The organism is Pseudoxanthomonas beigongshangi (genome assembly GCF_016820515.1).
GTDB classification, from domain to species: Bacteria; Pseudomonadota; Gammaproteobacteria; order Xanthomonadales; family Xanthomonadaceae; genus Pseudoxanthomonas_A; species Pseudoxanthomonas_A beigongshangi.
This window is the reverse complement of the sequence record NZ_JADHDV010000008.1, coordinates 1-56138: the sequence shown is the minus strand read 5'-3', so window position 1 is coordinate 56138 and position 56138 is coordinate 1. Positions and strand designations below refer to the sequence as shown.

54 protein-coding genes (1 of these 54 running past the window's edge) are annotated in these 56138 nt (G+C 66.7%); 33 read left to right on the top strand and 21 right to left on the bottom strand.

Annotated elements, in window-relative coordinates; all coding sequences use genetic code 11:
- Together IQ458_RS07840 and IQ458_RS07835 are read left to right on the top strand one after the other, a co-directional pair.
- On the top strand, nt 1-775 hold the end of the coding sequence (locus tag IQ458_RS07840) for a 3-hydroxyacyl-CoA dehydrogenase/enoyl-CoA hydratase family protein (RefSeq protein WP_203322442.1). Its footprint begins 1598 nt before the window's first position; the window shows 775 of its 2373 coding nt (coding positions 1599-2373); its start codon lies beyond the left edge, outside the window; its stop codon occupies nt 773-775.
- Nucleotides 776-913: 138 nt separating this feature from the next.
- Nucleotides 914-2116 (top strand): acetyl-CoA C-acyltransferase, encoded by a 1203-nt coding sequence (locus IQ458_RS07835; RefSeq protein ID WP_183636741.1) that lies wholly within the window; start codon nt 914-916, stop codon nt 2114-2116.
- Nucleotides 2117-2201: 85 nt separating this feature from the next.
- Here IQ458_RS07835 and galU read toward each other — a convergent pair whose 3' ends face one another.
- The 8 genes from galU to cmk form a co-directional block, all read right to left on the bottom strand.
- Nucleotides 2202-3101 carry a UTP--glucose-1-phosphate uridylyltransferase GalU gene (gene galU, locus IQ458_RS07830; RefSeq protein ID WP_183636744.1) on the bottom strand — a complete coding sequence of 300 codons (900 nt, stop codon included), beginning with the start codon at nt 3099-3101 and terminating at the stop codon, nt 2202-2204.
- A complete protein-coding gene (locus IQ458_RS07825) occupies nt 3098-5014 on the bottom strand; it encodes a nucleoside-diphosphate sugar epimerase/dehydratase (protein WP_203322441.1) in 1917 nt (638 codons plus the stop codon). The genes galU and IQ458_RS07825 overlap by 4 nt, the downstream gene beginning before the upstream one ends.
- A 17-nt stretch (nt 5015-5031) precedes the next feature.
- The gene (locus IQ458_RS07820) at nt 5032-6003 is read right to left on the bottom strand and encodes an MraY family glycosyltransferase (protein ID WP_203322504.1); all 972 of its coding nucleotides are present in this window, start codon (nt 6001-6003) and stop codon (nt 5032-5034) included.
- Complete coding sequence (gene lapB, locus IQ458_RS07815; protein ID WP_183636750.1) at nt 6003-7181, bottom strand: lipopolysaccharide assembly protein LapB; 1179 nt, start codon at nt 7179-7181, stop codon at nt 6003-6005. Before lapB ends, IQ458_RS07820 begins: the two co-directional genes overlap by 1 nt.
- Before the next feature lie 3 nt (nt 7182-7184).
- Nucleotides 7185-7469: a LapA family protein gene (locus IQ458_RS07810; protein ID WP_183636753.1), complete on the bottom strand. Its 285-nt coding sequence runs from the start codon at nt 7467-7469 to the stop codon at nt 7185-7187.
- 121 nt (nt 7470-7590) lie between these two features.
- The gene (locus tag IQ458_RS07805) at nt 7591-7896 is read right to left on the bottom strand and encodes an integration host factor subunit beta (protein ID WP_141452670.1); all 306 of its coding nucleotides are present in this window, start codon (nt 7894-7896) and stop codon (nt 7591-7593) included.
- 95 nt (nt 7897-7991) lie between these two features.
- The gene (gene rpsA / locus IQ458_RS07800) at nt 7992-9671 is read right to left on the bottom strand and encodes a 30S ribosomal protein S1 (RefSeq protein ID WP_183636756.1); all 1680 of its coding nucleotides are present in this window, start codon (nt 9669-9671) and stop codon (nt 7992-7994) included.
- 202 nt (nt 9672-9873) lie between these two features.
- Nucleotides 9874-10542, bottom strand: a complete 669-nt coding sequence (gene cmk, locus IQ458_RS07795; RefSeq protein ID WP_192198725.1) for a (d)CMP kinase — start codon at nt 10540-10542, stop codon at nt 9874-9876.
- 159 nt (nt 10543-10701) lie between these two features.
- On the opposite strand from cmk, the gene ykgO reads away from it, so the two are divergent.
- From ykgO to IQ458_RS07715, 16 genes are all read left to right on the top strand, one after another.
- Entirely contained in the window at nt 10702-10827 is a 126-nt protein-coding gene (ykgO, locus tag IQ458_RS07790; protein WP_010342887.1) for a type B 50S ribosomal protein L36, read from the top strand.
- A gap of 123 nt (nt 10828-10950) precedes the next feature.
- A complete protein-coding gene (locus IQ458_RS07785) occupies nt 10951-11283 on the top strand; it encodes a hypothetical protein (RefSeq protein ID WP_203322440.1) in 333 nt (110 codons plus the stop codon).
- 22 nt (nt 11284-11305) lie between these two features.
- Nucleotides 11306-12343 (top strand): agmatine deiminase family protein, encoded by a 1038-nt coding sequence (locus IQ458_RS07780; RefSeq protein ID WP_203322439.1) that lies wholly within the window; start codon nt 11306-11308, stop codon nt 12341-12343.
- Between the two features lie 180 nt (nt 12344-12523).
- Nucleotides 12524-13495 (top strand): aldo/keto reductase, encoded by a 972-nt coding sequence (locus tag IQ458_RS07775; RefSeq protein ID WP_203322438.1) that lies wholly within the window; start codon nt 12524-12526, stop codon nt 13493-13495.
- A 7-nt stretch (nt 13496-13502) separates the two neighbouring features.
- The gene (locus IQ458_RS07770) at nt 13503-14792 is read left to right on the top strand and encodes an NTP/NDP exchange transporter (protein ID WP_203322437.1); all 1290 of its coding nucleotides are present in this window, start codon (nt 13503-13505) and stop codon (nt 14790-14792) included.
- Nucleotides 14793-14879: 87 nt separating this feature from the next.
- Nucleotides 14880-15767 carry a carbon-nitrogen hydrolase gene (locus IQ458_RS07765; RefSeq protein ID WP_192198728.1) on the top strand — a complete coding sequence of 296 codons (888 nt, stop codon included), beginning with the start codon at nt 14880-14882 and terminating at the stop codon, nt 15765-15767.
- Between the two features lie 12 nt (nt 15768-15779).
- A complete protein-coding gene (locus IQ458_RS07760) occupies nt 15780-16310 on the top strand; it encodes a GNAT family N-acetyltransferase (RefSeq protein ID WP_183636774.1) in 531 nt (176 codons plus the stop codon).
- A 4-nt stretch (nt 16311-16314) separates the two neighbouring features.
- On the top strand, nt 16315-17559 hold the full coding sequence (locus tag IQ458_RS07755; protein ID WP_425504656.1) for a TraB/GumN family protein: 1245 nt from the start codon (nt 16315-16317) through the stop codon (nt 17557-17559).
- A gap of 51 nt (nt 17560-17610) precedes the next feature.
- Nucleotides 17611-18417: a class I SAM-dependent methyltransferase gene (locus IQ458_RS19860; protein WP_203322436.1), complete on the top strand. Its 807-nt coding sequence runs from the start codon at nt 17611-17613 to the stop codon at nt 18415-18417.
- A 72-nt stretch (nt 18418-18489) separates the two neighbouring features.
- A complete protein-coding gene (locus IQ458_RS07745; RefSeq protein WP_203322435.1) occupies nt 18490-19035 on the top strand; it encodes an RNA polymerase sigma factor in 546 nt (181 codons plus the stop codon).
- Nucleotides 19036-19066: 31 nt separating this feature from the next.
- Complete coding sequence (locus IQ458_RS07740; protein ID WP_203322434.1) at nt 19067-19384, top strand: FecR/PupR family sigma factor regulator; 318 nt, start codon at nt 19067-19069, stop codon at nt 19382-19384.
- 96 nt (nt 19385-19480) lie between these two features.
- Entirely contained in the window at nt 19481-21730 is a 2250-nt protein-coding gene (locus IQ458_RS07735) for a TonB-dependent siderophore receptor (RefSeq protein ID WP_203322433.1), read from the top strand.
- A gap of 169 nt (nt 21731-21899) precedes the next feature.
- On the top strand, nt 21900-22220 hold the full coding sequence (locus IQ458_RS19550) for a DUF3649 domain-containing protein (protein ID WP_425504655.1): 321 nt from the start codon (nt 21900-21902) through the stop codon (nt 22218-22220).
- Nucleotides 22217-23845, top strand: coding sequence for a PepSY-associated TM helix domain-containing protein (locus IQ458_RS07725; RefSeq protein WP_203322431.1), 1629 nt, complete (start codon nt 22217-22219; stop codon nt 23843-23845). Before IQ458_RS19550 ends, IQ458_RS07725 begins: the two co-directional genes overlap by 4 nt.
- On the top strand, nt 23842-24195 hold the full coding sequence (locus IQ458_RS07720; protein WP_203322430.1) for a DUF3325 domain-containing protein: 354 nt from the start codon (nt 23842-23844) through the stop codon (nt 24193-24195). The genes IQ458_RS07725 and IQ458_RS07720 overlap by 4 nt, the downstream gene beginning before the upstream one ends.
- A gap of 39 nt (nt 24196-24234) precedes the next feature.
- Nucleotides 24235-25011 carry a ferredoxin--NADP reductase gene (locus tag IQ458_RS07715; protein ID WP_203322429.1) on the top strand — a complete coding sequence of 259 codons (777 nt, stop codon included), beginning with the start codon at nt 24235-24237 and terminating at the stop codon, nt 25009-25011.
- 99 nt (nt 25012-25110) lie between these two features.
- On the opposite strand, the gene IQ458_RS07710 is transcribed toward IQ458_RS07715, so the two are convergent.
- The 3 genes from IQ458_RS07710 to IQ458_RS07700 are packed head-to-tail and all read right to left on the bottom strand — an operon-like array spanning nt 25111 to nt 32872.
- Complete coding sequence (locus IQ458_RS07710) at nt 25111-28218, bottom strand: efflux RND transporter permease subunit (protein ID WP_183636794.1); 3108 nt, start codon at nt 28216-28218, stop codon at nt 25111-25113.
- Nucleotides 28215-31736: an efflux RND transporter permease subunit gene (locus IQ458_RS07705; RefSeq protein WP_203322428.1), complete on the bottom strand. Its 3522-nt coding sequence runs from the start codon at nt 31734-31736 to the stop codon at nt 28215-28217. The genes IQ458_RS07710 and IQ458_RS07705 overlap by 4 nt, the downstream gene beginning before the upstream one ends.
- Entirely contained in the window at nt 31733-32872 is a 1140-nt protein-coding gene (locus IQ458_RS07700) for an efflux RND transporter periplasmic adaptor subunit (RefSeq protein WP_425504654.1), read from the bottom strand. Before IQ458_RS07700 ends, IQ458_RS07705 begins: the two co-directional genes overlap by 4 nt.
- A 292-nt stretch (nt 32873-33164) precedes the next feature.
- On the opposite strand from IQ458_RS07700, the gene IQ458_RS07695 reads away from it, so the two are divergent.
- Together IQ458_RS07695 and IQ458_RS07690 are read left to right on the top strand one after the other, a co-directional pair.
- Nucleotides 33165-33575, top strand: a complete 411-nt coding sequence (locus tag IQ458_RS07695) for a c-type cytochrome (RefSeq protein ID WP_183641062.1) — start codon at nt 33165-33167, stop codon at nt 33573-33575.
- 6 nt (nt 33576-33581) lie between these two features.
- Nucleotides 33582-34037 (top strand): c-type cytochrome, encoded by a 456-nt coding sequence (locus IQ458_RS07690; protein WP_183636798.1) that lies wholly within the window; start codon nt 33582-33584, stop codon nt 34035-34037.
- A 244-nt stretch (nt 34038-34281) separates the two neighbouring features.
- Here the strand turns inward: IQ458_RS07690 and IQ458_RS07685 are convergent, their stop codons facing one another.
- The gene (locus tag IQ458_RS07685) at nt 34282-35934 is read right to left on the bottom strand and encodes a hypothetical protein (RefSeq protein WP_203322427.1); all 1653 of its coding nucleotides are present in this window, start codon (nt 35932-35934) and stop codon (nt 34282-34284) included.
- 15 nt (nt 35935-35949) lie between these two features.
- Nucleotides 35950-36546: an NfuA family Fe-S biogenesis protein gene (locus IQ458_RS07680; RefSeq protein ID WP_183636803.1), complete on the bottom strand. Its 597-nt coding sequence runs from the start codon at nt 36544-36546 to the stop codon at nt 35950-35952.
- Between the two features lie 92 nt (nt 36547-36638).
- On the opposite strand from IQ458_RS07680, the gene IQ458_RS07675 reads away from it, so the two are divergent.
- The 3 genes from IQ458_RS07675 to IQ458_RS07665 are packed head-to-tail and all read left to right on the top strand — an operon-like array spanning nt 36639 to nt 37868.
- Nucleotides 36639-36989 (top strand): 4a-hydroxytetrahydrobiopterin dehydratase, encoded by a 351-nt coding sequence (locus IQ458_RS07675; RefSeq protein WP_183636806.1) that lies wholly within the window; start codon nt 36639-36641, stop codon nt 36987-36989.
- Nucleotides 36989-37402 carry an energy transducer TonB gene (locus IQ458_RS07670; protein ID WP_203322426.1) on the top strand — a complete coding sequence of 138 codons (414 nt, stop codon included), beginning with the start codon at nt 36989-36991 and terminating at the stop codon, nt 37400-37402. The genes IQ458_RS07675 and IQ458_RS07670 overlap by 1 nt, the downstream gene beginning before the upstream one ends.
- Nucleotides 37403-37409: 7 nt before the next feature.
- Nucleotides 37410-37868, top strand: coding sequence for a hypothetical protein (locus IQ458_RS07665; RefSeq protein ID WP_203322425.1), 459 nt, complete (start codon nt 37410-37412; stop codon nt 37866-37868).
- A 17-nt stretch (nt 37869-37885) separates the two neighbouring features.
- On the opposite strand, the gene IQ458_RS07660 is transcribed toward IQ458_RS07665, so the two are convergent.
- Nucleotides 37886-38875: an RluA family pseudouridine synthase gene (locus tag IQ458_RS07660; protein ID WP_203322424.1), complete on the bottom strand. Its 990-nt coding sequence runs from the start codon at nt 38873-38875 to the stop codon at nt 37886-37888.
- Nucleotides 38876-39285: 410 nt separating this feature from the next.
- Between IQ458_RS07660 and IQ458_RS07655 the strand changes: the two genes are divergently transcribed.
- Nucleotides 39286-42450, top strand: coding sequence for an Rne/Rng family ribonuclease (locus tag IQ458_RS07655; RefSeq protein WP_203322423.1), 3165 nt, complete (start codon nt 39286-39288; stop codon nt 42448-42450).
- A 121-nt stretch (nt 42451-42571) separates the two neighbouring features.
- On the opposite strand, the gene IQ458_RS07650 is transcribed toward IQ458_RS07655, so the two are convergent.
- Nucleotides 42572-43219 (bottom strand): response regulator, encoded by a 648-nt coding sequence (locus IQ458_RS07650; RefSeq protein ID WP_183636819.1) that lies wholly within the window; start codon nt 43217-43219, stop codon nt 42572-42574.
- Between the two features lie 173 nt (nt 43220-43392).
- On the opposite strand from IQ458_RS07650, the gene IQ458_RS07645 reads away from it, so the two are divergent.
- The 3 genes from IQ458_RS07645 to IQ458_RS07635 all read left to right on the top strand — a co-directional run bounded on the left by IQ458_RS07645 (nt 43393) and on the right by IQ458_RS07635 (nt 45960).
- On the top strand, nt 43393-44265 hold the full coding sequence (locus IQ458_RS07645; protein WP_203322422.1) for a M28 family metallopeptidase: 873 nt from the start codon (nt 43393-43395) through the stop codon (nt 44263-44265).
- 347 nt (nt 44266-44612) lie between these two features.
- Nucleotides 44613-44834, top strand: coding sequence for a hypothetical protein (locus tag IQ458_RS07640; protein WP_141452642.1), 222 nt, complete (start codon nt 44613-44615; stop codon nt 44832-44834).
- A 310-nt stretch (nt 44835-45144) separates the two neighbouring features.
- Nucleotides 45145-45960 (top strand): isocitrate lyase/PEP mutase family protein, encoded by an 816-nt coding sequence (locus IQ458_RS07635; protein ID WP_203322421.1) that lies wholly within the window; start codon nt 45145-45147, stop codon nt 45958-45960.
- A gap of 47 nt (nt 45961-46007) precedes the next feature.
- Here the strand turns inward: IQ458_RS07635 and IQ458_RS07630 are convergent, their stop codons facing one another.
- Entirely contained in the window at nt 46008-46904 is an 897-nt protein-coding gene (locus IQ458_RS07630) for a LysR substrate-binding domain-containing protein (protein WP_203322420.1), read from the bottom strand.
- Between the two features lie 115 nt (nt 46905-47019).
- Here IQ458_RS07630 and IQ458_RS07625 point away from each other — a divergent pair, with 115 nt between their 5' ends.
- The 3 genes from IQ458_RS07625 (at nt 47020) to IQ458_RS07615 (ending at nt 49252) form a co-directional block, all read left to right on the top strand.
- Nucleotides 47020-47730, top strand: a complete 711-nt coding sequence (locus tag IQ458_RS07625) for a glutathione S-transferase family protein (RefSeq protein ID WP_203322419.1) — start codon at nt 47020-47022, stop codon at nt 47728-47730.
- A gap of 116 nt (nt 47731-47846) precedes the next feature.
- Nucleotides 47847-48611 carry an SDR family oxidoreductase gene (locus IQ458_RS07620; protein WP_203322418.1) on the top strand — a complete coding sequence of 255 codons (765 nt, stop codon included), beginning with the start codon at nt 47847-47849 and terminating at the stop codon, nt 48609-48611.
- Nucleotides 48612-48730: 119 nt separating this feature from the next.
- Nucleotides 48731-49252, top strand: a complete 522-nt coding sequence (locus IQ458_RS07615) for a hypothetical protein (RefSeq protein WP_203322417.1) — start codon at nt 48731-48733, stop codon at nt 49250-49252.
- On the opposite strand, the gene IQ458_RS07610 is transcribed toward IQ458_RS07615, so the two are convergent.
- Genes IQ458_RS07610 through IQ458_RS07600 form a run of 3 tightly spaced genes read right to left on the bottom strand, consistent with a single transcriptional unit; the run spans nt 49249 to nt 50806 of the window.
- Nucleotides 49249-49737, bottom strand: a complete 489-nt coding sequence (locus IQ458_RS07610; RefSeq protein WP_203322416.1) for an SRPBCC family protein — start codon at nt 49735-49737, stop codon at nt 49249-49251. The genes IQ458_RS07615 and IQ458_RS07610 overlap by 4 nt on opposite strands.
- A gap of 20 nt (nt 49738-49757) precedes the next feature.
- Complete coding sequence (locus IQ458_RS07605; RefSeq protein WP_141452635.1) at nt 49758-50111, bottom strand: ArsR/SmtB family transcription factor; 354 nt, start codon at nt 50109-50111, stop codon at nt 49758-49760.
- 2 nt (nt 50112-50113) lie between these two features.
- Nucleotides 50114-50806, bottom strand: coding sequence for a glutathione S-transferase family protein (locus IQ458_RS07600; protein WP_203322415.1), 693 nt, complete (start codon nt 50804-50806; stop codon nt 50114-50116).
- 212 nt (nt 50807-51018) lie between these two features.
- Here IQ458_RS07600 and IQ458_RS07595 point away from each other — a divergent pair, with 212 nt between their 5' ends.
- Nucleotides 51019-51504: a DoxX family protein gene (locus IQ458_RS07595; RefSeq protein ID WP_203322414.1), complete on the top strand. Its 486-nt coding sequence runs from the start codon at nt 51019-51021 to the stop codon at nt 51502-51504.
- Between the two features lie 17 nt (nt 51505-51521).
- Here the strand turns inward: IQ458_RS07595 and IQ458_RS07590 are convergent, their stop codons facing one another.
- Both IQ458_RS07590 and IQ458_RS07585 read right to left on the bottom strand, forming a co-directional pair.
- A complete protein-coding gene (locus tag IQ458_RS07590) occupies nt 51522-52274 on the bottom strand; it encodes a LytR/AlgR family response regulator transcription factor (RefSeq protein WP_141452632.1) in 753 nt (250 codons plus the stop codon).
- Entirely contained in the window at nt 52271-53380 is a 1110-nt protein-coding gene (locus IQ458_RS07585) for a histidine kinase (RefSeq protein ID WP_203322413.1), read from the bottom strand. Before IQ458_RS07585 ends, IQ458_RS07590 begins: the two co-directional genes overlap by 4 nt.
- A 227-nt stretch (nt 53381-53607) precedes the next feature.
- Between IQ458_RS07585 and IQ458_RS07580 the strand changes: the two genes are divergently transcribed.
- Together IQ458_RS07580 and IQ458_RS07575 are read left to right on the top strand one after the other, a co-directional pair.
- On the top strand, nt 53608-54453 hold the full coding sequence (locus IQ458_RS07580) for a hypothetical protein (protein ID WP_203322412.1): 846 nt from the start codon (nt 53608-53610) through the stop codon (nt 54451-54453).
- 260 nt (nt 54454-54713) lie between these two features.
- Entirely contained in the window at nt 54714-55922 is a 1209-nt protein-coding gene (locus tag IQ458_RS07575) for a tyrosine-type recombinase/integrase (RefSeq protein ID WP_203322411.1), read from the top strand.
- Nucleotides 55923-56138 lie beyond the last annotated feature (216 nt).

Here is a 56138-nt window from a genome sequence, read left to right as displayed (position 1 = left end):
TGCCGATCTGGCCGGAGCGCTCGGCGCCCTGCAGGCCGGGAAGATTGCCGAGTTCGAGGCCATGGTCGCCAACTTCCAGGCCACCAGCCAGCGCATCAAGTACTCGCTGGTGCCGGTCGTGGCCGCGGTGCGCGGCCTGGCGCTGGGCGGTGGCTGCGAGTTCCAGATGCACAGCGCCCGCACCGTGGCTACACTGGAAAGCTACATCGGCCTGGTCGAAGCGGGCGTGGGCCTGCTGCCTGCCGGCGGCGGCCTGAAGGAAATCGCGGTACGCGCCTCGCAGGCGGCCGGACCGGGCGGAGACGTGTTCGCCGAACTCAAGCGCACGTTCGAGACGGTGGCCATGGCCAAGGTCTCGGCTTCAGCCGTCGAAGCCAAGGAACTGGGCCTCATGCGGGCGAACGACCTTGTCGTGTTCAACGCCTACGAGCAGTTGCATATCGCCAAGCAGCAGGTGCTGGCACTGGCCGAGAGCGGCTATCGTCCGCCGCTGCCGGCACGCCGCATCCAGGTCGCCGGCGACGTCGGCATCGCCACGTTCAAGATGCTGCTGGTCAACATGCTGGAAGGCCGTTTCATCAGCGAATACGACTATGAAATCGCCACCCGCATCGCCACCGTGCTGTGCGGCGGCGAAGTGGATCGCGGCGCGCTGGTCGACGAGGAATGGCTGCTGGCGCTTGAGCGCAAGCATTTCGTCGAACTGGCCCAGCAGGAAAAGACCCAAGCCCGCATCGCGCACATGCTGAAGACCGGCAAGCCGCTTAGGAACTGAGATTCGTGATTCGGGATTGGGGATTCGTGCAAAGCGGATTCCCTTCCCTTCGAAATTCCATCATCGCCGGGAAGGCCGGGCACGGGGCGTTACGAATCCCCAATCCCGAATCCCCAATCCCGGCTCTCGGAGAAAGCCATGAAGCAAATCCAGGACGCCTACATCGTCGCCGCCACCCGCACCCCGGTCGGCAAGGCACCCAAGGGCGTGTTCCGCAATACCCGTCCCGACGACATGCTCGCGCATGTGCTGAAGTCGGTCATCGCGCAGGCGCCGGGCATCGACGTCAACCGCATTGATGACGCCATCATCGGCTGCGCGATGCCGGAAGGCGAGCAAGGCATGAACGTGGCCCGCATCGGCGTGCTGCTGGCCGGCCTCCCCAACACCATCGCCGCGCAGACCATCAACCGTTTCTGCTCGTCCGGCCTGCAGGCAGTGGCGATGGCCGCCGACCAGATCCGGCTGGGCAACGCCGACCTGATGCTGGCAGGCGGCACCGAGTCGATGTCGATGGTGCCGATGATGGGCAACAAGGTCGCGCTGTCGCCGTCGGTGTTCAAGGACGACCACGTCGCCATCGCCTATGGCATGGGCATCACCGCGGAGAAGGTCGCGGAGGAATGGAAGGTCTCGCGCGAAGAACAGGATGCCTTCGCCCTCGCCTCCCACCAGAAAGCGCTGGCGGCCATCGCCGCGGGCGAATTCAAGAGCGAGATCTCGCCCTATGAGGTCCTTTCGCACCTGCCGGATCTGGCGGGCAACACCATTCGGCTGAAGAAGCTGCTGGTCGAGAACGACGAGGGCCCGCGCGCGGACACCTCGCTGGAAGGCCTGGCCAAGCTGCGCCCGGTGTTCCGCAACGGCCAGTTCGGCGGCAGCGTGACCGCCGGCAACTCCTCGCAGATGAGCGATGGCGCCGGCGCGGTGCTGCTCGCTTCCGAACAGGCGATCAAGGACTACGGGCTGACGCCGCTGGCGCGCTTCGTCAGCTTCTCGGTTGCCGGCGTGCGTCCGGAAGTGATGGGTATCGGCCCGATCGCCGCGATTCCGAAGGCGCTGAAGCAGGCCGGCCTGAGCAAGGATCAACTGGACTGGATCGAGCTCAATGAAGCCTTCGCCGCGCAGGCGCTTGCGGTCATCCGCGACAGTGAACTCGACCCGGCCAAGATCAACCCGCTGGGCGGCGCCATCGCGCTGGGTCATCCGCTGGGCGCGACCGGTGCCGTCCGCACGGCCACCATCGTCCATGGCCTGCGCCGTCGCCAGCAGAAGTACGGCATGGTAACGATGTGCATCGGCACCGGCATGGGCGCCGCCGGCATCTTCGAGTCGCTCTGACGCCCCGGCTCCGCTACTGCCGAAAAGAGGAATGGCGCCATCAGGCGCCATTCTTTTGTCCGTGTTTCAGGCGTCCACCCGCGCCCTACTCCAGATCGGTCACGCCCAGTTCGCTCAGCGCATCCTGCATCATGCTGCGCGCCGCATCGCTCAGCTTTTCATGATCCAGCGCATAGCGGATGGTGGCCTCGATGAGGCCGATGTGGGTACCGCAGTCGAAGCGCGTGCCCTGGAAACGGTAGGCATGGACCGGCTTCTGCGCGAGCAGGGTCGCGATGGCGTCGGTCAGCTGGATTTCCCCGCCGGCTCCCGGCGTGGTGTTCTCCAGCAGGTCGAAAATCCCGCCATCAAGAACGTAGCGCCCCACCACCGCCAGCGTGCTCGGTGCGACCTCGGGCTTGGGCTTTTCGACGATGGCGTTGATCCGGCCGGATCGGCCCGAGAACGCATCCGTGGCGACGATGCCATAGCTGCCGGTCTGTTCGCGGGCCACGTCCTGCACCGCAATCATGCTGGCGCCGGTCGCCTCGGCGGCATCGGCCATCTGTTTCAGCGCGCCCGCGCCCCGGTTCCAGATGAGGTCGTCGGGCAGCAGGACCGCGAATGGTTCGTTGCCCACGATGGGCTTGGCGCACAGCACCGCGTGGCCAAGTCCCAATGCTTCGGCCTGGGTGACGAATACGGCGCGCACGCCCTCGGGCAGCACATTCCGGACCAGTTCGAGCTGCTCGTGCTTGCCGGCACGCTCCAGCTTCTGCTCCAGTTCGTAAGCCTTGTCGAAGTAGTCGGCCACCGCGTGCTTGTAGCGGTTGGTGACGAAGATCAGGGTGTCGCAGCCCGCTTCGATAGCTTCATCGACGGCGTACTGGATCAGCGGCCGATCAATGATCGGCAGCATTTCCTTGGGAACGGTCTTGGTGGCGGGAAGAAAACGGGTTCCCAGGCCTGCAACGGGAAATACGGCCTTGCGGATGCGTCCGGTCATCGGGTCCTGCGGGCTTCTCGAGCGGGGAAGGTCACGATGGTAGCCGAAGCGGGTTCAAGAGATTGTTCAAGCGGCGAGAACTCGGGTACCGCGATGCGCAGGATCTCCTGCATCTCGTCGACATCGTAGCGGCCATAGGCGGCCCGCAGGCGCTGCAACGCCAGTTCGATGAAATCGGCCGACACGGTGCGCGCCTCGGCCTGCATGATCTTGGAATGGGAGGTCGGCCGGTAGGCCTCGTCCGCGTGGAAGAGGTTCTCGTGCAGCTTCTCGCCCGGACGCAGGCCGGTATAGACGATGGCGATGTCGCGGCCCGGCTGCTTGCCCGCCAACCGGATCATCTGCTCGGCCAGCAGCCGGATGGGCACGGCCTCGCCCATGTCCAGCGTATAGATGGCGGCATGCGCCGCGCCGGCGGCCGCCTGCAGGATCAACTGGCTGGCCTCCGGAATCGTCATGAAGTAACGGGTCACTTCCGGGTCGGTCACCGTCACCGGCCCACCCTTGCGGATCTGCTCGCGGAACAGGGGAACCACGCTGCCGGCGGAATCCAGCACGTTGCCGAAGCGGACGGTGACGAACCGGGTCCCGCTGGCATGGCCATCGTCCGTGGCCTGGCAAACCATCTCGGCGAGCCGCTTGGTCGCCCCCAGCACGTTGACCGGATCCACCGCCTTGTCGGTGGAGATCAGGACGAACGTCCCTACCCCGCTGCGACGGCAGGCCTTGGCCACCATATCGGTGGCCAGCACGTTGTTGCCTACCGCTTCGCGCAGATGCTGTTCCAGCAGCGGCACCTGCTTGTAGGCCGCGGCGTGGAAGACCGCATCCGGCTCGGCCAGCGCCAGCGCGTGTTCGACAACCGCGGGATCTCCGCAGTTGCCCAGCACGGGAAGGACCTCCAGATCCGGAAACGCCCGTCGCAGATCGGCCTGGATGGTGATCAGGGCCAGTTCGTCGATTTCGAGCAGGGCGATGCGCTGGGCACCATGGCGCGCGCATTGCCGGCACAGTTCGGAGCCGATCGAACCGCCGGCGCCCGTCACCAGGACGGTCCGACCCCCCAGCCAGCCACGGATCAGCTTCCAGTCCGGAGTCACCGATTTCCGGCCCAGCAGGTCCTCGATGGCCACCTCCTTGAGGTCGCCCGGCATGGCATGTCCCTCGAGGACATTGATCAGCCTCGGCACCATGCGGAACGGCAGGCCGGTACTTTCACAAATGGCGACAACCCGCTGCATGCTCGGCGCATCCAGCGACGGCATCGCGATGACCAGCATCCGCGCCGCGCTCTCGCGGGCGACGCTGGCGGCCTGGTCCAGGCTGCCCAGCACGGGCACCCCCAACAGCTTGGAGCCGTGCAGCTTGACCGCGTCGTCCAGGAAGCCGATCGGCTGGTAGACGCCGGTCCTGCGCAGTTCCCGGACCAGCGCCTCGCCCGCCCGGCCTGCGCCAAGGACGAGCACGCGCGATGCATTCTCATGCAGCCGGCTGGTCTGCAGGTCCTTCCAGGCCCGATACAGCAGGCGCGGCAAGCCCAGGAAAGCCACCAGCGCGAACGGATAGAACGCCAGCACCGCCCGTGGCAGGGAGCCGAAGCGGTTGTAGAAGAACAGTCCGACGACGATGGCCAGGAAGCCCAGGCCGCTCGCCTTCACGATGTTCCAGAGATCCGGCAGGCTGGCGAAGCGCCACAGCCCCCGATAGAGACCCATCCACCAGAACACCAGCCCCTGGCCAGCGACCACGATGGCGATTTCGTTCGACCAGAGGGGATAACCCGGCGACTGGGGCAGCATGGCGTAGCGCACGAAGTGCAGCAGTTGCCAGCACAGCCACACCATGAACAAATCATGGGTCGCCACCAGCAGGCGCGGTAGGAATGCCGTCGTCCGGTCCCGCCAAGATTGCATGCAACTCCTCCCTGACCCTATGCCAATCCCTTGCGCGACCATCCCCAGAGCGCAAGCGCGAATGCGTACCAAGCAACCAAGGCAATGAGCCCGGACCCGGCCCCGGCCCCGGCATTAGACAGCATCCACATTAACAAGAGCGTAACACCACTGAACAGGCCATAGAGCGCGGTTACGGCCACATGACCGTAACGTCGGGCGGCGCGCTGGTAGACATGCGTGACATGAGGCGTCCACCAGCGCTCGCCGTTAAGGATGCGCGTAGCGAGCGTGAAGCCGGCGTCGACAAGGAACGCGGCCAGCGGCAGCAACAAGAGCATTGGCGGCGTTGCCGCATTCTTTGAGGCGACGCTCAAGAGCGCCGCCAGTGCGAATCCCAGTGCTCCGCTGCCGACATCTCCCAGGAAAATCCGGGCGCGGGGGAAGTTGAACGGCAGAAAACCGCAACATGCCGCGAACAGGGCCGCCGCCAGCCAGGACCAGGGGCCCGGCAGGAAGAACGCGCCCGCCAGGCCGGCGATCAACGCCTGGCTGGCGGCCAGGCCGTCTATCCCGTCCATGAAATTCCAGACGTTGACCAGGCTGACAATGGCGATGATGGCCAACAGTACCTGCCATGCCGGCGCCCCCTGGCGATGCAGGGCGGTGGCGAACACGAGGGCAGCGATCAGATGGGCCAGCAACCGCCAGGACGCCGGCAGCGGACGGTGGTCGTCCCACCAGCCCACGCCGGCAACCAGCGCCAGTCCGATTCCGAACGCGGCGAACAGTTCGCGCTCCCCCGGCGTCCGCCAGCCGAGCACGGCCGCGGCCAGCAGCAGCGCCACGACAATGGCGATCCCGCCCCCTCGCGGCGTGGCAATCGAATGGCTCCGGCGCTCGCCGGGCTGATCGACCAGGCGGCGATGGAGCGCGTAGCGGCGCGCCAGCCAGGTACCTGCCGCCGCCACCACGAAGTGCAGCATCAGCCAGGGGATGAATCCGGGCATCAGACGACGGCGTAGTTCAGCAAAGGCTTGATGCTGCCCCATTCCTTGCAGCTGGGACATTGCCAGTGATGCGTGCGTGCGCCGAATCCGCAGCGGGTGCAGCGGTAGCTGGGATTGCGGACCAGCAACTGGTCGGTGATGTGCTTGAGATCGTGCAGGGTCGCGGACGGGTCGGCGCCTTCGGCCAGGGTCAGGTCGATGAGGGCCGCCTCACCCCGCACCGAGGGTCGATCCTTGAGCTGCCTCGCCAGGTAGGCGCGCGCGGCGGCGACGCCATCCTGTCCTTCCACCAGCTTGGTGAGGGCCAGCACCGGCGCGATGCCGCGGTAGTGCTCGCTCATTTCCGACAGGAACGTCCGCGCACCGGAGAGATCGCCCACCTTCTCATAGTTGGCAAGCAACCCGGGCAGCACCTCGGGCAGATAGTCGGGATCGTGGCGCGCGGCACGCTCGTAGGCGCGGATGGCGGCCTCGTGATTGCCGGCATCCGATTCCAGCCGCCCCTCCAGGATGCCCGCGCGCACGCAGCCGGCGTCGGCCTGGTAGGCACGGGCAATCGCCGCGCGCGCCGCGGTGACATCGTTGGCGGTGCGGTGACGCTCGGCCAGTTCGCACTCGAACTGCGCGACCAGCTTGCCCATCGCCTCGCCGGTCACTTCCTCGTAGCGCATCGCGTTGTCGATGGCCTTTTCCCAATCGCGCTCGGCCTGGTAGATGCCGATCAAATGCTTGAGGGCCTGCGGCGCGCGCTGGTCGATGCGGGCCAGGTCGGTGAACACGGTCTCGGCCCGGTCCAGCAGCCCCGAGCGCATGTAGTCCTCGCCCAGCGCGAGCAATGCCTGGACCTTCTGCTGGTCGCTCAGGTCCGGACGCTGCACGAGTCCCTGGTGAAGGCGGATCGCCCGGTCCACTTCGCCGCGGCGGCGGAACAGGTGCCCCAGCGCGACCTGGGTTTCAAAGGTTTCCTTGTCCAGCTCGGCGATGTGCAGGAACAGCTCGATAGCCTTGTCGGGCTGTTCGTTGAGCAGGTAGTTCAGGCCCCGGAAATAGGTGCTGGACAGGCGGCTGACCTGGGTGTCGCCATGGCGCTGGCCGCCGCGCCGGCCGATGATCCAGCCGCTCAGCGCGGCCAGCGGCAGGAACAGGAAGAACCAGAACCACTCGTTGAGGAATTCCATCGATCAGGGACCCATGCCAGGAGTTGGCGGGATGGAGGAGGAAGCGGCGGAGGCCTGGACCTTGTTCGCCTTGCGCAGGCGCGCATAGAGCGGCAGCACCATGGTGGCCATGACGATCAGGCCGCCGATGAGCACGCCGAACAGCAGCGAGAGGATGATCGCGACACCGGACGAGGTCGGAATTTCGGTGAACAGCAGTTTCAGCACGATTGGCTGGGTGTTGAGCACACCGATCACCAGACCGGCGGCGAGAAAAACCAGTGCGACAACCAGGCGGATGGTACTCATCGGGCGACTCCCTGCGCTTGCCAGTCGGGGCTAGCTTAGCCGAGCGCCGGCTCCGTGCGCAGCCGGGCGTGAGGCCGGCGTCCCGCGCCGGTCCTGCCAGACGCCGTCGAAAACCTGAAAATCAGTCCGCGCTTTCTTCCACCGGGGTGACGTCGCTGACGCGTTCGCGCAGCTCCTTGCCCGGCTTGAAGTGGGGAACATGCTTGGCCGGAAGGGCGACCGAATCACCGGTCTTGGGGTTGCGGCCCATGCGCGGCGGGCGGTAGTGCAGCGAGAAGCTGCCGAACCCGCGGATTTCGATGCGATCGCCCTGCGCCAGCGCCCCGGCCATCATTTCCAGCAACGCCTTCACGGCCAGGTCGACGTCTTCGGCCTTGAGGTGCGGCTGGCGGCGGGTCAGGATTTCGATGAGTTCGGATTTGGTCATCGCGCAGGCTTTCGGGCGGGTACGTTCCGCACCGGCCCGGGTCATTGACCCGGGCCGGCCGGAAGCTCGTGTTGCTTACAACGGACTTGCTTGGCTTACTCGGACTTGTTGCCGTCCAGCTGTGCACGCAGCAGCGCGCCCAGCGTGGTGGTGCCGCCCGACGCGGACTGGTATTCCTCCAGCACTTCGCGCATTTCGGCTTCGTCCTTCGCCTTGATCGACAGCTGCAGGGTGCGGCCCTTGCGATCCATGCCGATGAACTTGGCTTCGATCTTGTCGCCGACCTTCAGGTGCTGGCTGGCGTCGTCGATGCGCTCGTTGGCGATGTCGCGAGCCGACACGTAGCCTTCGATGCCGTCGGCCAGTTCGATCACGGCGCCCTTGGCGTCGACTTCCTTCACCACACCCTCGACCTTCGAGCCCTTCGGATGCGCCGCCATGTACTGGCCGAACGGATCCTGCTCCAGCTGCTTGACGCCCAGGCTGATGCGCTCGCGCTCCGGGTCAACGGCCAGCACCACGGCTTCCAGCGTGTCGCCCTTCTTGAAGTTGCGCACGATGTCTTCGCCGGTGGTGTTCCAGCTGATGTCGGACAGGTGGACCAGGCCGTCGATGCCGCCGTCCAGGCCGATGAAGATGCCGAAGTCGGTGATCGACTTGATCTGGCCGGACACCTTGTCGTTCTTCTTGTGGGTAGCCGCGAAGGTTTCCCACGGATTGGCGGCGACCTGCTTCATGCCCAGCGAGATGCGGCGACGCTCTTCGTCCACGTCCAGCACCATCACTTCGACTTCGTCGCCGACCTGCACGACCTTGGACGGGTTGACGTTCTTGTTGGTCCAGTCCATCTCGGACACGTGCACCAGGCCTTCCACGCCCGGCTCGATCTCGACGAACGCGCCGTAATCGGTGACGTTGGAGACCTTGCCGAACACCCGGCTGTTGGCCGGATAACGGCGGGCGATGTTGTCCCACGGATCCTCGCCCAGCTGCTTCAGGCCCAGCGAGACGCGGTTGCGCTCACGGTCGTACTTGAGCACGCGGACGTCCAGTTCCTGGCCGACTTCGACCACTTCGGACGGATGACGCACGCGCTTCCACGCCATGTCGGTGATGTGCAGCAGGCCGTCGATGCCACCCAGGTCGACGAACGCGCCGTAGTCGGTGAGGTTCTTGACCACACCCTTCAGCACCACGCCTTCCTGCAGCTTGTCCATCAGCTGCTCGCGCTCTTCCGAATGCTCGCTCTCGACCACCGCGCGGCGGGAGACGACCACATTGTTGCGCTTGCGGTCCAGCTTGATGAGCTTGAACTCCAGCTCCTTGCCTTCCAGGTAGCCCGGGTCGCGGACCGGACGGACGTCGACCAGCGAGCCCGGCAGGAACGCGCGGACGTCCTTGATGTCGACGGTGAAACCACCCTTGACCTTGCCGCTGATGCGGCCGGTGATGGTTTCGTTCTTCTCCAGCGCCTGCTCCAGCTCGTCCCACACCATGGCGCGCTTGGCCTTCTCGCGCGACAGGACGGTTTCGCCGAAGCCGTTCTCGATCGAGTCGAGGGCCACTTTCACTTCGTCGCCCACGCCCACGTCGATTTCGCCGGCGTCGTTCCGGAACTGTTCGATCGGCACGATGCCTTCGGACTTCAGGCCGGCGTTGATCACCACCACGTCGTTGCGGACTTCCACGACGACGCCGGTGACGATGGCGCCCGGCTTCAGCTTGGCCAGTTGGGTCTGGCTCTGTTCAAACAGTTCGGCAAATGATTCGGTCATTGTTGATTACTCGGTTGGACACACGGACGGGTGCGCGCCTCGCGGCGTTCCCCCGTCCACCCTTTCGGCACGTAGGAAAGTGCCGTGTGTAGTTGAAGTGGAAAAACCGTCGCCCCGGTGCAAGGCACCGGAGAACGGGCTCGTTTCTGCCAGTGGATTCCGCGGCGTGCCTTGAACCGGAAGTCGCCGCGATGAATTGCGATCAACGACTCACGATGGCCAGCACGCGCGCCACGACTTCGTCGATGCCCAGGCCGGTGGTGTCGATGTGGACGGCGTCGTCGGCCGGCCGCAGGGGCGCCACCGTGCGCTGTGCGTCACGGGCGTCGCGGGCGAGAATCTCGCGTAGCAGACCGTCTAAGGTAACCGAAACCCCTTTGTCTTTCAACTGCTTATAGCGCCTTTCCGCCCTTTCCTCGGCGCTGGCGGTCAGGAACACCTTGTAGGGGGCGTCCGGGAAGATGACGGTACCCATGTCACGACCGTCGGCCACCAGGCCCGGAAGCTGCCGGAAAGCCCGCTGGCGCTCCTTCAGGGCCGAGCGGACCTCGGGGATCGCGGCGATGGCCGAGGCCAGCGCCCCGGTGGTTTCCAGCCGCAGTTCCTCGGTGGCGTCCACGTCGTCGACGATGACCCGCAGGCCCTGCGGGCCATCCTGGAAGCGGACCCGGGTATCGAAGGTGCAGCGGACCAGCGCCGCGGGGTCGGAAATGTCCAGGTCCGCCCAGCTCGCCGCCACCCCGACCGCCCGGTACAACGCGCCGGAATCCAGGTAATGCCAGCCCAGGCGGTCGGCGACGATGCGGCTGACCGTGCCCTTGCCGGCCCCGGACGGGCCATCGATGGTGAGGACGGGAATGCTCTCGGACATGGGGAATCCTGTGGTTTTCACACTATTATGCCGCGCCGCCCGCGGGCCGCGCCGGCCGTTTTCCCGTCTCGTCCGGCAACCACTTGATGTTGCTGGGGAAATGCATTTAGAATAGCGGGCTTCGTTTCGCCCCATATTCTTTTACGCCGAGGTTTCATCATGAAGGTCCTGTCCTCCCTGAAGTCGGCGAAGGCCCGTCACCGCGACTGCAAGGTGGTCCGCCGCCGCGGTAAGGTCTTCGTGATCTGCAAGTCCAATCCGCGTTTCAAGGCGCGCCAGCGCTGAGTTTCCGGCCGCGGGCGACCTTCCGGTCGAGCCTGCGCGGAACTCCCGGAAAACCGCCTTCGGGCGGTTTTTTGTTGCGCCGCTTTTGCTATAAAGGCCGCCTCTTTCCGGGGGAAATCCGCCATGAACCATCGCGTCCTCGTCATCCCGATGTACGTGCTGCTGGGCCTGGCCACCAACGCCTTCGCCGCCGACACCCTGCTGGTTGACCGCGTGCAGGAAACCGCCGCCCAGGCGGCGCCGGTGCGCGGCTGGACCAGCACCCAGGTGCAGGCGCGCTTCGGCGAACCGCAGCAGAAGCTGGAACCGCGCGGCGGCCAGAAGCGGCAATGGCCCACGATCCATCGCTGGGTCTACCCCGCCTTCACCGTGTATTTCGAACGCGACCGCGTGATCGACGTGGTCGCCAACCAGGCCGGCCCGGAAGAAATCGGGCCCAAGCCCCCCATCCGCTGACCCGCACTGACCGATTGGTACGATGACCGACGCTTTCCGTTTTCCCGCCGAGTGGGAACCCCAGTCCGCGATCCTGATTGCCTGGCCGCATGCCGACACCGACTGGGCCGAACGCCTGGGCGAGGTCGAGGAAACCTACGTGGCGCTGGTGGCGGCCATCACCCGCTTCCAGGACGTGGTGATCTGCGTCGCCGACGATGATCTGCAGATCTATGCGGAAGCCCGGCTGCGCTCGGCGCGGGTGGACATGGACCGGGTTCGCTTCGTGCCGGCGGAGTACGACGACACCTGGCTGCGCGACTCCGGCCCGATCAGCCTGCACGACGGTGGCCGCTTCAAGCTGCTCGACTTCCGCTTCACCGGCTGGGGCGGCAAGTTCGAGGCCAGCCGCGACGACCGCCTGGTCGGCGAGCTGTCCGGCATGAACCTGTTTCACAACTATTTCGTCCAAAGCATTGATTTTGCATTGGAAGGTGGCGCCATCGAAACCGATGGCGAGGGCACGTTGCTGACCACGTGGCAATGCCTGCACGAGCGTCATCCGCAGGCCAGCCGCGAGGAGCTGACCGCGCGGCTGGGCGGTTGGCTGAAACAGGATCGGGTGCTGTGGCTGGACCATGGCTACCTGGAAGGCGACGACACCGACGCCCACGTCGATACCCTCGCCCGCTTCGCGCCTGGCGACGCCATCGTGTTCCAGGCCTGCGACGATCCGGCCGACTCGCACTTCGCCGAACTCCAGGCGATGGCGGCCGACATCGCCGCCCTGAGCACCCGCACCGGCGAACCCTACCGCCCGTTCCCGCTGCCCTGGGCGCAACCGGTCCTGGACAACGGTCGCCGCCTGGCCGCCTCGTACGCGAACTACCTGATTCTCAATGGCGCGGTGCTGATGCCGGCCTATGGCGACCCGGCCGACGCCAAGGCGGCGGAAGTTCTGGCGGCGGCCTATCCCGGTCGCGAAATCGTGCAGGTGCCATGCCGGGCGCTGATCTGGCAGAACGGCAGTCTCCACTGCATCACCATGCAGTTGCCACAGGGCCTGCTCTCCGCGGTCTGAGTGGCGGACTCGGCAGTTCGAAACGAACGGGGCGGATTCGCAGGAATCCGCCCCGTTTCACATTTCAGGTCGAAACATCGCGACTAGGTCTTTGGTTGGGGCGGCATTGAACGCTTCGTTTACACATGCGTGACACCAATCACTGATAACGCTCTCTTGCCCAGCGCGGAGGAGTCCACGGTGTACACACGACGCCAGTTCCTTGCTTCCACCGCCGCGGCCGCCGCGGGTCTTGGCCTCGCGGCCTGCCGTGACACCGCCGAGGCCGGGATGGCCCAGAGCGCGCCGGGCAAGACGCCGTCGGCAGCCAGCACCGCGCTGCCCGGACCGATCAATACCCGGCTGATTCCACACACGCAGGAGCGCATTCCCGTCATCGGCATGGGCACCTCCGGCAGTTTCGAAGTCGGCGCCAGCGCCGCGGAACAGGATCCGCTGCGCGAGGTGCTGAAACGCTTCTTCGCCGCCGGCGCCAGCGTCATCGACACCGCGCCGACCTACGGTACCGCCGAGGATGTGCTCGGTCCCCTGCTGGCCGAACAGGGCCTGCGACCGAAGGCCTGGCTGGCGACCAAACTCTCCGGCGTCACCGGACGCGAGGAAGGCCTCGCTCAGTTCAACGACAGCCTGCGCCGCCTGCGGACCGACAAGGTCGAGCTGCTGCAGGTCCACAACCTCGGGGATCTGAAGGCGCAACTGGCGCTCGCGCGCGAACTCAAGCAGCAGGGCAAGGTGCGCTACGTCGGCGTCACCCACTACGTCGAGCGCGCGCAGGACGAACTGGCCGACATCGTCCAGGCGGAGAAACCCGACTTCCTGCAGATCAACTATTCGGTCGTTTCGCGCGGTGCGGAGAAACGGGTGCTGCCGCTGGCGCAGGACCTTGGTGTGGGCGTGATGATCAACCGCGCGTTCGAGGATGGCCGCTTGTTCGCGCAGGTGAAGGACAAGCCGCTCCCCGGCTGGGCGGCCGAGGCCGGCATCACCAGTTGGGCGCAGGCGTTCCTGAAATTCGCGCTGAGCCATCCTGCGGTGACGGTGGTGATTCCCGCCACCGGCAAGCCCGATCGGCAGAGTGACAACCTGCGCGCCGGCGTCGGCGCGGATCTCGATGCCACCCAGCGCCAGTCGCTGATCGCCCAATTCGCCTGAGTACCCGATGAGCGACGCCTCGCCGCGCCCCAACCTGATCGCCCGCCTGTTCAACGTCGAACCCCGCGAGACCGCCGCGGTCGTCGCGGGACTGGCGCTGTTCTTCCTGCTGTTCACCGGCTACTTCATGCTGCGTCCCGTGCGCGAGACGATGGGCGTGGCCGGCGGCGTGGACAACCTGCAATGGCTGTTCACCGGCACCTTCGTGGCGACCCTGGCGGCGATGCCGCTGTTCGGCTGGGTGGCGGCGCGGGTACGGCGGCGGCATATCCTGCCATGGACCTTCGGCTTCTTCGTGCTGAACCTGCTGGTTTTCGCCGCGCTGTTCGCCTGGCAGCCGGAGAACGTCTGGATCGCGCGCACGTTCTACATCTGGCTGTCGGTGTTCAACCTGCTGACCATTTCGCTGGCCTGGAGCGTGCTGGCGGACCTGTTCGTGGTGGCGCAGGCCAAGCGGCTGTTCGCGTTGATGGCGGGCGGCGCCAGTCTCGGCGGCCTGTTCGGCCCCATCCTCGGCACCCTGCTGGTCGCGCCGCTGGGGCATGCCGGGCTGGTGCTGCTGTCCGCGCTGTTCCTGGCCGGCAGCATCGCCGCCGCCAACTGGCTGCAGCGCTGGCGCGACGCGCATCCGCTTCCGATCCAGGATGGCGCCACCCGCAGCCACCCGCTGGGCGGAAATCCGTTCGCGGGCGCGACGGCGGTGTTCCGCTCGCCTTACCTGCTGGGCATCGCCCTGTTCGTGCTGCTGCTGGCCAGCGTCAGCACCTTCCTGTACTTCGAACAGGCGCGGCTGGTCGCTGAGGTATTCCCCGACCGCACCCGCCAGACCCAGGTGTTCGGCTTGATCGACACCATCGTGCAGAGCTTGGCGATCCTGACCCAGATCTTCATCACCGGGCAGATCGCGCGCCGGCTCGGCGTGGGCATCCTGCTGGTACTGGTACCGCTGATCACCGCCGCCGGTTTCCTGTGGCTGGCGCTGGCGCCCACCTTCGCGGTGTTCGCGGTGGTGATGGTGGTGCGCCGCGCGGGCGAATACGCGCTGGTGCGGCCGGGCCGCGAGATGCTGTACACCGTGGTCGGCGCCGAGGACAAGTACAAGGCCAAGAACTTCATCGACACCGTGGTCTATCGCGGTGCCGACGCGCTCAGCGGCTGGGTGAAGCGGATGCTGGATCTGGTCGCGGAGCACCCCGCGCTGGCGATGTTCATCGGCGCCGGCATCGCCCTGGTCTGGGCCGGCAACGGCGCCTGGCTGGGGCGCGCCCAGCGCCGTCGCGAGCAGGCCGGCGCCTGACGGCGCCGCGCCCGCCGTTCACCCGCGGTCGGCCCGGGGCCGGGCCATCCGCGTTACCATGCGCGTCCGCTCAACACCGCCCCCGCCATGACCCGCAAGACCTCCCTGCCCGTCGCCCTGATCCAGGAAAAGAACCACGGCGATGCCGACGCCAACCTGTCGGTGATCGAGGAACGCGTGGCCGAGGCCGCCCGCCGCGGCGCGCGCCTGGTGCTGCTGCAGGAACTGCACAACGGCCCATACTTCTGCCAGCACGAGTCGGTCGGCGAGTTCGACCTGGCCGAACCGATTCCCGGCCCCAGCACCGAACGCCTGAGCCGCCTGGCGAAGCAACACAACGTGGTGCTGGTGAGTTCGCTGTTCGAGCGCCGCGCCACCGGCCTGTACCACAACACTGCGGTGGTGTTCGAGAAGGACGGCAGCATCGCGGGCAAGTACCGCAAGATGCACATCCCGGATGATCCGGGCTTCTACGAGAAGTTCTATTTCACTCCCGGCGACATCGGCTTCAAGCCGATCGACACTTCGGTCGGTCGCTTGGGCGTGCTGGTGTGCTGGGACCAGTGGTACCCGGAAGCCGCGCGCCTGATGGCGCTGGCCGGCGCCGAGCTGTTGCTGTACCCGACCGCGATTGGCTGGGATCCTGACGACACGCAGGAAGAAAAGAATCGCCAGCGCGATGCGTGGGTACTGAGCCATCGCGGCCATGCGGTCGCCAACGGCCTGCCGGTGCTCAGTTGCAACCGCGTCGGCCACGAACCCTCGCCGCTGGGCACGTCCGGCATCCAGTTCTGGGGCAACAGCCATGTGCTGGGTCCGCAGGGCGAGTTCCTCGCCGAGGCCGGCACCGACGCCACCCTCCTGAGTGTGGAAGTGGACATGGAACGCAGCGAGCACGTGCGCCGGATCTGGCCGTTCCTGCGTGACCGCCGCATCGACGCCTACGGCGATCTGCTCAAGCGCTACATCGACTGAGGCATCACCCGCTTGCCCCTGCACATCCGCGACGCCACCGAGGCCGACATCCCGGCCATCGCCGCCCTGTACGCCGAGGAAGTGCGCGAGCGCGTGGCGACCTACGAATACGACGTACCCGACGAGGCCGAAATGGCGCAACGCATGCGCGCCGTGCAGGCGGCGGGCTATCCCTACTTCGTCGCCGAACGCGATGGCCGCTTCGCCGGCTACGCCTACGCCAGCAGCTATCGCAGCCGCATCGGCTACCGCTGGACCGTGGAGGACACGGTCTACATCGTTCCCGAGCACCAGGGCCAGGGCGTCGGCAAGGCGCTGCTGCAACGCCTGATCGACGCCTGCGAAGCCAGCGGCTTCCGGCAGATGATCGCGGTGATCGGCGAACCCGCCAACGGCGCCTCGGTCGCCCTGCATGAAAAGCTGGGCTTCCGCACCGTTGGCGTCTTCCAGGGCCTGGGCCGCAAGCACGGCCGCTGGCTCGATACCGTGCAGATGCAACGCGCGCTCGGCGCGGGTGACGGCGCGGCCCCTTCCGATGAATGACACCATGAACGACCCTACGCCGTCCCCTCTTCCCGCCGCGCACGACCCGCTGGCCGGTCAGCCGCACCAGATCGTCGAACGCGACGGCATCCGCTACACCCTGCTCGGCACCGCGCACGTCTCGCGCAGCAGCGTGGACGCCGTGCGCGCGGCGGTCGCCAGTGGCGCCTACGACAGCGTGGCGGTCGAACTCGACGCCGGCCGTCTGCAATCGCTCACGGATCCCGACGCGCTGGCAAAGCTGGATCTCATCAAGGTGCTGCGCGAAGGCAAGACCCACCTGTTTGCCGCCAACCTGGCCCTGGCCGCGTACCAGCGCCGGCTGGCGGAACAACTGGACGTGGAACCCGGTGCCGAACTCAAGGCCGGCGCGCTAGACGCGCGCGAACGCGGGCTGCCGGTGCACCTGATCGATCGCGAGGTCGGCCTGACCTTCAAGCGCGCCCTGCATCGCCTGAGCTGGTGGGGCCGCGCCAAGATCAGCGCCGGCATCCTGGCCGGCATGTTCGCCGACGAGGAAGTCGGCGATGCCGAAATCGAGAAGCTGAAACAGGGTGACATGCTCGAATCGAGCTTCGGCGAATTCGCCCAGGACAATCCGGCGCTGTACGAAACCGTCATCGCCGAGCGGGATCGCTACATGGCCACGCGCCTGCGCCAGGCCGGCGGCCAACAGACCAAGGGCGACAAGCCGCACGAAATGCTGGCGGTGGTCGGCGCGGGCCATCTGCACGGACTGGCCCGGCACCTGCGCGAGGACAACGATGAACCGGCCGCCACGCTCGCCGAGCTGGAGCACATTCCCGAAAAGAGCAGCATTCCCTGGTTCACCATTCTGCTGACCACGTTCGTGCTGGGTGGCTTCGCCTGGGGTTTCTATCGGGGCGGCGTGGACGTCGGTTCGGATCTCATCGTGCAATGGGTGCTCGCGACCGGTGCCCTCGGCGCATTGGGCTGCGCCATCGCCGGGGGGCATCCCCTGAGCATCGCCGCCGCGTTCGTCGCCTCCCCGCTCACCCCGCTGCATCCGGCGCTGGCGTCCGGCACCGTGAGCGCCCTGGTCGAGGCGAGCCTGCGCAAACCGACCTATGCGGATTTCATGGCGCTGCGCGACGATGTGCAGACCCTGCGCGGCTGGTGGCGCAACCGGGTGGCGCGGGTGCTGCTCAACTTCTTCCTGACCAGCCTGGGAACGGCCATCGGCGTGTGGACCGGCGGGCTGCGCATGCTGGGCAAGCTGTTCGGCTGATCCGGCTGCCGATTGTCCGCTCCGGATCCGCTCGATCGATTACGGCAACAGGTGCGGCACTGGACGGCCGACGCCGCCCTGCGCGCGCCGGATCAATGGCGTCGGCGTGGTGATGTGCTGGATCGCCTGGAAGCCTCCGGTTTCCAGGCAGAGGCCGGGCTGTCCCGACAGACAGGCGCGCTGCGCGAAGAACTGGAAGCAATCCATCACGATTTCTGCGCGATGCTGCGTGGCGCCATCCGCCAGGGCCGGGGCGCGGAAGCGCTCACCGCGCTGACGGCAGGCGAAGGCGACGCACCCGATGGCGATGGCTATGACGCATTGGACGCGCTGTTGGCCGAGGTGCTCGCGCCGGATGCGCCCTCGACGGACATCGGCGGGCTGCTTCCGGACATGGTGTTCTACCAGCCCACGCCGGCGCGCCACTTGCTGGCGCTGCTGCGCCGGCTGGATTTGCGCGAATCCGATGTCCTGATCGATCTCGGTTCGGGCCTGGGCCATCTCCCGCTGCTGACCGCCATCCTCACGCCCGCGCAGGCCGTCGGCATCGAAATCGAGCCCGCCTACGTCGCCAGCGCGCGGCGCAGTGCCGACGCGCTGGCGCTTCAGCACGTCCGCTTCGTCGCCGGCGACGCCCGCACCGCCGATCTATCCGCCGCGAGCGTGTATTACCTCTATTCGCCGTTCTCCGGCGCGATGCTGGCCGGGATGCTGGCGATCCTGGAACGCCAGGCACGCACGCGGCCACTGCGCATCGCCACGCTCGGTCCCTGCACCATCGAAACCGCGACAGCGGCGTGGCTGCGCACCGGCGATGCCATAAGACCGGACGCTCCCGTACTGTTCCACAGTCGTTGACCGCGGTTTCTGGGGCGTCTATGTGGTCCACGTTGCCCGTTCAAATGGTAATGACTATCATTTGCGATTATCGTGAGAACTGCCGACGACATGGATGGCTTCACCCGCGTTTTCGTCCGCGAGCGCCAGCGCATCGTTCATCTGGTGCGCCGCATCGTCGGCTGCGACAGCACGGCCGAGGACATCGTGCAGGACACCTACCTGCGGCTGACGGATCGCCATCTGGGTGAAGCGGATCTCAGCCTGGTGTTCCGCACCGCGCAGAACCTGGCGCTGGATCATCTGCGATCCCGGCGCGTGCGCCACGAGCACGCACGCCAGGCCAGCCACGATACCGACGTTTCCTCCGCATCCCCGGAACAGATGGCGGACAGCCGCGCGCGTCTGGAAGGACTGCTGCAAACCCTGCGCGGACTGCCGCCGCGCACGCGCCGGGTGTTCCTCATGCAACGCATCGATGGCTGGACCTACCCGCAAATCGGCCAGGCGCTCGGCGTATCGACCAGCACGGTCGAAAAGGAGATGATGCTGGCCATGCATCGCTGCCGCGATTTCCTGCGCCGGCAGGCACAGGCCGAGTCAACCGCGGTCGCCGGTGAACGTTACACGTTGACCTGATCCACATACTGGCCACCGCTCCCAGGCACCCATGTCGGCACCCCACGAGAGCCCAACTCCTTCCCCCTCCGACCAGGCCATTGCCTGGCACGTGCGCCTGCATTCGGGTGTGCCGATGGAGGAGGCCGAGCAGGAACGATTCCTGGCATGGCTGGGTGAACCCGCACACCAGACCGCGTGGGAAGAGACGCTGCAGTTGTCCGAGCAACTGGAACAGTCCGCGCACATACTCGCGAGCGAGTTTAGTCATATTACTTCCACGCCCCCGTCCCGCGCCGGGCAACCCACGTGGATGGCGGTCGCGGCGTTGTTGCTGTGTTGCGTGGTGATCTACTGCCTGTTGCGTTGAGACGGCGTTCTGCCCGTTGAGTGATTCCCATTGCTGGCGCGTTGTACGTGCACACCCCACCCGGGGCGAACACCACGCCATTTCAGGAATCACATCATGTCCCCCACCCCCGTTCCCACGCTTCCTTTCCGCCATCCCCTGGCACAGACCATCGCCCTGGCGTGCGCGCTGCTGCCTGGACTCGCCCGCGCGCAGGCCGCCTCGGACGGACCGACGACGCTGGATGCAATCGAAGTCCACGGTGAAAAGGAAAACAAGAACTCCTATACGGTCCGCGAAACCGGCAGCGCGACCAAGTTGAATCTGTCCCTGCGCGAAACCCCGCAGTCGGTCACCGTCATCACCCGCCAGCGCCTGGACGACATGGGACTGTTCAGCCTGTCCGGCGTGATGCAGCAGGTCACCGGCGTGTTCGTCCAGTACACCGACAGCGAGCGCGTCAGCTACAACGCGCGCGGCTACGCCATCAACAACATCCAGGTCGACGGCATGCTCAATACCGGCGGCTACGTCAAGGCCGACGGTGATTCGGCCGTGTACGAACGCATCGAAGTGGTTCGTGGCGCCACCGGCCTGACCACGGGCGCGGGAGATCCGTCCGGCACCATCAACCTGATCCGCAAGCGGCCGACCTCCGAATTCGCGATGACCACGGGGCTGACGATCGGGCGCTGGAGCAACCACCGCTTCGAGACCGACATCAGTGGCCCGCTGGGCTGGGATGGTCGGCTGCGTGGCCGCCTGGTCGCCGCCAAGCAGCAGAGCGACTCCTGGCGCGACTTCTACCGGCTCGACAAGAACGTGCTGTACGGCGTGATCGAAGCCGATCTGACGCCGCGCACGCTGCTGACCGCGGGCTACGACTACCAGTCGCCGAAAACCCAGGGCGCCACCTGGGGCACGCTGCCCTACTGGATGGCCGACGGCAGTCTGGCGCGATTGCCGCGCAACACCAATCTGTCGGCCAAATGGAGTTCGTGGCCACGCGAGGATCGCCAGGCTTTCGCCCGCCTGGAACAGTCCTTCGCCAATGGCTGGCTGGCCAGACTGGCCTATACCCGTGCCGACAGCGACACCGACGGCTACATGTTCTACGGCGGCGAAGGCTTTCCGCGCGCCGACGGCAGCGGGATCCAGGTGTGGACTTCGCGCTTCCTGGGAAGCACCCGCAGCGATGCCTGGGAGTTCAACGCCGGCGGTCCGTTCCGCCTGTTCGGCCGCGAGCACACCCTGCTGGCTGGCTACAGCACCCTGAGCCAGCGCTCTTACGAACCCTATACGCAAACCCTGCCGCCGGCCGGCTATGCCAGCTGGGCCGACTACAGTCGGATTCCGGACTGGCGCAACTGGGACGGCAACGTGCCCCGGTTCGGCAGTATCCGCCATGGCCACAACGCCTACAGCTCCCGAACCCGGCAGAGCGCCGGTTTCATCGCCGCGCACCTGAATTTCACCGACGCTCTCAAGGCGGTGGTTGGTGCGCGCTACAGCACCTGGGAAACCGCCAATGAGGAACGCTACAACACGGCCGGCACGCTCGAGGCCCGGGGTGGCTACAAAGTCGAAGATGTGTTCACTCCCTACGCCGGCGTGCTCTTCGATCTCAATGACAAGCTGACCGCCTATGCCAGCTACACGAGCATCTTCAAGCCGCAGGAATATCGCGATCGCAACGACCGCTATCTGGATCCGATCGAGGGCAACAGCTACGAGCTGGGCCTGAAGGGCGAGTTCTTCGATGGCGGCCTCAACGCGAGCGCGGCGGTGTTCCGCAGCGAACAGGACAACCTGGCGGAAATCGATGATTCGGTGCCGCCGCGGATCATCAACGGCTCGCCGACCTACGCCTACAAGTCCACCGGCAAGGGCAACAAGGTGCAGGGCTGGGAACTGGAAGTGCAAGGCCAGGTCACCGAGAACTGGAACATCGCCGGCGGCTTCACCCACGCCAAGGCCGAGAACGCGGCCGGCGTTCGCATCAACACCATGCAGCCGGTGGATCTGTTCCGCCTCAATACCTACTACCGCCTGCCTGGCCGCTGGAACCGTCTGAGCATCGGTGGCGGCGTCACCTGGCAAGGCAAGCTCACAGCTACCGGCAACCGGCCGACGGGCGCGTACGACCCGGGCACCGGCGCCCCGCTCACCCGGCGCGCGCCGATGGAACAGGATGCCGTCCATCTGCTCAATCTGGCGGCCAGCTATCGCTTCAGCGACAACATCACTGCCAGTCTCAACATCAACAACCTGCTGGACAAGGACTATTACAGCCGGATGGGGTTCTACAACGGCGTGCATTGGGGAGAACCACGCAACGTCACCCTGAACCTGCGCATCCGTCTCTGAACCCGGCATCGGCCACCCGCGCCCGGCAATCCTTGAGGGATGCGGTGGCCTGGCACGTTGTAGCGGGATGGACACCGCGCCCGATGGCGTCGGCCGCCGCCAGGGAAGGCGGCTCCCGGTCGGGTGGCGAAACCGCCTGCCCTTTCCTGTCGCAAGCCCGGATGCGTTCGTGAAAGTTCTTTTCTCCCCCCGTCCCCAACGCCTTGCCGGTGTGCTCCGGCATCCGCGCGCCGGCATCGCCTCGCGCAGCCTCGCGGCCATCCTCGGCGGCTATGCGCTGGCCGCCACTACCTCGTCCTTCCTCGCCCTGGCGCTGCCGATGGATCGCGCCCAGGCCGTGCTGACCGGCATGCTGGTCGCGATCGTCGTCTGCGCCTGCGCCGCGCTGTGGGCGTTCGCGGTACGCACCGCCCTGCGCGCCTGGATCGGCATCGCCCTGCCTGCGCTGCTGATGGGCGTGGGCACGGCCTGGCTGGGACCTGCGGCATGAAGCAGGGTTTCCGCCAGTCGATGGCCTGGCTGCACACCTGGACAGGCTTGCTGGTCGGCTGGCTGCTGCTGCTGATTTTCATGGCCGGTACCGCCAGCTATTACCGCGAGGAAATCAGCCGCTGGATGCGTCCGGAGGTACCCAGCACCCTCGCGCGGGGGCCGGAAGCCGCCGAGCGTGCGCTTCAATACCTTCAACGGTACGCGGCGCGGGCCGAAAGCTGGACCGTTACCCTGCCCGACGACCGTAACGGCACCCTGCGGATGTTCTGGCGCAATCCCGAATCCGCCACTTCGCCGGACGAGGGCAAGCGCCGTGGCCGGCGGGGCGGACGCTTCGGCGACGCCACCGTCAACCCCGATACCGGCGAGGCGATTGCCGCCCGCGAAACCCGCGGCGGCGATTTCTTCTACCGCCTGCATTTCGACCTGCACTACATCCCGGTGGTGTGGGCGCGCTACCTGGTCGGCTTCTGCGCGATGTTCATGCTGGTGGCGATCATCACCGGCGTGATCACCCACAAGAAGATCCTCAAGGACTTCTTCACGTTCCGCCCCGGCAAGGGCCAGCGCTCGTGGCTGGATTTCCACAACGTCAGCGCGGTGATGGCGCTGCCATACCACGCGATGATCACCTATACCGGCATCGTCACCCTGATGTTCATGTACCTGCCCTGGGGCGTGAAGGCGGCCTATCCGGCCGACGAGGATGCCTTCTTCAGCGCCGCGTTCGCGCGGTTCGGCGAACCGCGCGACGCCGCGGGGACATCCGCGCCAGGCACACCGGACATCCTGCGTGTGCTCGATGCCTCGCACCGGTATTGGCAGGGCGGCGAGCCCGGCGGCTTCACCGTTCACCATCCCGGTGATGCGAATGCCGTGGTCGACGTGTTCCAGCGCACCGGCAAGCGCCTGTCGATCGACACGCCCTCGTTGCGTTTCGACGGCGCCACCGGCGCCCTGCTCGATGCCAGCCCCGGTCCGGGTGGTGCCACCCGCACCCGCGGCGTGATGTATGGCCTGCATCTGGCACGCTTCGCCGATCCCCTGCTGCGCCTGCTGTTCTTCCTGTCCGGCCTCGCCGGTTGCCTGATGGTCGCCAGCGGCGTGATCCTGTGGGCCATCAAGGAACGCCCCAAACACCTGAAGACAGGGCGCATCGGTTTCGGCCTGCGGCTGGTGGATGCGCTCAACATCGGCGCGGTCGCCGGCCTGCCGATCGCGTTCGCGGCCTATTTCTGGGGCAACCGGTTGCTGCCGTTGGCGATCGCCGAGCGCGCGTCCGCGGAGGCGAACGTGTTTTTCGCGGCATGGGCGGTGGCGCTGCTGGCCGCTTTCGCCTGGCCCAGGCGCGCCATGTGGGTCTGGCAGCTCTACGTCGCCGCACTGCTGTTCCTGCTGCTGCCGCTGGTCAACGCATTGACCACTTCGACGCACCTCGGTGTCTCGCTCATGCGGCATGACTGGGTGATGGCCGGTTTTGATCTCGCCATGCTTGCGCTGGGTGCTGGCCTGGCCTGTGCCGGCCGCCGCATGCAGCGCTGGCAACCGCCGGCAAGCGCGGCGGCGCGGCGACGGCAGGCCACCAATGTCGCCGATACGGGGCCGGCGGCAGCGAACGCATGAGCGTGCTCGTGTTCCTGCTGCTGACGGCTCTGGCCTATGCGGGTTTCGCGGCGCTGTGCCTGTCGATGGAAAAACACCAGATGGATCTGCACGGCGCCGCACGGGCCGGTACCGGCCGGATGCGCCAGTGGCGCTGGCTCGGCGGGAGCCTGCTCGCGCTGGCCCTGCTGGTGGCCGGCCAGGCCGAGGACTGGGCGCGCGGTCCAGTGATCTGGTTGGGCGCCATGACCGCAGCCGGCCTCTCGCTTGCGCTGGGCGTCCTGCCTTACCGGCCGCGCTGGCTGGTGGGTCTTGCGTGGATGCTGGCCGGTCTGGTGGCGCTGGCCGCCCTGCACAGGTGGCTGGCGTGAGCGCGGCCGCTTCGTTTCTTCCCCCGCCGGAGTCGTTTGATGAGCCTGCATGCGATTGAGCGCGTCACCCATGTCCACCACTGGAACGACAGCCTGTTCTCGTTCCGCACCACCCGCGATCCGGGCCTGCGCTTCGAGAGCGGTCATTTCGTGATGATCGGGCTCGAGGTCGACGGCCGTCCGCTGATGCGGGCCTACAGCATCGCCAGCCCGCACTGGGAAGAACATCTCGAGTTCTTCAGCATCAAGGTCCAGGACGGGCAGCTAACGTCCCGGCTCCAGCATCTTCAGGTCGGCGATCCGGTGCTGGTCAGCCGCAAGCCCACCGGCACGCTGGTCCTGCACGACCTGCATCCCGGACGGCATCTGTATTTGCTCGGCACCGGCACCGGCCTGGCCCCGTTCATGAGCATCATCCAGGATCCGGAAACCTACGAGCGCTACGAGAAGGTCATCGTCGCGCATGGCGTGCGGCACATCAGTGATCTGGCCTACTCGGCCTTCATCGAGCGGGATCTGCCGGCGCACCCGTTCCTCGGCGCGCAGATCCGGCAGAAGCTGCTCTACCACCCGACCGTGACCCGCGACGGCTTTCGCAACACCGGCCGGCTCACCGCGCAGATCGCCGATGGCCGCCTGGCGGATGCCAGCGGATTACCGCCGCTGCATCCGGCCCGCGATCGCTTCATGATCTGCGGCAGCCCGTCAATGCTCGCCGAGATCCGCGCCCTGCTGGACCAGCGGGGCTTCCAGGTTTCGCCCCGGACCGGCCATCCCGGGGACTACGTGTTCGAACGCGCCTTCGTGGAGAAGTAACACCCGTCGTTGCATGTCCTCCTGACGGAAGGAGGATGAGGAAGGAAAAAAGAAGGCCGGCTTTGGGCCGGCCTTCCTGGTCAGGCACGCCTGTCCGCGTTACTCCGTATGCAATGCGGTGAGGCTGGCCGCCGCCGGCGCATCGCCCTTGCCACGCGCACGCCGGAGGGCCCGGACCGTACCGCTGCGCAGATCGTCGAGGATCGCGTAGATGGTCGGCAGGAACAGCAAGCTGACCACGGTGGAGAACGCCAGTCCGCCGGCGATGGCGCGCGCCATCGGGAAGTACGGCGGGCCATCACCCGCCAACTGGGTATTGCTGATCGCAATCGGCACCATTGCCAGGATCGCCGTGCCCATCGTCATCATGATCGGGCGCAGGCGTTCGCGGCTGCCTTCCACCAGCGCCTCGGTGCGGGACATGCCGCGCCGTCGCAGGTTGTTGATGTGCTCGATCATCACGATGCCGTTGTTCACCACCACGCCCATCAGCACCAGGATGCCGATGAAGGCCATGATGTTGAATTCGGTGCCGGTCAGCCAGAACAGCCAGAACACGCCCAGCACCGAGAACAGCACGCCACTCATGATCGCCGACGGGAACAGCAGCGACTCGAACACCGCCGCCATCACCACGTAGATCATGATCAGGGCAATCAGCAGGTTGAACATCATCTGCTGCATGGCTTCCTGATCCTCCTGGAAACCACCGCCATCGAAGCTGTAGCTGTAACCCGCCGGATACGCCAGCGGCTTGAGGGTATCCTCCATCGCCTTGCGTGCTTCCGGCATCGACACCTTGTCGGCCAGGTTGGCCTGGATGGTCAGCGTGGTCTGGCGATTGGAACGCTGGACCTCGTTGGCCGACGGCTTGATGGCCACGTCGACCATCGCCAGCAGCGGCACGGTGCGGCCATCCGGTGCGCGCACGGTGAACGATTCCAGATCCTCGGAACCATAATGTTCGGCGCCGGAGAAGCGAACCCACACCGGCACCTCGTTCTCGCCACGGCGGAATTCGCGCAGCGGCGCGCCGCGCAGGGCCAGTTCGACGAAGCGCCCCACTTCCTGGGCGCTGAAGCCGAACGCCAGCGCACGCTCGCGATCCACGCGCACCGCCAGTTCGCTGTTGCGGTCGCCGCTGTTCACGCGCACGTCGGTCAATTCCTTGCGCTTGGCCAGGATCGGCACGACTTCGTTGGCCAGCTCGGTCAGGGTCTGGGTGGAATCACCCACCAGTTGCACCGACACGCTCTGCGCCTGCTGGCCGCCACCGCCACCCGGTCCGCCCTGGTCGCCGATGCCGACGTTGGCACGCGCCGACTTCGGCAGGTCCTTGCGGATGGCATCGACCAGTTGCTTGCTCTCGGTGATGTCCTTGGTGTCCAGCTTGATGTTGGTGCCGCCCCAGCCCTGCTCGCTGAAGAACGAGTAGATCTGGGTGATCTTGAAGCGCTTGCGGTTGGCTTCCAGGTAGGCCTCGATCTTGCCGACTTCCTGCGACATCTGCTCCTTGGTGTAGGCGCCCTTCCACTGGTAGAAGATTCGCGTCTCGCCGGCATCCTCGCCGCCGAACATGTTGGTCTTCATCTGGGTCATCGGCAGCACGCTGGCCGCGATGATCAGCAGGATGCCCAGCACGCTCCAGCCGCGATGGGCCAGTGTCCAGCGCAGCAGGCCGGCGTAGCGGCGCTGCATGCGCGGAATCAGCCCGTCGGGCTTGCTCACCGCCGGCGGCGTCTTCAGTCGCGCGGAGATCATCGGGATCAGGCTCACCGCGACCAGCCAGGACGCGAGCAGCGACACCGAGATGGTGATGGCGATCTGGGACAGGAAGATGCTCAGCATGTTGCGTTCGCCGAACATCGTCGGCACGAACACGATGCAGTGGCACAACGTACCCGCCGACAGCGCGATGGCGACGTGGCGGGTGCCGACGATCGAGGCCAGCACCGGCTGGCCCGGCATCCGCTCGCGTTCCTGGTAGATGCTCTCCACCACCACCACCGCGTTGTCCACCAGCATGCCCACGGCCAGCAGCAGCCCCATCATGCTGAGGATGTTGAGGGTGACGCCGGCGAAGTACATGAAGCCCAGGGTCATCACGAAGCAGATCGGAATCGCCAGGGTCACCATCAGCGTCGACGGCCAATGGCGCAGGAAGAAGAACAGCACCGCGATAGACAGCACCAGGCCGATGCCGCCGGCTTCGGCCAGGCTCAGCAGCGAGGAGGTGACGTTGTCGCCCTGGTTGTCCATCACCAGGACCTGCACGTCATTCAGTGCCGGGCTTTCGCGAATCGCCTCCACTTCCTTCAGCGCCGCGCTGGAGACTTCCACCAGGTTGGCGTTGCGCTCCTTGAAGATGTCCAAGCCCACCGCCGCGCGCCCGTCCAGGCGGCGCCCGTAGTCCATCCGCGCCGGCTTCAGCCGCACCTCGGCGATGTCGCCCAGGCGCAGGCCGCTGTTGTTCAGCACCAGCGAGCGCAGTTGTTCGAGATCGGCCAGTTCGCCCACCGGCTGCACGCGCAGGCGGCGGCCTCCGTCGGTGATCTGCCCGGCCGAGACCGAGAAATTGACGGCTTGGAGGCGGGTGGTCAGCTCGTTGAGGCTCAGGTTGTGCGCGGTCAGGCGATCCGGCTCGATCGCGATTTCCACCTCGTTGGCCGGCGCGCCGGACACCTCGACCCGCGCCACGCCGGGAATCCGTTCCAGCCGGCGCTTGAATTCGCGGTCGATCATGTCGTACGCGCCGGTCAGGTCGGTGGCACTGGCCAGGCGCACTCGCAGGACCGGTTCGTCGGTGGTCGAGAACTTGAAAACGAAGTAGCGCTGCAGGTCGTCCGGCAAGTCGTCACGGATGGCGTCGATGCGCTCGCGCGCCTCCGAGGCGGCGATGGCCACGTCGCGGTTCCAGTCCGAGAACTGGATGAAGATATTGGCCCCATCCGAGCGCGCGGAGCTGTCCATCCGCTTGATGCCGGTCATGGTCGAGAGCGTTTCCTCGACCGGCCGCAGCACGGTGCGCTCGACCTCTTCCGGGGTCGAGCCGGTGTACGGCAGCTGCACCATGATGAACGGCGGCGACACGTCCGGGAACGCTTCCAGCGGCAGCCGGATCGCCGCGATCATGCCAATCACGAACAACGACACGAAGAACATGATCGTCGTGACCGGCCGCTTGATGCTGAACTCGGCGACGCTCATGCGTGCTCCGCCGCGGCCGTGCCGCCCTCGCCCGCACCATCAATGCCTTCGGCCGAGGCGCGATTGCGGCGCCCGCGCTCCAGGTAGTAGTCATCGGCGCGGCGGTCCAGCAGGTTGTAGACCACCGGGATGACCAGCAGGGTCAGCAGGGTCGACACCAGCAGGCCGCCGATCACGGTGATCGCCATCGGCGAACGCACTTCCGCGCCCGGACTGCCGAACAGCGGCGCGACGGCCAGGGGCAGGAAGCCGAACAGCGTGCACAGCGTGGTCATCACGATCGGGCGCAGGCGCGAGCGCGCACCCTCGATCAGGGCCTCGCGCTTGGCCACGCCGGCCTCGCGCAACTGATTCACCTTGTCGATCAGGATGATCGCGTTCTTCACCACCAGGCCGACCAGCAGGATCAAACCGATGAACACCACCACCGACACCGGCGAGCGCGTCATCAGCAGCGCCAGCACCGCGCCGACCAGGGCCAGCGGGATGGTGAACAGGATGACGAACGGATGCAGCAGCGACTCGAACTGCGAGGCCATCACCAGGTAGACCAGGAACACCGCCAGGGCGAACGCGAACAGCAGCGAGCGCACCGACTCGGCGAGTTCCTCGCCCTGTCCGCCGATGTGCATGCCGATGGCCGCGCCCAGCGGTTCCTTGGCGACCATGTCGCGCACCTCGGCGACGGCGCCGCCCAGGTCGATGTCGCGCAGGTTGGCCGAGACGATCGCCACCCGGATCTGGTCGGTGCGATGAATCTCGCTGGGACCGGTGGTGGACACCACGTCGGCGACCGCGTCCAGGGTCACCGGCCGGCTGCTGCCGGGATTGACGATCAGACGGCGGATGCTCTCCACGCTGGCGCGGTCGGTTTCCTGCGCGCGCACCAGCACGTCGATCTTGCGATCGCGGAAGCTGTAGCGCGTGGCCACTTCACCGCGGACCTTCTTCACCACCACGTCGGCAATCTGGCGGGTAGTCAGGCCCAGCGCACCGGCGCGCTCCTGATCGAAGCGGATCTGGATCTCCGGGAAGCCCTCCTCCACCGTCGACTTGACGTCGGCGTAGTGCGGATTGTTGCGCAGCATCGCCGCCAGCTTGCGGCCGGCCTGCTCGATCGAGGCCAGATCCTGTCCGCGCAGCTCAACTTCCAGGGGGGTGGAGAAACTGAACAGTTCGGGACGGGCGAAGTCCACCTGCACGCCGGCGTGCGACTGCATGGTCGCGCGCAGGCGCTCGGTCTCGGCGGCCTCGATCTTCTCGCTGCCGCCACCAGTCATCACCACCGTCAGCTTGCCGATGTTCTCGCCGCTCTCGGTCGGGCTGGCATCCAGCCGGGTGCCGCTGCCGCTGACGCCATACAGCGATTGCACGCCGTCATCCTTGGAGTGCTTCTGCTGCAACTCGCGGACCAGCGCATCGGTGTCCTTCAACGGCGTGCCCGGCGGCAGCTTGACCGTCATTTCGAAGCGATCCTGGGCCAGCTGCGGAATCAGGTCCGCGCCCAGCATCGGCACCGTCAGCAGGGTCAGGCCGAATGCCGCGCCGGCGAAGCCCAGCACCAGCCAGGGTCGCGCCAGCGAAGCCGGCAGCAGGCGCAGATAGGCACGCTCGGCGCCGTTGTACGGCATCATCACCAGGTCGCTGAGCTTGCGCATGATCGGACCGACCACCGCGGCCACGCCACGCCACGCCTTGACCACGAACCAGGCAATGCCGAAGAACACGGAGCGGAACACCAGCCCGATCAGATGGCCGACGAAGGCGAAAGGACGCTGCCAGGCCGAGGTCGGCTGCCAGCGCGGATGCGGTGCTTCCTCCGGGAACGCCAACGGCGGGCGGCCCTTGAGCGAGCTCAGCATCGGAATCAGGGTCATCGCCACCACCAGCGAAATCGCGATGGCAATCGCCACGGTCAGTGCCTGATCGCGGAACAACTGGCCGGCGATGCCTTCCACGAACACCAACGGCAGGAACACCGCCACCGTGGTCAGGGTCGACGCCACCACCGCCATGCTCACTTCGCGGGTGCCGGCGATCGCCGCCTGCAATATGCCCAGTCCGCGCTCGCGCGCCTTGGCGATGCTCTCCAGCACGACGATGGAATCGTCCACCACCAGGCCGGTCGCCAGCGCCAAACCGCCCAGCGACATCACATTCAGGCTCAAGCCTAGCTGGCCCATGAAGAAGAACGTGGTGATGATCGACACCGGCAGCGACAGGCTGATGACGAACGTGCTCCAGCCATCGCGCAGGAACATGAAGATGATCAGGATCGCCAGGATGCCGCCGATGACCGCGTCCTTCTTGACGTCGGCAATCGCTTGCTCGATGAACAGCGACTGGTCCTCGATGGTGGTCAGCTCGACGTCCGGTGGAATCTGGCTCTTGAGCTCTTCCAGCTTCTTCTTGACCGCGTCGGCGGTGGACACGGTGTTGGCGTCGCCTTCCTTGTAGATGGCCAGCTCCACCGCTTCCTTGCCGGCCAGGCGAATGATCGCCTCGCGCTCCTTGTAGCCCTGGCGGACATCCGCGACGTCCTTCAGCCGCACCGCCATACCGCCGGCGATGGCGCTTGTATCGCTCGAAGACGCGCTCTGCACCGAAGCCGCCGCGGCCATCGCCGCCGCCGAACCGGTGGACGCGGCGATCGCCGCCATCTGCGCGGCCGCCGATTGCGCGGCGCTGCTGCCGCCGTTGGTCTGCGCGGTGATCAGCATCTCGCGGATTTCGTTGACCGTGGCGAACTGGTTGACCGTGCGCACCAGGTAACGCTGCGACCCCTCTTCCAGGCGACCGCCGGAGATATTGATGTTCTCCTGTTGCAGGCGCTGGATGACGTTGTCGATGGGCAGGTTCAACTGGGCCAGCTTCTGCTGGTCGATGTCGACCTGGATTTCGTCTTCCAGGCCGCCGCCGACCTTGACCGCGGCCACGCCTTCGACCGGCTCCAGCTTCTTCTTCAGATCGTCGTCGGCGTAGCGGCGCAGCTCGATGAGCAGGCGCACCGCGTCGGCATCATTGGCCGGCGCGTTCTTGTTGGACAGCGCCAGGCGGACGATCGGCTCGGTGGAGGGATTGAAGCGCAGCAGCACCGGGGCCTTGGCCTCCAGCGGCAGTTGCAGTACTTCCATCTTGTCGCGGACTTCCAGGCTGGCCTGGTCCATGTCCGTGCCCCAGGCGAATTCCAGCACCACATCGCTCTGACCGGTACGCGAGACCGACTTGAGCTTGCGCAGGTTCTTGACCACGCCCAGCGCTTCCTCGACCGGCTCGGAAATCAGGGTCTCGATTTCCGACGGCGCCGCACCGGTGTATTCGGTGCGCACGGTCAGGGTCGGATAGCTTAGATCCGGCAGCAGGTTGACCTTCAGGCTGCCGAGGGCGATGACGCCGAACAGCAGCATGGTGACCGTGATCATCGCGATGGTCACCCGGCGGCGGGTGGAGAACTCCACCAGGCCGCCACCCAGCCGCCCTTGCGGCTGGGAATCGTGGGGATCCGGATGGCCGCTCATTGCTTGCTACCAGCCTCGACGGCCTGATCCTTCGCCGCTACCGCCTTCGGAACTGGATCACCGATCACCTGCACGGCGCTGCCATCGCGCAGGGCCACCTTGCCTGCGGTGACCACGCGATCGCCCGGCTTCAGGCCTTCGCGCACTTCCAGCCATTCGCCATCGGCGTAGCCCAGCTTCACCGGCACCCGCGCGGCCTTGCCGTCACGGACCACGAACACCGCCGGGTCGCCATCGTCCAGCAGCGCGATGCGTGGCACCACCAGTGCGTCGGCGCGTTGGTCGTAATCGATGCGGATGCGGCTGAACATGCCCGGCTGCAGGGTCGCGTCGGCGAACGCGCAGACCACCCGGAAGGTGCCGCTGCCGGCATCCACCACATTGGCCACGCGATCGACCACGCCCTGGAAGGTCTTGCCCGGCAGCGCGTCGGCCTGCAGCAGGACCGGCAGGCCGGCCTTGAGCGTCGCCAGTTCGCGCTCGGGCACGTTGAGCGTGGCTTCCAGCTTCGAGTTGTCGACGATGCGGAAGATCGGCGTGTTGATCTGGACGAAGTTGCCGGTCTTGATCGAGCGCGAGGCGATCACGCCGGAAATCGGCGCCACCACCGTCGTATAGGACAGTTCCAGCTTGGCCAGGTTGTACTGCGCGCGCGCGTTCTCCAGATCGAACTTGATCTGGTCCACGTCGTTGGCGCTGATCATCTGCTGATCCACCAACTGGCGGGCGCGGTGGTAGTTGTTCTCCAGCTTGCGCATCTGCGCCTCGGCCTGGGCCACGGCCAGGCGCGCGCGATCCGGATCCAGCCGCACCAGCGCCTGCCCGGCCTTGATCTGCTGGCCTTCCTCGACCATCACCGCCAGCGCCACGCCGGAGGTCTTGGCGACCACCTGCGACTCGGCGCGCGGTTCCAGGGTGGTGGTACCGGTGTAGCTGGCGGCCACGGCGCGGCGGCTGGCCGTCACCGCTTCCACCGGCACCGCGTCGGCGGCCTTGGCCTCGGCCCCGTTCTTGGCCTGGGCTTCGGGCGCGGGGCCGCCGCCCTTGCAGGCGGACAGGACCAGCATGCCGCACAGGACGGGCAGCAGGGCCAGGCGCAGGTGGGAGCGGCCGGATTGGGGGTGGGCTCGGGACATGGGGTGGACCGTGGTGGTGTTGTTTAGGTGTTGTATGAAGGTATATCACCCATTCAACCGGAATCATGCGCCGAAGGTCATGGTGACCAGCATCCGTAATGGCCGCTTTTGCGGCGGCGATGCGTGCGGAGCGACCTGGATCCGGTTGTCGCCAAGGGTGCATCGACCATGCGGCACCGGCGTGACCGTCCGGCGGATGGCGGCATTCGTGACGTTAACGTTATACTTCGCGAAGCCAAGCGCTGCGGTTGGACGCGGCGCGCGCAAATGAGAGTCCCGGATTAACGACATGATGCGACCGCTTCCGCTCGCCGCTTGCCTTGCCTTGGCCGCCGCCCTGCCGATGGCCGCCCTGACCGCCCAGACCCCCACCAGCGAAGCCGCGCCCGCGCCGGCCCCCGCTGCTGCGGCTCCGGCGGCTGCTCCCGCCGCCCCCGCCGCCGCGCCGATCACCGGCAACGCCGACAAGGGCCGCACCCTGACGTACACCTGCCAGGGCTGCCACGGCATCACCGGCTACAAGAATGCCTACCCGAACTACCACGTGCCGCGCATCGGCGGCCAGTCGGCGGAATATCTGGTCAATGCGCTGACCGAATACAAGAAGGGGGCCCGCAAGCACCCGACCATGCAGGCGCAGTCCGAAAGCTTCTCGGATCAGGACATCGCCGACATCGCCGCCTTCCTTTCCACCGTCAAGTAATCCGCCATGCCCAACGCCAAGCACGCCCAGCGTCTAGCCATCGCCCTGCTCGCCGCCCTCGCCCTGGCGGCATGCTCCAAGGTGGAAACCAACGAGACCGCCGCCGCCGATCCCGGCCACGCCAGTGGCGAGCACGGTTCCAGTTCCTCCGCCGGCCTGCCGGACGGCCGCATCGCCGCAGGCGAGCAATTGGCCAACGCCAAGGGCAAGGCCACCGGCCAGAGCTGCATCGACTGTCACGGCGCCGACGGCAATGCCCCGATCGACGGCACCTACCCGAAGCTGGGTGGCCAGTACGCCGACTACATCGCGCATGCGCTCCAGGCCTACCGCGCCGGCGATCGCCAGCACGCGCTGATGTCGCCGCAGGCCGCCGGCCTGAGCGACCAGGACATCTCGGATCTGGCCGCCTACTTCGGCTCGCGCGAGTCCAAGCTGCGCGACCTGCACGGCGTGCACTGAAACCGCGACAGGCAGACATCCTCGTCGGAGACGGAGCCGCAAGGCTCCGTTTCTTTTTGTGCCGATGACATCCGCAATGGCCGGGGCCACCCTCATCGGCCCTGGATTCGAGCCGTATGCCGCATGCCATGCGGGCCTTGCATCATCGTGATGCCATTGCTGGACGGTTTGCCGGAAAACGCCAGCTGTTTTCCCCCAAGTCTTGTATCGCGCCACCGAACGGCCACACCCGTGGCGTCCGGCGTCAGGAATCGGTGGGAATGGGCGTGCGCTTGGTCGGGATTTCCGGCGGCGGACGCGCCGAAGCCGGTTGTTCGTTGAGATTGGGGTCGAACAGGCCGCAGCCGCCGCCCAGTTGCAGCACGGACACCACGCAGCGGATTTTCTTGCGGGTTCCGGGAATCGGGATCACCGCTTCGCGGATGTTGCGCCGGACCCATTCGGCCAACAGCGACTCGTTCGGCACCCAGTACTTGTCGAAGCTGGTCGGTTCGTAGTCGTAGGGCGGACGTTGGAGCCAGGTGCCGGAACTGTCGATCTTCTCGCGCGTCCACTGGTCATTGCCGCCGCCGGGCGCGCCGCGTTCGCTGGCGGTCGCCGGACCCTCGCCGGCACCGGCGCCGGTCGGCACCCGCACGCTGCCATCGGCGTTGAACAGGCCCGGCTTCTGCCCGGCATTGGCGCCGCTGTCGCCAGCGACGTTGCGCCGCGAAGCTCCCCAGTCGTCGCCGCGCTGCGGTGTGGCCCAGCCGCCGCTGCGATCGGCCTGCGCCGGTCCCGATCGCGTCGCCCCGGGCTGCAGGCCTTTCGACGCCGAAGGCGTGGCCGCCTGCGGACCTGTGCCGGTATCGCGGGCGGTGGCCGGGGCCGGCGTGCTCGCGGCACTGGCATTGCCCTGCGTCGTGGCCGGGCGCGGCGCCGGAATCTCGCGTTCGCGCACGCCCGGGGCCGGCTGTTGCAGATCGCGTACCGGCGCCACCCGCGTGGGTACCTGCGCCGTGCGCACCTGTGGCAACGGCGCGGCGATCTCGCGCTCCTGCACCTGCGGCACCGGTCGGTTGATTTGCGGTGCGGCGATGCCGCGCTGCGTGTCCACGCGCGGTACCGCCGGGGTTTCCAGCACGGTGACCTCGCGCTGCGGCACGCTCAGTTCGCGCGGGGTGATCGTGGGTGCGGTCACCGCATCGCGACGCAGATTGGGCGGCGGCAATACGTATTCGGTGGTCGGCGCCGGCACTTCGGTGACCTGCACCGGCTGCGGTGCCTGCGGTGCCGGCTCGGCGATTTCGCGTTCGCGCACCTGCGGTGTTTCGGTGGCCAGCGTCGGCGACGGCGGCACGAATTCGGGCATCCGCCGGGGCGTGGCCACGGTGCTGGCATCCTGGCTCGCGGCCTCGCCACCGGAAGCGGCCGGCGCCGGCGAAGAGGTCGCCTGCGGCGCGCCGCCACCGGTTTCCTCGGGCGTGCCGCGGCCGACGAATTCGACCTGCACGCGGCTGCTGTCGCCGGCTTCCGCCGGCGATGGTGGCAGGCGGACCACCGCGACCCAGACCAGCAGCAGCACGAACAACAGGTGCATCAGCAGGCTGGTGAAACCAGCCAGCCAGCGGATGCCACGTTCCTCGCGCGGCGGCGGATCCCAGTCCTGGTAGAACAGCGAACGCAGACCGCCCCAGAAACCCAGCGCAGGCGCGATCGGACCCGGCGGTGGCGGCGGGCGCATCATCAGGTCCGTGACGATGGCTTCGGACCTTTCGCGGGTGATGATGCCGAGGCGTTCCGGCAGCGCGCGCAGCCAGAGTCCCCAGCCATACGGCAGGCCGGTGTGACGCTCCAGTATGGGAGCCGCCTTGCGCGGCAACAGCGCCTGGATGATGAGTTCGGCGGCTCGCGTCACCGGCGCGGGGCTATGTCAGGCCGCGTTGCCGCGGGGAATGTAGGGAGCCGCGCCGGTATCGTGATCGGTGGCATCGCGCACCGCCGTCACGCCGGGAACGCGCGCGACCAGGGTCTTCTCGATACCCTGTTTCAGGGTCACGTCGGCCATGCCGCAACCGTGGCAACCGCCGCCGAAGCGCAGGTACACGACACCGTCGCCGGTCACCTGCTCCACCGCCACCTTGCCTTTGTGCTGGGCCAGTTGCGGATTGATCTCGTTTTCCACCACCCAGCGCACGCGCTCGACCAGGGATGCGGACTCGGCGGGTACCTCGCCCTTGATCTTGGGCGCCTTGATGGTCAGCTGGGTGCTGGCGCCCTGGTAGACGTAGTCGATCTCGGCACCATCCAGCCAGGCCACGCTGTCGGCCTGCACGTACAAGGTGAACCCGTCGCAGTCCACCGCCCATTCGTCGCCGGCCAGATCGCGCGGTTCGGCGAACTCCAGGCGCGCATCGGCGCGCGGGGTACCTGCATGCACCGCGCTGAGCCGCACGCCGAGACCGGGCAGCGACTCGCGCTCGATCAGTTTGCGGAAATGGGCCTGTGCGCTGTCGGAAATCTGGATCATGCGGGGTATTCTAGCGTTCCGGCCGGGGCTTGCCCGTCCGGACCATCGTAACGTGTGCCGGCGTTCAGCGGACCGGCTTTCCCGGAGGACTCATGACCGACCTGATCCCCCTCGCCCAGGCCCATTGCGTGCCCCTGCGTGGCGGCGAGCACAAGCTGGGCCAGGCCCGCATCGCCGAACTGATGCCGGAACTGCCCGGCTGGGAACTGGCCGAGGACGGCCATGCGCTGTGCAAGACCTTCACGTTCGCCAACTACCACGAGACCATGGCGTTCGTGAATGCGCTGGCCTACATCGCCCACCGCGAGGACCATCACCCGGATTTGGGCGTACATTACAACCGCGCCGTGGTCCGCTATTCGACCCACGATGTCGGCGGACTCAGCGAAAACGACTTCATCTGCGCGGCCAAGGCCGAGGCGTTGGTCACCGGAGCTCCCTGATGAGAATTCTTCCCCTGTGGGCGACTTCCACCGTGCTGGCGGCAACGCTGTCCGCCTGCGGCGGTTCTGGCACCCCGGCCGCGCCGGTGGCGGCGCCGACCGAACTGGCGGCGGTCGACACGCCCCCGCCCGAGTATCCGATTGAACTGGCCTGCGCCGGCATCGGCGGCGTGTCCACGCTGAAGGTCGTCGTCGGCATCGAAGGCGTTCCGACCGAAGTCGGCGTGTTCAAGAGCAGCGGCCAACCGGCGCTGGACGAAGCGGCGCAGAAGGCCGTGCACGGATGGCAGTTCAAGGCCGCCACCCGCAACGGCCAGGCGATCAGCCAGACCATCCAGGTGCCGGTGACCTTCACCCCGCCCGCCGAACGGCCGAACCAGTGCTTCGCGCTGGATTCGCAACGCCAGGGATGAACCTGCGTTGCTGAACCTGTTGCTGGCGTGGTCCTTGGCGCAAGTCCAGCCCGCCAATCTGCCACCGCCTCCGCCGCAGCCCGCCGAGTTGCGCTACCTGCCCGTCCGCGTCGATGCGCATATCGCCGAGGCGGAATCGATTCCGGGTGACGGCCGTGCCGCCGACATGCTGGTGTCCGTCGTCGACGAACGAACCCTGCGAGTAAGCTTGACCGTTCGCCATGACGAACAGGAAAGCGTCAATGCGGCGGGTATCCGCGCCTGGCGCGCCGATGAAGATCTGCAGATCATGATTCCGCTGGTTTCCAATGCGGCGACGCCATTCGAGCCACGCTGCTGTCTCGCCTATTCGCAGGCGGATCTGGTGCTGAGTTTCCCGGATGGATTACCCGGACATGTCACCGTGCGAACCGAGCAGCCGCAACTGCGCGTCATTGCGGAACAGCGCCTGGCGCCGCAGCTCTGAAAGCGGTTTTTGCCGGCTCAACCCAGCCGGTTCAGCACTTCCGCCAATTCCGGCGCCAGCGGCGCATTGAGCAGGTAGGGCGTCTTGCCGCCGTCAAGCGCGAATTCCAGCGAGGCGGCATGCAGGAACAGCCGCTTCAGGCCGGCCTGGTCGCGCAGGCGTTTGTTGACCGCCGGATCCCCGTACTTGTCATCCCCGGCCACCGGATGCCCGAGGTGCTGCGCATGCACGCGGATCTGGTGCGTGCGGCCGGTCTCGATGACGACTTCGCAATACGAATGACCAGCGCGCCGCTCCAGTACCCGGAAATGGCTCAGTGACGCCTTGCCGGCGGGATTGACCTGCACATGCCGCTCTCCGCCCTGGCGCAGGCCGACATGCAATGGCGCATCCACGCTCATCACCCCGTCCGGCATCCGCCCCACCAGCAGGGTCAGGTAGCGCTTCTCGATGCCGCGCCCCTCGTCGCTGTCGTTCTCGCGCATCAGCGCCTGCAGTTCGGACAGCGCGGAACGCTTCTTGGCCATGATCAGCAGGCCGGACGTGTCGCGATCCAGGCGGTGCACCAGTTCCAGCGTCTGTCCCGGGCGCAGCGCGCGCATGGTCTCGATGGCGCCGTGGCTGATGCCGCTGCCACCGTGACTGGCCACCCCGGAGGGCTTGTTGATGACCAGCAGGCGGGCGTCCTCGAACACGATTGCCGCCTCCATCCGTTGCAGGAAGCCGGTCGGAGGCGGCGCCTTGTCTCCAGCTTCAGTGAGATTGACGGGGGGAATCCGGACCTCGTCGCCCGCCTCCAGCTTGCGCTCGGCCTTGGCGCGACCACCGTTGACCCGGACCTGGCCGCTCCGGACCAGCTTGTAGACCAGGCTGCGTGGCGCGCCCTTCAGCTGGCCCAGCAGGAAGTTGTCCAGTCGCTGTCCGCCCCGGTCTTCCGGGACCCTGACCAGGCGGACGGTGGCTTTGGTCCCGGCCTGCGGCCGTGAAGCGGGGGGCGAAGCGGTCATGGTCACTATTATTCTGCTACACTCGGCGGGCGAGATAAGGGTTTGATTTCGCAGGGAGTTGCCGGCTTGGAAGCAAGCCGTGGGCCAGAAGCCCGGCTCCCCGCGATTCCGGCAGGCACGCGGCCACCGCCCCAGGGGCGGCCATGTTAGCGGCTTGCCGGCGAACCCGGATACCGCCGGACGCGTGACGGCGCCCGTAGCTGAACATGTCCCGCGCGGCGCCACCACTGGTTGGGAAGCTGCCGCCGGCCCGTAACACACATTAAAAAAGCGCTCCCGCGGCCTGCCGTGGTGTCGTAGCGCTGGAAACCCAACCCGCCCCGCTGCGCCTGCGCAAGGGGCGGAGCACCGTTCCAGAGGCGAAACGCCATGGCGTTCCGCGCGGTAGTAGCGCGCGAGGAACGCAAACAATGAAACGCATGTTGATCAATGCGACGCAGGCTGAAGAACTGCGCGTCGCGATCGTGGATGGCCAGACGCTGTACGACATCGATATCGAGCAACCGTCGAAAGAACAGAAGAAGTCCAACATCTACAAGGGCCGCATCACCCGGCTCGAACCTTCCCTCGAAGCCGCCTTCGTCGACTACGGTGCAGACCGGCATGGCTTCCTGCCGCTGAAGGAAATCTCCCGCGACTATTTCCAGGCCGGGGTCGACCACAACAAGGCCGGCCTGCGCGAACTGCTGCGCGAGGGCCAGGAAGTCGTCGTCCAGGTGGACAAGGATGAGCGCGGCAACAAGGGCGCCGCCCTGACCACGTTCATCTCCCTGGCCGGCCGCTACATGGTGCTGATGCCCAACTCGCCCACCGCCGGCGGCGTGTCGCGCCGCATCGAGGGCGATGACCGTGCCGAGCTGAAGCGGGCCATGGACTCGCTGGCCATCCCCGACGACATGGGCGTCATCATCCGCACCGCCGGCGTCGGCCGCGACGCCGAAGAGCTGCAGTGGGACCTGGATTACCTGCTGCAGGTCTGGAAGGCGATTGCCGAGGCCGCGCTGACCAAGCCGGCACCGTTCCTGATCTACCAGGAGTCGCGCCTGATCGTGCGCGCCCTGCGCGACTACCTGCGCGCTGACATCGGCGAAATCCTGGTCGACACCGAGGAACTGCACGAGACCGCGCGCGAGTTCATGCAGCAGGTCATGCCGCAGAGCCTGCGCAAGCTCAAGCACTACAAGGACGACATCCCGCTGTTCAACCGCTTCCAGATCGAATCCCAGATCGAAGGCGCGTATGAACGCAATGTCCGCCTGCCCTCCGGCGGCTCCATCGTGGTCGACCAGACCGAGGCGCTGACGGCCATCGACGTCAACTCGGCGCGCGCCACCAAGGGCGGCGACATCGAGGAGACCGCGTTCCACACCAACCTGGAGGCGGCCGAGGAAGTGGCCCGCCAGCTGCGCCTGCGCGATCTGGGCGGCCTGGTGGTGATCGACTTCATCGACATGTCGAGCAACAAGCACCAGCGCGAGGTCGAGAACCGCCTGCAGAACGCACTGAAGTACGACCGCGCCCGCGTGCAGCTGGGCCGCATCTCGCGCTTCGGCCTGATGGAAATGAGCCGCCAGCGCCTGCGTCCGTCGCTGGGCGAATCCAGCCAGATCGTCTGCCCCCGCTGCGACGGCCACGGCCGCATGCGCAGCGTGGAGTCGCTGTCGCTGTCCATCATCCGCGTGGCCGAAGAGCACGCGATGAAGGAGAACACCGGACAGGTCCTGGTCCAGGCGCCGGTGGAAATCGCCAACTTCCTGCTCAACGAGAAGCGCGGCGCGCTGCGCGAGATCGAGACCCGCCACGACGCGCCGATCATCATCGTCGCCGACGAGGCGCTGCACACCCCGCACTACGAGGTCACCCGCATCCGCGAGAACGAGCTGGGCGAGGAAAGCACCAAGCCCAGCTACCAGCGCGGCACCCCGCGCAAGCTGCCCGTGCATGCGCTGACCAAGGCGCAGCTGAACATCCCGGCCGCCCCGGCGGTGACCCACGTGAAGCATTCGCAGCCCGCCCCGGTGCGCGAAGAACGCGAGGTCCCTGCGCCCGCGCCGGTCGCCCCCGCGCCTGCCCCGGCACCGGTCGCCGCGCCGGCTTCCGGTGGCCTGTTCGGCTGGCTCAAGCGCCTGGTCGGCGCCGAAAGCGCGCCGGCGCCCGCGCCGCAGCCGCGTCAGCAGGACAACCGCCTGCCGCGCAACGAACGCAATGATCGCGGCCAGCGCCGTGACAACCGCCAGCAGCAGAGCCAGGGACGCGGAGGCAACGGCCAGCAGCGCCGCGAGGAAGGCCGCGGCAAGGGCCAGCAGAACGCGCAGCAGAAGCCGCGCGGCGAGCAGCAGCCCAAGCAGCCGGGGCAGCAGCAACAGCCCAAGCAGAAGCAGCAACAGCAGCCGCAGGCTCCCCGTCAGCAGGGACAGCAAGGCCAAGGCCAGCAGCAGGCACCGAAGCCGCGTGGCGAACAGGCCCAGCCGGCGCAGAAGCCGCAGGCCGCCCCGGCTTCGAAGCCGGAAACCGCTTCGCCGGTCGCCGTCGCGCCCGCCGAGACCGAAGTGGGCAAGATCGCTACCGTGGCCGCGGTTGCTGCAACGGAAGCACCGCGTCCGCAGCCGCAGGTTCAGCCTGAAACCATCGCCGAACAGACCGCGGAGGCAGCCGCCGCGGACAGCGTGACTGCGTCCGAGGAAGGCGCAGCCGGTGATGCCGCGCAGGGCGAAGGCGGCGGACGTCGCCGCCGTGGTCGCCGTGGTGGCCGCCGTCGCCGTCGTGGCAATGCCGAGGGCGCAACGCTGGCCGACGATCAGGGCGGCGACGATCTTTCCGATCTGGGTCCGGACGAACAGGATGCGGTCGCCAGCCGTTCGCAGCCGGAGTTCGATTTCGACGACGAGGAACCGGCTCCCGCGCCGTCCCGTCCCGCCGGTGCCAACCGTCCGACGGCCGTCGCGCCGGTGACGCCTGCGGAAACGCCTGCTCCGGCCACGCCGGTGCAGGACAAGCCCGTAGCGGATGCCGTGGCACAGACCGCTCCCGTCGCCGTCCCGACGGCACCGGTCGAAGTCGTTGCCGAGGCACGGGCCGAAGTCGCCGCGGTCGCGGATAGTGGCGACGCGCGCGCCGTCATCGCCGAAACCGTGAGGGTCGAAGCCCGGGCCGGCAACGAGATTGTCCAGGCGGTCCAGCAGGACATCGCGACGGAGTCTCCCGCCGTTGCGTCCGCGACGGACGTGACCGAAACCCCGGCGATCGCGCCCGCTCCGAACGAAGCGGCCTCCCCGCCGGTGGCGGCAAGCACTGAGGTCGTGGCCGAGCCGGCCAGTGAACCGGTGCGCGCCGAACTTGCCGAGCCGACCCCGGCCGCCCAGCCGGCGACGCCTTCCGCGCCGCCGCGCGGCACCACCGGATCGCTGTTCTTCGCGCTGGATGCGGATACTCCGCCGTCGGTGACGCGTGGCCTGTTCGAACCGGTCGCCACGCCCAAGCCGACCGCACCGGAGACCTCGGCCGGCATCGCCCACAACGACGATGAAGATCAGCCGGTCGATCCGAATCATCCGGAGAACGAGCGCAGCGCCTGACATCAGGCGCAAGCGCGCAGGCACGACGAAAACCGGCTGGCGACAGCCGGTTTTCTTTTTGTCCGCTTGAAATGCGTGATGCGCGCTTGGCGCCAAATGGAAGCGCCGGGCAACCGGCCTGCTAGAGCGCCCGTGCCGGGTCGAGCAATCCGTACTGGGCGGCCAGTCGCGCCAGCGCGATGTTGTCGGTGACCCCCGCCTTCTCGAACAGGCGCGTCTTGTGCGTGTTGACGGTCTTGGCGCTCAGGCTCAGGCGCTTGGCGATTTCTTCCTGGCGCAGGCCCTGGATCAGCAGCATGGCGACTTCCAGTTCGCGCGGCGACAACGCATCGAAGGGAGAACCATCCCCGGACACGTTGAGCAGCGCCAGGTTCTGGGCCACGCTGCTGCCCAGATAGCGCTTGCCGCGGGCGACGTCACGCACCGCGCGGATCAGCTCCTGGGCGTCGCCGCCCTTGCCCAGATAGCCGGACGCGCCGGCTTCCAGCAGGCGCTTGGGCAACGGCCCGTCTTCCAGCACCGACACGATGATCACCCGCGTCTCCTGGTCACCGCGCACGATGCGCTCGGTCACTTCCAGCCCGCTGTATCCGGGCAGGTGCAGATCGCACAGCACCACGTCTGGCTTCAGCTTGCGGATGACCGGCAAGGCCTCCTCGCCGCTCTCCGCCTCGCCCACCACCTCGAAATCGGTTTCCTGCGCGAGGATCATCCGCATGCCGGTCCGCACCAGCGCGTGATCGTCAATCAGGAATACTCGAATCGTCATGCCACATCCCCTTTCGAGCCTCGGCTCAACACCGAGCCTATTCCCGGAATGCGGCCATCGCAACTCACATTCTAGCCGTCCGTCCGCACCGCGATGACCTCCCACTGGTCATGCATCGTCCTGGTTCCCGGCTCATGCATACTCGCCGTTCACGCCTTCGGAAGGAGCCTTGAATGACATCGAAAACATCGGCACGCCCGTTCTGGGCCGGCCTGTTGCTGCTGGTTGCCCTGCCCGTCTGCGCCGCCGACGGCGGCGATGCGGCGGAATGGAAAGGCCAGGTTGCCCGCATCAGCGCGGGCGCCGATACCGCCGCGCGCGGACAGGCCATCACCAATCGCCTCGACGCCATGGGCGTGACCTGGCGCGAAGAGGCCTTCGAACAGAAGGACAAGCATGGCCGCAATCTGCTCGCCGACCTGGGCGGAAAAGCCGATGCACCGCTGCTGCTGATCGGCGCGCACTACGATCGCGTCGCGGTAGGCCACGGCGCGACCGACAACGCATCCGGTTCCGCCGCGGTGCTGGAACTGGCCGCACGCCTGAAGGCACGGCCACTGGTCAACCATCGGGTCCAGATCGCGTTCTGGGATCTGGAGGAAGCCGGCCTGCTCGGCTCGCATGCCTACGTCACCACGCCGGGACGCGAGAAACCTGCGCTGTACGTCAACTTCGACGTGTTCGGCTGGGGCGATACCCTGTGGATGATGTCACCGCAAGCGGATACCCCGCTGATCGCCGCGCTGCGCAGCGCAAGCACGGCGCACAAGCTGGGCTTCCAGTCGGGTGAACATTATCCGCCCACCGATCATCTCGCGTTCCTCAAGCAGGAATGGCCGGCGGTTTCCTTCTCGCTGGTGGGAGGCGACGAAATCGATCCGATCCTGGCGGTCTTCGGCGGCAAGAAACCGGCCACCGCACCGAAGGTCATGCAGGTCATCCACAGTCCGCGTGACACGGTCGCCGAACTCGACGACGGCCGCGTGGACGATGCCCTGGATGTCATCGAGCAGGGACTGCGCGACTGGGATGCCGCCGCGCGATAAGAAACACGCGGAAAGAAGCACCTTGCCGGGGCGGCATGCGAGAACCGCCCCGGCTTTCCGGACGGCGACGGTGTCGGGCTCGCGACTGACCGCCGGGCATCCACGCCTGTGCGCGGACGTTGGGCTCTCTGGTGGCTCCCGGGTCATCGGCCGGTCCGGGAAGCGGGCCGGGGTGATCGGCGCCTGCCACTCGTTTGGTTTATACGTCGTCCGATGCGAAGAAGCCGTGTAGAGAAGCGCGTGCGACGTGCCGGCGCGTCATACCAAAGGCGAAGGCGTTTCTTTGCACGGAGATGACATCCCTGTCGCTAGCCTGTCGGCAACCGATGCTGCCCTGCCGCGCCATGATGACGCTCGATCTCCCCCATTCGCCCGGCCACGACGGCAGTTTCCTGCTGTCGATCAACGAATCCGAACCCCTGCATTTCCCGTCGCGCATTTCCGCGCTCGCCTACGCCAGCAAGCTCGCCTGGCAACGCGAGCAGCAGGGCCTGGATTACGCGATCAATGTCGAGGGAGGAGACGGCAAGTGGCGCCTGTTCCGCGGCGTTCGTCGGCTGCGTGCCTGACCCGGGTCCCGGAACATCGGATTTTTCCTACAGCAGGTCGGGCACTGCACCGACTGACTGGTCGCGTGCGCCGCGGCATTCTGGACGCGTTCCCGGAAGCACGCCCTGCGACGGTCAGGAAGACCGCTCTGCAAAGGAAAAGGGCGCCGCCTTGAGCAAGCGGAAGCGGCCCGGGAACCTCCCCCTTCAAGGTCCGGCCTGGATGGTGCCGGACCTTTCTTTTTTGCTGCGGCCTGATGATGACCGAAAACGGTGAGTCCGCGCACGCGGGCTGTGGCAGCATCGCGGCATTCCCTCCTGGACCGCCAGCATGCCGACCACCGCCGAACGCACCGCCCTCTTCCGCCAGTTGCACGCCGATGGGCTGCTGCTGCTCGCCAACGCCTGGGACGCGGGCAGCGCGCGCCTGATCGAATCGCTGGGCGCGCGCGCCAGCGCCACCACCAGCGCCGGCCTGGCGTGGTCACAGGGCTATCCGGACGGCGACCATCTGCCGGTCGCGCGCTTGCTGGACAGCGTCGACAGCATCGTCCGTGTCCTGTCGACGCCGTTGACCGTCGATATCGAAGGCGGCTACTCGGATGATCCCGACACCGTCGCCGACACGGTGCTGCATCTGGTCCGGCGGGGCGTGTCGGGCATCAACCTCGAGGACGGCGGCGACGATCCCGCCGTGCTGTGCGCCAAGATCGCGCGCATCCGCGAACATTGCCGGGAGGCTGGCAGCGATGTGTTCGTCAACGTGCGCACCGATGTCTATCTGCGCCGGCTCGCTCCGGCGGGTGCGGCCAGCGTGCAGGAAACCCAGGCGCGCGCCGCGCGTTACCGCGAGGCCGGCGCCGATGGGCTGTTCGTGCCGGGCGTGGTCGAGGAAACCGAGATCACCGCCATCGCCCAGGACGCGGGCCTGCCGCTGAATGTCCTGTGGCGCGCCGCGCTGCCGGATCGCGACCGGCTTCGCCGGTGTGGTGTGCGCCGCCTCAGCGCCGGTTCGGATCTCGCCGAATCGGTCGCTGGCCACCTGCAACGCCGTGCGCAGTCGTTCCTCACCGAGGGCGCCGGCATGCCGGCGGATCCGCAGGCGCTGGGCTACGGGCAGCTCAACGCGCTGTTCGCTTCCGCCTGATCCGCCTCGTTCGGCGTCGCGCGCCGCTGCATTCACGATGCGGCGCGTCAGTCATGGCCCAGGGATTCGATCAGGAAATCCACGACCGCGCGCACGCCGGGCAGTTGCCCGCGCCGGTGCGGCATCACCAGCGTGGTGGTCACCCGGCCGGCATGCCATCCCGGAAAGACACGCGACAGTCGGCCTTCGTCCAAATCCGGGCGGCACAAGGATTCCGGCAGGCAGGCGATCCCCAGCCCCGCGCCGGCCGCCGCCCGCAGCGCCTGCGATTCGTTGGCAATCATGCGCGGCCGTGGGGTGACCTCCACGGTCCGCGCGTCCGCGGCCCCCGCCATGAGTGTCCAGCGCGTTGCGCCGGCACCGCTCAACAAGCCGTCATGCCGTTCCAGCGCTTCCGGGTCCGTCGGCATTCCGTGGGCGTCCAGATAGCCGGGTGAAGCGACCAGCACGATGCTCTCCTGCCCGATTCGGCGCTGCACCAGTCCCGAATCGGGCAAGGGCGCGAAATGACTGCGCACGGCGATGTCATAGCCTTCCTGGACCACGTCCACGAACCGATCGGTCACGTCCAGTTGCAGGCACAGGCGCGGGAACCGTTGCGCCAGTCGCGGCAGGTGCGCGGCCAGTTGCTCCTGCGCCACCGGCACGGAAGCGGTGATGCGCACGGTGCCGCTGGGCTCGGCCACCCGCTGGCGCACGATGTCCTGCGCGGCCTCGGCCTCAATGATCGAGGCACGGGCATGCTCGTAGAAATCACGCCCGACGTCGGTCAGCGTGAAGCTGCGCGAGGTGCGATGGATCAACCGCACCTGCAGCGCCTCTTCCAATTCGGCCACACGCTTGCTCAGGGTCGACTTGGGTAGCCCCAGCCGGCGCGAGGCCGGCGCGAAACCGCCGTGTTCGACCGCGGCGACGAAGAACACCAGGTCGTTGAGATTGAGCACTGAAAGTCCATGAATGTAGACGATAAGTCGCCATTTTGCCGACTACACGGTCAAAGTCCACAGTTCTATTGTTTCCCCACCGGCCGGATTCCCCTTCTCCCCAGGATCTTCATCCATGACCACCACTACCCTGCTGTACGGCGTGCCTTCGGGCTGCTCCTTCGGTTCCATCGTCGCGCTGGAATGGCTCGGCCTGCCCTATCGGCTCAGCCGGATTGCCATGCCCGAGGAAGTCACCGGCGACGACTATCGCCGCCTGAATCCGGTCGGCGAGACCCCCACCCTGATCACCACGGACGGCCGCGCCATCAGCGAAAGCATGGCCATCCTCAACCATCTCGGCGCGCGTGGCCTGGACACCGGGCTGGCATTCGCCCAGGGCACGCCGGGGTTCGACCGGCTCAACCAGATGCTGGCGTTCCTCAACACCGCCTTCTTCAACGCCTTCAGCCCGCTATGGCATGCGCTGGAGCACGGCAGCGAAGGCGTCGAGAACCAGGTGCTGGGCGAATACGGCCGCGGCAGGGTCGTGCGCGCGCACGCCCTGCTGGAACAGTTGCTGGGCGACCGTCCCTGGTTGCTCGGCGATCAGCGCACGCTGGCCGACGCCTACTTCATCGGCATTGCCCGCTGGACGCAGTACCACGACGTGATCGATCGCCGCGATTACCCGAACCTGCAGCGCCTGTTCGACAAACTGGAAGCCGACCCGGCGGTGATCTTCGCGCATGCGATCGAAGCCGGACGCCCGGCGGTGTCCGCGGGTGGATTCCAGGGCCAGGTGCCGCTGCAGGGCGTGCTCGGCGAGTTCCGCCAGGCCGCCTGATTCCCCGGGGCAATGAATGGCCTCCGGCGGCATCCCGTCGCCGGAGGCGCAAGAACCGGAGAGTCGCCGGAAGGCATCGCCGACACACTGGCGCCTCTTCTCCACGAGGGTTCTCCATGAAGGTTCTGCAAGGCAAGGTCGCCATCGTCACCGGCGCCAGTTCCGGTATCGGCGAGGCCAGTGCCCGGTTGTTCGCGCGCGAAGGCGCCCGCATCGTCGCGGTCGCACGCGGCGAGGAAGGTCTGCGCCGGCTGGTCTCCGCCATCGCCGACGAGGGCGGCGAAGCGGTCGCGGTTGCCGGCGACGTGCGTGACGAAAGCTGCGCGCGGGTCGCGGTACAGGCCGCGCTCGAACATTTCGGCGGGCTCGACATCGCGTTCAACAACGCCGGCACGCTTGGCGAGATGGGACCGACACCGGGCATATCCGCGCAAGGCTGGCGCGACACCCTGGACATCAACCTGACCAGCGCGTTCCTGGCCGCCAGGCACCAACTGCCGGCAATGCAGGCGCGCGGCGGCGGCTCGCTGATCTTCACCTCGACCTTCGTCGGCCATACGGTCGGCCTGCCAGGCGCAGCCGCCTACGCGGCGAGCAAGGCCGGCCTGCTCGGCCTGACCCGCGCGCTGGCGGCGGAGTTCGGCGCCGAAGGCATCCGCGTCAATGCCCTGCTTCCCGGCGGCACCGACACGCCGATGGCACGGGCGATGAACGGCACCGCGGAATCCTGGGCCTTCGTCGAGAACCTGCACGCGCTCAAGCGTACCGCCACGCCGGAGGAACAGGCGCGCTCGGCGCTGTACCTGGCTTCCGACGCCTCCTCCTTCACCACCGGCACCGCGCTGCTGGTCGATGGTGGCGTTTCGATCACCCGCATGTAGAGGCGGCGCGCCCGGCACCTTCCCGCTTTTCCTCCTCGCCTGTCCCCGCGCGCCACGCTAGAGTGACGGCGGGGAATCGGCTCAACGGCGGTCGCAGCGGCCGCCACGGGGGAACATCGATGAAGACGAACACCATGGGATGGGTCGGCGCGGCACTGTGCCTGGCAACGGCTACCGCATCGGCGCAGGACGCGCCGTTGTCGGAGGAACAGCAGATCCTGCTGCGCGCGGCGCAGAACGTCACCACCCGCACCGAAACGGTCAGCAGGATTCTCGACTACTGCACCCGCCAGGACGCCGGCTTCGCCGCCACCGGGCTGGACAGCATCCGCGCCTGGCGGCAACGCAACCAGGCCTACGTGGATCTGGGCCCTACCCTGCGCGAGGAGACCTACGCGATGGGCGTGCGCCAGTTCGGCGTCACCCGCGAAGAAGCCGAAGCCGCGCTCATGGCTGCGGTCGAAGAGGTCGCCGGCACCTTCGCCGAGGAGATGGAACAGGTCGATGAGCCCGCCCGCCGGTGCCACGCCTGCGACGCCTATGCGCGCAAGATCAGCGACGGCGAACTGGACATCGGCTTCGAACGTCCCGAGGTGAAAGCGATGCTCGACGCCCGCCTCGATGGAACGCGCAAACGCTAGCCGGCGATGGTGCCGGAGTTCCCGGCGAGCCAGGCCGCCAGTCTCTCCAATCCGACTTCGGTCCCCTCGCGGCGTTCGCCATGATCGGTATAGCCGTCCAGGAACACGACCTGTTCGGTGAACGACATCAGCGTGCCGCCGGCATCGGGCCGCAGCGACACCGTCACCAGCGATACCGAGATGCGCCGCTCGCCCAGCAGCAGGTCGTAGGCGTAGATGATGCGCCGCTCGGGCACGATGTCGAGGAAATGCGCACGGAACACGTGCGCGAGTCCATCGCTGTCATGGACCTGGTTGTATTCGCTGCCGCCGATGCGGAAATCCAGCGCGTAGCCGGCGTTGTTCCAGTCGTCGTGGCAGGAGAACCACGCCTGCTTGGCCTCGGCCTGCGACCACGCCGCGAACACCCGCGCCGGCGTTGCCGGCAGCTTGCGATCGATGCGGAAGTGGGTGTGTGCCTCGGACAGTTCAGAAAGGGGCGGCATGCGATGCTCCTTGGGCAGTTTCAGCGGGAGGAATCCGCGTCATCGGATCCGGTGCGGGCGAGGAAGGCTTCCAGCCGGTCGAAGCGACGCCGCCAGCTACGCTCGCGTTGAGCCGCCCACGCTTCGACCTGGGCCAGCGCGCCCGGTATCAACCGGAACGTGCGCACGCGCCCCTGCTTCTCCGAGGCCACCAATCCGCCCCGCTCCAATACGGCCAGGTGCTTGACCACCGACGGCATCGCCAAGTCCAGTGGCCGCGCCAGCTCCGATACCGAAGCCGGTCCCTGGCTGAGTTGATCGACCATCCGCCGCCGGCTGTCGTCGGCCAGCGCATGGAACAGCGCGTCCAGGCGTTCGGAAGCCTGCGCCGCCATGGTCAGTCCGTCTCCAGCGGTTGCAGGAAGCGTGCGGGTATCCGCTCGCGATAGGGAAAAAGATCGAAGTAAGGCCGCGCCTCGTCATAGGTGCGGCGCACCGAGGGCCGCGCCATCAGGCGTTCGAAATAGGCCGCCAGCGCGCCGAGTCCGGGCGGAAACGGGTGCACGATGCCGGCATAGAACAGCGCCGGCGACGCGGAGCAGTCGGCCAGGCTGAACGTGTCGCCGGCGATCCATTCGCGTCCGGCCAGTTGCTTTTCCAGCATGGCATAGGCGCTATCGAGCGTGGCCAGCGCTTCGGCCACGCCGCGTGCGTCGTGCTCGCCGTCGCCGCGGAGGCGGTCGATGACGACTTTCTGTACCGGCTGATGGACGTAGTGGTCGAAGAACCGATCCCATAGCCGCACCTGCAATGCGGCTTCCGGCTCCGTCGGCAACATGGGGCGCAGCCCGGGATAGTGCTGGTCCAGGTACTCCACCACGATGCTGGATTCCGGAATCACCGCTTCGCGGCGCACATCGCGCAGCACCGGCATCTTGCCCACCGGCCAGACCTCCAGGAACGCATCCAGCGAATCGGCGTTGTCGTGCCGGACGATGACGCCCTCGAAGGGCGTGCCGTGCTCGTACAGCGCGATGAGCACCTTGTGGCAGAACGAGGCGAGCGGGTGGTAGTAGAGCACCAGATCCATCGATGTCCTCCGGGGAATGCGCGCCGGGAATGGCCCGCCCAATAGTTTCCCTATTGGATAAGTATTAGCCCGGCGCCGGACCGGGCGCAAGTGCCCGCGCCGGCTTCCGCTTGGTCACCCCGACCGTGCCCTTTGTCCCAGCCGCGTTGTCCGGCGATGCGGCGATGTCCATCGTGCCTCCTTCCCCGCGCCTGCCATCCGGAACATCGCCCATGCATTCCCTGTTCAACGGCTATCCCTGGATCCGCGCCGGGACCAGCCTGCAGCTCCTGCGCATCGTCACCGCGATCCTGTTCATGGCCCACGCCGCCGTCCGCATCTTCAACGGCACGATTCCCCGTTTCGCCGAATTCATGGAGGCGCAGGGATTCCCGCACGGCTCGGCCTGGGTCTGGGCAATCACTTTGTACGAACTCACCGCCGGCACGCTGCTCGTACTCAACCTCGGCGTGCGCTGGGCGGCGTCGGGCCTGGCGGTGATTGCCGGCGTCGGCATCCTGCTCATCCACTGGAAGAACGGTTGGTTCGTCGGCGAGCACGGCGTCGGCGGCAGCGAGTACAGCATCGCGCTGCTCGCCATGCTGCTGGTGATCGCCGCGCATGACGCCAATCGACACGCGCAGGCCGTCGCCGCCCTCATGCCGCAGGTGAAGGACAAGGCGCCACCACCGCTGGTGCGGTTGACCGGAACGGATTGATGCGGTCGCTGGGAGCGCTACGCCGGTGACGGCACCGGAATGCCACGGCGGATCAAGCCGTGGATCTGATCGCGGTAGTTGCGGCCACTGACCAACCGGCGTCCGGTATGCAGGTCGATCCGGTAGCGGCCCGACCCCATCGGCATGATTTCCCGGATCGCGCCCGCGCGGACAATGGTTGAGCGGTGCACGCGCAGGAACGCCAGCGCGTCCAGTTCCGCCTCGAACGACGCCAGCGTGCGACGCAGGGTGTAGCGTCCCTGCTGGCAGTCGATGTCCAGGTAGTTGCCCTGCGCCTCGACGACGTTGATCTGGCTCTCCGGCACCAGTTGCACGCGCTGCCCGACCTGCAGCGGAATCCGGCGTACACCGTCGTCGACCGTCGCCACCTGCAGACCCTGCAAGGCCAGGCGCTCGCGCAGGCGCTCCACCGTCTGTTGCAGGCGTTCGGCGGACAGCGGCTTCAGCAGGTAGTCCACCGCGCGGGCGTCGAAGGCGCGCGCGCCGTGTTCGTGATAGGCGGTGACGAACACCACCAGCGGCTGCGGTCCACGCCATTGCGTGAGCGCGGAAAATCCATCGCCGCCGGGCATCTCGATGTCCAGGAACAGCACGTCGATGGCGGTCCTGCGGGCCGCCTCCAGCAGTTCCTCCACGTCCACGCACTCGGCCACCACCGCGATGCTGCCGCCGGCGACCTTTTCCAGCAGCCGGCGCAGGCGCGCGCGCGACAGCGGTTCGTCATCGACGATGGCGGCTTTCAGGCTCATGCCACCCGCTCCAGCGGACGGGTGCCCAGCGTCGTCGCGTCGACCGCGGGCAACGGGATTTCCAGCTCGACCAGATACCGGTCGGGGGAGGTATCCGGCCTCGACAGGCGCGCCCGATCGCCATACAGCAGTTGCAGGCGTCCGGCGACGCCGCGCAGGCCCACGCCGTTGCCGGCGACGGTAGCGGTGCCGGGTTCGGCGCTGTTCTCCACGGCAAGATGAAGGACGCGATGGATCAACCTCGCCCGGATCAGCAACCCGCCGGGAGACTTGCGCCGGGCGATGCCGTGGACGATGGCGTTCTCGACCAGCGGCTGCAGTATCAATACCGGCACCGGCACGTCCAGGCAGTCGGCATCGATTTCCCGGCGCACCTGCAAACGGCTGGTCAAGCGGATCTTTTCGATCATCAGGTAGTGATCCACCACCGCCAGTTCGTCGCGCAGCGGCCGCTCCTGCATTTCGTCCTGCTTGAGTCCGTCGCGCAGCAGCGCCGACAGCGAAACCAGCATGCGATCGGCCAGATCCCGGTCCACATGCACCATCTCCGCCACCGAGTTCAGGGCATTGAACAGGAAGTGCGGATTGACCTGCGCGCGCAGCGCTTCGAGCCGGGTGGAAACCAGGCTCTTCTCGATGTCGGCGATGCGCTTTTCGCGCTCGCGCGAACGCTCGTAGTACACGAACGCGTGCGCCACGCCGATCACCGTCCATGCCGTCATCAGGTTGTTGCGGATGCTGGTGACCACGACCTCGCCAAAACCCGGCAGGACGTCATACCACTGGAAGATCGGGTCGGTCAGGTAAACGTACGCGGCCTTCAGCACGATGATGGCCGCCACGCCCAGCGACTGCACGCCCAGGGCCCGCATGACGGACCCGCGCTCGATGGGAAAGCGCCGGACCAGCCAGAGGACGCCCAGGCTGAAGGGCACCCAGGTCATCCAGCCACCGAAGCTGAAGTGCAGCGCTCGCGACCAGGCGATCGGCTTGCCATCGGTGTCGCCCATGGCCACGACCTGGCTGGCGAACATCACCGAGTACGCGGTCCACCACAGCAGGACCATCCAGACGATCAGGGGAATCTTGAAGGGGCGCTTGTCCACGGGCGCCACCCTACCGCTCCGTCGCGACGTCGTACAGGTATCCGGCGGGCTTTTTTTCAGGATGTCGGGCGCGCGTGGCGTTCGTCACGCGCCCGGTGCCGTTCGTCACAGCCGGATGGCGGTCCTGTCCCGGCGGCGAGAAAGATGGCGCACTCCCGCCGGGCGGACAACGCCAGGAAGCCCAGGCTTCCGCGCAAGGACGACGGCTTCCACCACGAGAGGATCCCATGGCACACCGATTTCTTTTCCTGCTTCCCCTGGCCCTGGCGGGCGCGACCCCGGTCGCGTGGGCCGGCGAATGCGAGGACAACTTCAGCAAATCCGGCAGCGTGTTTTCCGGCGCCGACTTCTCCAGCAAGGTGACGGTGCCGGATCTGTCCGTGGCCGACGCAATGGGTCAGATCCGCGGCATCATGATCGCCGAGAAGATGGACGTGATCACCGAGGACGCTGGCACCGGCACGATGCTGGTGGAACAGCGCTCGACCAATTTCACCCGCGCCGTCCCCACGCTGATCAACGTCAGCCAGGAGGGCAACGCGGCGGTAGTGGAGATGACGGTCAAGACCGAGAAGGGCCAGTTCGCCAAAGCCGATTCGATGCGTCCGTACATGTGCCAGCTGATGGCGAAGATCAAGGGCGGCAAGGAAGGCAGGACCGCCGGCGCGCAGGGCGCGCGCACCCAGAACGTGGCGGACACCACGTTCAAGGACGTATACGTGTTCTCCCGCGAGATCGCGCGCGAGGCCAAGGGCAACGCGCTGGTGGTCAACGCCCGCCACAAGGGCCGCAAGTACAGCCTGAAGGGCCGCGTGGACTATATCCAGGAAGATGGCGCCGAGTACAACGTCTCCTTCGACATCCCCGACGAGAGCGAAGTCCTGATCAAGGTGCCCGGCGACGACCAACCGCGCGTTGGCGTGGCCTGTCTGTTCAACGCCAACCAGCTCGCCAACGTGCTGACTTTCCGCAAGGGCCACTACGCCACCTTCACCGGCAGCTTCCATCGCTACGACGATTTCAAGCGGATGCTGTGGCTGGAGAACTGCGTGCAGGCGAAGAAGAAGAAGTGACGCAAGCGGGCACTGCAACTTGCCTGCAAGTGCCGTCCCATCATCCAGGCGGATACGCAAACGCCCCCGTAGGGGGCGTTCTGCGAAGGTTTGGCGGAGAGAGTGGCAGCCAAACAAAATTTATGTTTGAATCCTGACCATCCCATAAAAGCCTATAAAACACTTAAATTTAAGGCTTTTTCTCAATTGAAATTCGCTTCTCCCGGCGACCCCAAGTTCAAGATATCCTTACAATGTTGGGAACAAAGTAGGGAACAGAAATGAAGCTCACGGTTCCTTTCGTGGGTAAAGCCCCCGCCGGCAGGCACGGTGACGGCGGCGGACTCTATTTGCTTGTGAAGCCGGACGGACGCAAGACTTGGGTGTTCCGTTACCGCGACCGGACCACAGGGAAGTCTCGAGACAAGGGCTTGGGACCCTATCCGGACGTCAAGCTCGCGGAAGCCCGCGAACTAGCCGGCGCCTGCCGGTCGCAGCTCCGCTCAAACATCGACCCGATTGCATCCCGAAGGGCCGCCCTTCAACGCGCGAGGGCCGAGCAGAGCAGGATGCTGACCTTCGGTGAGTGCGCTAACCGATTCATTGCCGCCAACGAGCATTCGTGGCGTAACCCAAAGCATGTCGACCAGTGGCGGTCCACCATCGACACCTATTGCGGCTCACTACTCAGGCTCCCCGTATCAGACATTGACACAAACCTTGTGTACAGCGCGCTGAGCGCGATATGGCATGACAAAACGGAGACGGCCACTAGGCTACGCGGACGCATCGAACGGGTACTGGACTGGGCGAACGTGAGCGGATTTCGTTCTGGTGACAATCCAGCCAGATGGAAGGGAAATCTTCAGCACCTACTTGCCCCGCCGGAGAAGCTCAAGAAGGTCGAGCATCGGCCCGCCCTCCCCTATGCGGAAATGCCTGAGTTCATGAAGAAGCTCCGGCAGCGGAAGGAGTTGTCAGCCCTTGCCCTGCAATTTCAGGTCCTGACGGCCACGCGACCCGGTGAAGCAACAGGCGCGAAGTGGGAAGAAATTGATTGGAAACAGAAGCTCTGGACCGTGCCACCAAGCCGAACCAAGACCAATAGGGCACACGAAGTCCCTCTGAGCGAACAGACCATTGCGCTCTTGAAGGGGATACCCAACACCGGGAAGTCGCACGTATTTCCGGGTAAGGCGAACAGGCCAATCGTTACCGCCGCGCCGTTGAAGGTATTGCGAACAATTCCGGGCGCCGAAGGCACCACTTGTCACGGCTTTCGTAGCTCATTCCGGGACTGGGCGGCTGACAAAACCAATCACGGACGAGACATCATCGAGATGTCGCTCGCACACAAGGTAGTAGGAAAAGTCGAAGCCGCATACCTGAGAAGCAAGATGCTCGAAAAGCGAGCGGCGCTTATGGCGGATTGGGGCACCTATTGCCTCGGAAATGTGGGACACAGCAAAAGCGCTAAACCCGACCAATGAGCGCAAGTACCTAACTTCCCAACTACCGAAAACGTCAAACTTGTGCAGTGACCTGTGGCCGCCCAAGCCAGCCGGTACCGCGACTCACAGTAGGCAACACGAACTAACTCACATGCACCCTAAAAGGGCGCAAACAATTCCGAAAACGTTGCGGGACAAGGCTCTCGGGCCATCGAAGACTGTCCGTTGTGGACCGGCCAGCCTTTCGTAGACATC

Excerpts from the sequence above, each read along its gene's own strand:
- IQ458_RS07620 (WP_203322418.1), top strand. The coding sequence starts at position 47,847 with ATGAAGGTTCTGCAAGGCAAGGTCGCCATCGTCACCGGCGCCAGTTCC.
- IQ458_RS07765 (WP_192198728.1), top strand. The coding sequence starts at position 14,880 with ATGACCCGCAAGACCTCCCTGCCCGTCGCCCTGATCCAGGAAAAGAAC.
- IQ458_RS07725 (WP_203322431.1), top strand. The coding sequence starts at position 22,217 with ATGAAGCAGGGTTTCCGCCAGTCGATGGCCTGGCTGCACACCTGGACA.
- IQ458_RS07645 (WP_203322422.1), top strand. The coding sequence starts at position 43,393 with ATGACATCGAAAACATCGGCACGCCCGTTCTGGGCCGGCCTGTTGCTG.
- IQ458_RS07700 (WP_425504654.1), bottom strand. The coding sequence starts at position 32,872 with ATGTCCCGAGCCCACCCCCAATCCGGCCGCTCCCACCTGCGCCTGGCC.
- ykgO (WP_010342887.1), top strand. The coding sequence starts at position 10,702 with ATGAAGGTCCTGTCCTCCCTGAAGTCGGCGAAGGCCCGTCACCGCGAC.
- IQ458_RS07820 (WP_203322504.1), bottom strand. The coding sequence starts at position 6,003 with ATGCCCGGATTCATCCCCTGGCTGATGCTGCACTTCGTGGTGGCGGCG.
- IQ458_RS07710 (WP_183636794.1), bottom strand. The coding sequence starts at position 28,218 with ATGAGCGTCGCCGAGTTCAGCATCAAGCGGCCGGTCACGACGATCATG.
- IQ458_RS07575 (WP_203322411.1), top strand. The coding sequence starts at position 54,714 with ATGAAGCTCACGGTTCCTTTCGTGGGTAAAGCCCCCGCCGGCAGGCAC.
- IQ458_RS07690 (WP_183636798.1), top strand. The coding sequence starts at position 33,582 with ATGCCCAACGCCAAGCACGCCCAGCGTCTAGCCATCGCCCTGCTCGCC.
- IQ458_RS07835 (WP_183636741.1), top strand. The coding sequence starts at position 914 with ATGAAGCAAATCCAGGACGCCTACATCGTCGCCGCCACCCGCACCCCG.
- IQ458_RS07615 (WP_203322417.1), top strand. The coding sequence starts at position 48,731 with ATGAAGACGAACACCATGGGATGGGTCGGCGCGGCACTGTGCCTGGCA.
- IQ458_RS07805 (WP_141452670.1), bottom strand. The coding sequence starts at position 7,896 with ATGACCAAATCCGAACTCATCGAAATCCTGACCCGCCGCCAGCCGCAC.
- IQ458_RS07600 (WP_203322415.1), bottom strand. The coding sequence starts at position 50,806 with ATGGATCTGGTGCTCTACTACCACCCGCTCGCCTCGTTCTGCCACAAG.
- IQ458_RS07770 (WP_203322437.1), top strand. The coding sequence starts at position 13,503 with ATGAGCGACGCCTCGCCGCGCCCCAACCTGATCGCCCGCCTGTTCAAC.
- cmk (WP_192198725.1), bottom strand. The coding sequence starts at position 10,542 with ATGTCCGAGAGCATTCCCGTCCTCACCATCGATGGCCCGTCCGGGGCC.
- IQ458_RS07595 (WP_203322414.1), top strand. The coding sequence starts at position 51,019 with ATGCATTCCCTGTTCAACGGCTATCCCTGGATCCGCGCCGGGACCAGC.
- galU (WP_183636744.1), bottom strand. The coding sequence starts at position 3,101 with ATGACCGGACGCATCCGCAAGGCCGTATTTCCCGTTGCAGGCCTGGGA.
- IQ458_RS07660 (WP_203322424.1), bottom strand. The coding sequence starts at position 38,875 with ATGACCGCTTCGCCCCCCGCTTCACGGCCGCAGGCCGGGACCAAAGCC.
- lapB (WP_183636750.1), bottom strand. The coding sequence starts at position 7,181 with ATGGAATTCCTCAACGAGTGGTTCTGGTTCTTCCTGTTCCTGCCGCTG.
- IQ458_RS07735 (WP_203322433.1), top strand. The coding sequence starts at position 19,481 with ATGTCCCCCACCCCCGTTCCCACGCTTCCTTTCCGCCATCCCCTGGCA.
- rpsA (WP_183636756.1), bottom strand. The coding sequence starts at position 9,671 with ATGACCGAATCATTTGCCGAACTGTTTGAACAGAGCCAGACCCAACTG.
- IQ458_RS07650 (WP_183636819.1), bottom strand. The coding sequence starts at position 43,219 with ATGACGATTCGAGTATTCCTGATTGACGATCACGCGCTGGTGCGGACC.
- IQ458_RS07655 (WP_203322423.1), top strand. The coding sequence starts at position 39,286 with ATGAAACGCATGTTGATCAATGCGACGCAGGCTGAAGAACTGCGCGTC.
- IQ458_RS07625 (WP_203322419.1), top strand. The coding sequence starts at position 47,020 with ATGACCACCACTACCCTGCTGTACGGCGTGCCTTCGGGCTGCTCCTTC.
- IQ458_RS07635 (WP_203322421.1), top strand. The coding sequence starts at position 45,145 with ATGCCGACCACCGCCGAACGCACCGCCCTCTTCCGCCAGTTGCACGCC.
- IQ458_RS07590 (WP_141452632.1), bottom strand. The coding sequence starts at position 52,274 with ATGAGCCTGAAAGCCGCCATCGTCGATGACGAACCGCTGTCGCGCGCG.
- IQ458_RS07580 (WP_203322412.1), top strand. The coding sequence starts at position 53,608 with ATGGCACACCGATTTCTTTTCCTGCTTCCCCTGGCCCTGGCGGGCGCG.
- IQ458_RS07605 (WP_141452635.1), bottom strand. The coding sequence starts at position 50,111 with ATGGCGGCGCAGGCTTCCGAACGCCTGGACGCGCTGTTCCATGCGCTG.
- IQ458_RS07705 (WP_203322428.1), bottom strand. The coding sequence starts at position 31,736 with ATGAGCGGCCATCCGGATCCCCACGATTCCCAGCCGCAAGGGCGGCTG.
- IQ458_RS07695 (WP_183641062.1), top strand. The coding sequence starts at position 33,165 with ATGCGACCGCTTCCGCTCGCCGCTTGCCTTGCCTTGGCCGCCGCCCTG.
- IQ458_RS07610 (WP_203322416.1), bottom strand. The coding sequence starts at position 49,737 with ATGCCGCCCCTTTCTGAACTGTCCGAGGCACACACCCACTTCCGCATC.
- IQ458_RS07680 (WP_183636803.1), bottom strand. The coding sequence starts at position 36,546 with ATGATCCAGATTTCCGACAGCGCACAGGCCCATTTCCGCAAACTGATC.
- IQ458_RS07825 (WP_203322441.1), bottom strand. The coding sequence starts at position 5,014 with ATGCAATCTTGGCGGGACCGGACGACGGCATTCCTACCGCGCCTGCTG.
- IQ458_RS07640 (WP_141452642.1), top strand. The coding sequence starts at position 44,613 with ATGACGCTCGATCTCCCCCATTCGCCCGGCCACGACGGCAGTTTCCTG.
- IQ458_RS07675 (WP_183636806.1), top strand. The coding sequence starts at position 36,639 with ATGACCGACCTGATCCCCCTCGCCCAGGCCCATTGCGTGCCCCTGCGT.
- IQ458_RS07670 (WP_203322426.1), top strand. The coding sequence starts at position 36,989 with ATGAGAATTCTTCCCCTGTGGGCGACTTCCACCGTGCTGGCGGCAACG.
- IQ458_RS07715 (WP_203322429.1), top strand. The coding sequence starts at position 24,235 with ATGAGCCTGCATGCGATTGAGCGCGTCACCCATGTCCACCACTGGAAC.
- IQ458_RS07780 (WP_203322439.1), top strand. The coding sequence starts at position 11,306 with ATGACCGACGCTTTCCGTTTTCCCGCCGAGTGGGAACCCCAGTCCGCG.
- IQ458_RS07720 (WP_203322430.1), top strand. The coding sequence starts at position 23,842 with ATGAGCGTGCTCGTGTTCCTGCTGCTGACGGCTCTGGCCTATGCGGGT.
- IQ458_RS07755 (WP_425504656.1), top strand. The coding sequence starts at position 16,315 with ATGAACGACCCTACGCCGTCCCCTCTTCCCGCCGCGCACGACCCGCTG.
- IQ458_RS07740 (WP_203322434.1), top strand. The coding sequence starts at position 19,067 with ATGTCGGCACCCCACGAGAGCCCAACTCCTTCCCCCTCCGACCAGGCC.
- IQ458_RS07810 (WP_183636753.1), bottom strand. The coding sequence starts at position 7,469 with ATGAGTACCATCCGCCTGGTTGTCGCACTGGTTTTTCTCGCCGCCGGT.
- IQ458_RS07785 (WP_203322440.1), top strand. The coding sequence starts at position 10,951 with ATGAACCATCGCGTCCTCGTCATCCCGATGTACGTGCTGCTGGGCCTG.